The following is a 57,121-nucleotide window of genomic DNA, read 5'->3' as shown; positions in this document are numbered from 1 at the left end:
GCTGGGAGCTGAAAATGGGGTTTCCCCCATTTTTGAGAACCAGTAACTTATAGAAGTGCTTGTGCAGCTTTTACGCCTGCTTCAACGATTAAATTCGCAGGTATTGCCTCAAAAACATCAGAACCAAGAGCTAACGTTCGGCAATCTTCATCGCCACAAGCATCGCAACAAGGACTAGCGCCTGTTTGCGCATCAAGCCATTCTTCTAATGGTTTATTCCCAACCAAGATCTTATTTGATTCCAGTGGTTGAGCTTTGAACTCCTGCTCGGAAATGGTTTTCGTTCGTAAAACAGGCTCTATACCTAACGGGATCAGCTCTTCCCGTAACAGCTCGATAGCTCTTAGCATTTCCAGATAGGTATTTCCACAGCGATCACAGGTTTTACCATCCTCCGTTACGAGGCGTTGCCAGATGATAGGTAATATTTTCATATTGATCTCCTGGTGGCTGTATCATTGCTAGCCACAACAACTGTCTTCGATCCTCGCTTCAACAGCAGATGGATCACCTTTAATTGGAAATCCGCGTGCAACCCAGCGTTCAATGCCAAATTTCATGTTCGTCACATTTGTATAGCCGTGGAACATTAAAAAGTATGTCGCTTTCAAACTTCGCACACCCTTTCTGCAAGCGAAGATCAGTGGCACATCTTGGGGAAGCTCACTATATCTAGCCTCCAATTCACTCATTGGCATGACAATCAGTGACGGAACGTCAAATGACAGTGCCTCTATTTCATCTCTTTCTCTTACATCCACTAATATCGCCCCCTCCTGTAACAATTTTTGTGTTGTTGTTGGGCAGACTTCTTTTGCATCATCCATGTAGTGATTTCCCTATGATTGTAAGAACCATTGTTTAATTTTATCTTTTGACGGAATACCGCCAGAATGAACAAGTTGACCATCAACAACAACGCCAGGCGTTGATAACACGCCGAAGCTAATGATCGCTTTAATGTCTTCAACTTTTTCCAGATCAACTTCGGCCCCAAATTCTTTGGCAACTTCATCGATCAATCTGGCTGTGGTTTTGCAATTAGCACAACCAGGGCCAAGCACTTTAATGTTTTTCATAAGGACTCCTTTTTAGATAAATATAGTTCAGAGAAGCAGATTAAAAACGTAGCCAACCAGCACAATTCCAAAGGCAACAACACCAACGAATGTCATAATCAAGCGTATTTTTAATACCTTGCGCAGAATCACCATTTCAGGAAATGACAGTGCAATCACGCTCATCATAAAAGCCAGAACGGTTCCCAGTGCAGCTCCTTTCGCCAGCAATGCTTGTACAATCGGGATAATTCCAGCAGCATTGGTATACATTGGTACGCCAATGACAACGGCGAGTGGTACAGACCACCACACTTCTTTCCCCATAAACGACGCCATAAAATCTTCCGGCACATAGCCATGAATTCCGGCACCAATCGCAATACCCGCTAAAATATAGGGCCAGACTCGTCCGACGATTTCTTTGACTGCCTGAAAACCACCGGAAATACGTTCAGATAGGGATAAGCCGTCATTACTGGCCGTTGCCGTGATATGAGGTATATCCCGAACCCAATCTTCCAAATATCGTTCCATGTGCAATCGCCCAATGATCCAGCCCGAAACAATTGCTATCGAAAGCCCCAGTCCCAGATAAAGCAATGCAGTTTTCCAACCGAACAACCCAAACAGCAGGGTCAATGCCACTTCATTTACCATGGGGGCTGAAATCAGAAATGAAAAAGTGACACCTAAAGGTACGCCTGCCTGAACAAATCCGATAAATAACGGCACCGCCGAACAAGAACAAAATGGAGTAACAATACCAAGGCTTGCCGCCATCACATTGGCCGTACCTTGTCCGCTTTTCGCCAATAATGCTCTGGTGCGTTCTGGCGTAAAGTATGAGTTCACCATCCCCATCACAAAAACAATGCCAGTTAAAAGTAACAGCACCTTGGGCGTGTCATAGAAAAAGAACTGTAAAGCACTACCTAAGTGAGAATCCCTTTCGATAGGTAACTGGTTCACTAATGTTTCTGAAAGTGGGATCAGGGTTTGATAGAGGAAAAACCAAAAAGCGGCAGCACACACCAGAAACATGACTGGCTGTTGATTGACAACTTGGCGTAATGATTTAGATCCGTTCACGAGGACAACCTTTTCTCATATATTTATACAGGAAGACGCCGCACATCAGAAAAAGATGCAGATAATTCATCAAAAATGAGAAAGATATTTACTGAAAAAAACGGATCAGGTGGGGTCGAAAAACTAAACTTAAAATAAGAACACAAGGGGATTGTACAGCCATATTGTTATGGCAAGGGGGACGTGATGACCTACTTAATAAAATGCCCATCCTGTCAGCAAGACGGATTAGATCCACGTTACAGCCCGACAGCGTGCATCCACTGCAAAAAAGAATTCAACATTGTAGGATTTTGCCCTACCTGCCATTCAGAGTTGCAAAAGTTTAAATGTTGCTCTGTCGATTTTTTCTGCAATACATGCAATGAATTGATTTCAAAGAAAAAGGTTGATTTCAAAGTCACCCAAAAATGAAATCTCATCTCCGTTTCACAATGGATTGATCCCATCAATATTCTGTTACAGCATATTATCCATTAGATTTCCTGCATCCATTTGCAGGAAATTGCGTCTTCTTAAATGAGCGAACATCATCGGTGATGAATTGCGATTAAGATGAGAGGATACCTATATGAATCAAACACAATTTGAAATGGCAATGGCCTTCCACGGCCATAAATGTCCTGCTATGCCATTAGGATTTCGGGCCGCAGAAGCAGCAATGAAACAACTGGGTGTGGAACGCTCTCAAGATAAAGAGCTTTACGTCATTTCTGAAACCGGGAAAGGACATGCGGCTGGTTGTTTTCTTGATGGAGTGATGTCTGCAACAGGTTGTACCTACGGCAAGTCAAATATCGAAAAACGCTATTACAATAAAATGGCCTTTACCTTAATTGATGTCAAAAACAATAAATCGGTCAGAGTTCGATTAACAGATGATTTTTTCGGCAATATGCTCAATTCACCATTTGTTGCACTTCGTAAACAAGGCGTTCCACCACAAGATATTTCCCCAGAAATTACAGAACCATTGGTGAATAAAATATTATCGATCTCAGAGGAGGCATTTTTGGAAATCGGACAAGTACAAGACTATACGTTCGATAAACAAAAAGGATGTTTTGAAACGGCGCTATGTTCCCGTTGTGGTGAACGCGTATTTATGAATAAATTGACTAAAGTGGACTCTGAATTGGTTTGTGTCCCTTGTTTAGAAACCAAATAACATCGTTAGCCACCTAAGGTGGCTAACCTCAATGATCTAAAAAACGTCTATGTTTCCAGATAGCTTCAGTACCTAAGCTGTGTACATAGGATATCCTGACAATCCAACGATTTATCAGAAATCAGTTCGGGTTGAAAAGTGCAATGGTTGATCCCTTCATCATTCATTTCATGTTGTAGCTGATGTAATATTTCAGGCCACAGGTCAAATGATTGCAGATACACGGTTGCGGTTAACGCCGAACGCTCTGCTGATATTGACCATAGATGCAGATCTGCAATACAGACCACACCATTGATAGATTTCAATTTTTCGGCTAATTCCATTAAAGAATAAGGTGCTGGTACGCCATCTAATAACCGATGGAACGAGTTTTTCAGTAAAGAAAGACTAGATGACAACACAATACCACCAATGACTAAAGACAATAATGGGTCGATGGGTGTCCATCCCGTTGTCCAAATCACGATACCTGCAATCAACGCAGCTACAGAACCAAGCAAATCCCCCAATACATGAATAAAAGCGGCTTTAACATTTAGATTATCCTGTCCGGCAGACAATATTTTGGCAACGATAATATTAATTATCAGGCCGATGACTGCAACAATACTGACACTGAGACCATTAATTGGCTGTGTATTCATGAAACGCTGCCATGATTCAAAAGCAATGCCCGCCACCACAAGCAGCATTGTGATTGCATTGAACAACGCGGCGAATAATTCCGCGCGGCCCCATCCAAACGAATGCTTTTCTGATGGTTTTTTATTGGCTAACCAAGCTGAAAATGCGGCTAGTCCTAAGGCTGCACCATCTGTAACCATATGTCCGGCATCGGCTAACAACGCTAAAGAGCCAGACATCCAGCCGAAAACAAGTTCTACAATAGAAAAGCTCAGCGTCAAACCCAAAGCCCAATATAATCGAACGCCTGATGAAACAGCGTGATGGCGGTGATGCTCGTGATGTTCACTCATGAGAATTGTCCCCAAAGCATTTTTAATGCAGTTAACAGTAATACAGAACCAATAATCAGCTTTAATTGACTACTCTTCAGTTTTTCACTCATCATCCAAGCGCCTAAAGCTGCTCCTGATGCAGATGCCATGGCGGTTCCTATCAACAAATCGGGTTGTATGCCTGTCACTGTGGCATGTGCTAAAAATCCAGTAAAAGAAGCAAAAACAACAACAATGGATGCGGTTGCAGATGCTTGCTTCGGCTCAACACCAGAACCAACCAATGCAGGAACAATAATGCTTCCACCGCCAACTCCCAGTAAACCACCAATAAATCCGGCTATGCCCCCAATCAAAGAGCCACTTAAAATCTGTTTTCGTGGTGAATTAACAGACATTGATTTTTTGGGGGTATAGAAAAGCATCATGGCACTTGCAAAGAAAAGAAATGCAATAAAACACCAAAGCAAGATGTGCTTATCTAATCGCTGGCTGGCATAGACACCGAATGGTGATAAGGTAACCGCTACTAATAGGATCGGGATCGCTAATTGCCATTCAACCAATTTTTTCCGTATAAATGTAGCACTGGAAACACTGGTCGATATTGCATTTAGCAACAAGGCAACCGCCATGGCGGCATGGATCTCGATCCCTAAAGCGATGAATATTGGCACGAGAATAAAAGCAGCACCTACACCGGCCATTGCCATCACTGAAGTAAGAGCAAAAGTAATTACACTGGCTATTAACGTGATCATAAGTGAGTCTTCTCAATATCCTTTCTTTAGAAGACGCATTTGGTCAGAAAAAGATGCTTAATTTCTTTATTGATTATTTTTTCTTGGAACAAAGCAGCGAACTCTACCTGTGTCATCAATTTTGACCTGACATTTCAGGATCATTTGCTCACGCAATCGTTTTCTGGCGCGTTGTATTCTTGATTTCGTCGCAGGTAGTGTGAGTTTGTTTTCATCGGCATATTGCTGAAGCGGCATACCATCAATATCACAGCAGCGGAGGATATGACTGTCATCGGTGCTAAGTTCAGGAAGTATTCTGGGCAAACACTGCGTTAAATCATCAACCAGTGGTGCATCAGTTTTCCCTTCATGCACGAGTTCAGTTTCTGGCATGTCAGCCAAATCAATGTGTGTTCTGGATTTACGATAGGAATCGACCAAATAATTTCGGGCAACCTGAAATAACCAGGCTCTGGGATTTTCTATGTTACAAAAGGCCAGATCCTGAGATAACGCTTTCAAAAAAATATCATGCAACGCATCTGCGGCTCGATCTGGCTGGCCGAGTTGTCTTAACAGCCAATGCTGTAATTCACCTTCGTGGGTATGCCAGGCACTCAGAATGCAGGGTGGGGTTTGACGTTGATTGGACATAAATCTGAACTCAGCTTCTGACTCTTTTCATGAAAAACAGACAGACTCACGGAGAGTAGCCTGTCTGTTGATTGATCTTTCTGATCTTTAACTATGACTCGTAAGCATATTGTTTGGTCAGATAATCGACCTGAACGGGCGATGTCAGTGCTTTAGGTCTGATTTGTTGGATCTGTGTTTTTACCTGAGCCGAAGCATAACCTAATTCCAGCATCAAAATGGCTGCCGTCAGACCCGTGCGACCTGAACCGCCATGACAGTGGATCACTATCGTAGCGCCTGACTCGATTAAATCCAACAGGATGGCTTTCTGTAGCACGAATGCTTGTGCAAATGGCGCGTCAGGTGCACAGCCATCTTCAACGGGCAGGTGATACCAGTCCATACCCAATTCGGCACAAAGAGATGGAAGTGTATCAGCTTGATTCTCTGTGAGTTCATCCATTGTCATCATGGTGATAACTGCTTGTGCCCCGGCTTCTTTTAAAGATTTTAAGGAATCCGCCACGGAAACCCCTTTGGTTCCCGGACAGGGGGTAAAAATCAGTTTAGCGCCATTGTCTAAGGTCAGAATATCGAACGGGTGTGCCATCGACAAAACTCCATGTTGTTTGTTGTTTACTTCAATTCATCCAGATACCGTTCGGCATCCAGTGCGGCCATACAACCAGTTCCGGCAGATGTGATGGCTTGACGGTAAATGTGATCAGCAACATCACCGGCAGCGAATACGCCTTCGATGCTTGTCTGTGTGGCAAAGCCATCACTACCGCCTTTTACTTTCAGATAGCCGTTTTGCATTTCCAATTGCTGATTAAAAATAGCAGTATTTGGACTATGACCGATGGCGATAAAGGCACCCATTACTTCAATATCTTCTAATGAGTCATCTTTGGTGCTCCGCAGGCGAATGCCTGTGACACCCATTTCATCGCCTAATATCTCATCGAGGGTGCAATTCAGATGTAATTTAATGATCCCTTGTTCTACCTTGTCATAAAGACGTTTAATTAAGATCTTTTCTGACCGGAAAGCATCCCGACGGTGGATCAAATGAACTTCCGAGGCAATGTTTGCCAGATAAAGCGATTCCTCAACAGCGGTATTGCCGCCCCCAACAACGGCCACTTTCTGTCCACGGTAGAAGAAACCGTCACAGGTTGCACATGCCGATACACCTCGGCCTTTAAATGCTTCTTCTGATTCAAGCCCCAGATAACGGGCAGAAGCACCTGTCGCAATGATCAAAGCATCACAGGTGTATTCACCGCTATCGCCAGTAAGGCGAAAGGGTTTTTGATGTAAATCGACGGCATTAATGTGATCGAAGATAATTTGAGTATCAAAATGCTCTGCATGTGTTTTCATTCGATCCATCAATGCCGGGCCAGTTAAACCTTCTGCATCACCCGGCCAGTTTTCTATCTCAGTGGTTGTTGTGAGCTGTCCGCCCTGTTGCATCCCAGTGATAAGAACAGGCTGAAGATTAGCTCTGGCGGCATAAACCGCAGCGGTATAGCCTGCCGGGCCGGAACCCAAAATTAATAAACGGCAATGTTTAGTGGACATTTATCGGCTCCCCGCTTCGTACCAGCCTTTAGTTTGATTCACGATTTTTACAACCAATAACATCACAGGCACTTCGATCAGAACCCCAACAACAGTTGCTAACGCAGCGCCAGAATGAAAACCAAACAGACTAATGGCGGCTGCAACGGCCAGTTCAAAAAAATTCGATGCACCAATCAACGCAGATGGACAGGCTACCGAATGTCTCTCACCCACTTTGCGGTTCAACCAATAAGCCAGTGTGGAGTTAAAAAAGACTTGGATCAGAATGGGCACAGCCAATAACGCAATCACCAGTGGTTGCTTAATAATGGCATCGCCTTGGAATGCAAACAGAAGTACCAGCGTTAGCAGGAGTGCGCCAATCGACCACGGTTGAATGCGGTGCATCACTGCATCAAAATGAGCCTGCCCGTTGGCTAATAAAGCACGGCGAATGAATTGCGCAATGATCACTGGGATCACGATGTAAAGTACAACGGATGTAATTAGAGTATCCCACGGCACGGTAATGCTCGATACACCCAATAGCAAACCAACCAACGGTGCGAATGCGAAGACCATGATCAGATCATTGAGTGCGACTTGGGATAAGGTGAAATAAGGGTCGCCATTCGTTAAACGACTCCAGACGAACACCATTGCAGTACACGGTGCAGCAGCTAATAAGATAAGACCGGCAATATAGCTGTCAATTTGATCTGCCGGTAGTAACGGTGCAAAAAACACTCTGATAAATAGCCAGCCGAGAAACGCCATTGAAAAAGGTTTAACCAGCCAGTTAATAAATAAAGTAACCCCAATGCCTTTGATATGTTCTTTCACCTGATGCAACGCTGAAAAATCTATTTTCAGCAGCATGGGTATGATCATCACCCAAATCAGCAAACCAACTGGTAAATTGACCTTTGCAATTTCCATTGAGCCGACAATTTTAAATAAGTTTGGCATTCCTTGACCTAGGAGGATGCCAACCACAATACAAATCGCAACCCACGCAGTCAGATAGCGTTCAAAGAAGCTCATATCCGCTTTCTTTTTAGTGGCTACTTCACATTGCACAGACATGTCGGTTTACTCCTTATTGATATATTTAATTTTTACCCAGCTCGTTTAGCTGTTGCTGTAATGACATTCGATCTAATTTATGAAGAGGTAAACTGAGAAAAACGCGGATCCGGTTTCCTATCTCATTATAAATTCGTCCAAAAGCTTTCAGTTGTTCCTCTTCAGAGCCAACTACCTTTGCTGGATCTGCAAAACCCCAATGTGCGGTTATCGGCTGTCCAGGCCAGACTGGACATAATTCACCGGCAGCTTGGTCACACACTGTAAAAATGAAATCCATCTTGGGAGCATCAGGAGCTGCAAACTCCAGCCAGCTTTTGCTTCGTAAGCCCTGGGTGTCAAATTGGAAGCGATGCAACAAACGTTCAGTTAATGGATGGATCTTGCCTAGTGGATGTGAGCCAGCACTGTAGGCACAAAAATTAGTTTGACCCAATTGATTCATGAGCACTTCAGCCATGATGCTTCTTGCTGAATTCCCCGTGCATAAGAACAGCACATTAAAAGGCTTGTTCATCATTTATTCATCCTCTATGAATGACGACAAAGTTGCTGTAGACGTGTAATACCCGTCGGGTCTTCCAACTGTAATGGCACCACGGCCCAGCGTTTTGCATGTTGTTCCATCACTTGAGTTAAAAACTGCTGTTCATTTCGGGCTCTCTGCTGTAACAACGGCGATGTTGAAGCCGAGAGCATCAAGCTGTTATTGATAAGCCACGCCCACGGCTCAATACCCGCGCGTCGTAAGTCAGCCTGTAAATTGGCCGCTTCTAAGACAGGTGTTTGTTCTGCCAGTGTCACAATCAACACTTTTGTCTGCTTCGGATCCTGAAGCTGCATCATCGGGGTGGTAAAATGTAGCCCTTTGTTGTCTATCTTGCGGGCAACTTCGCGGTGATAAGCACCAGTGGCATCAAGTAGCAATAGGGTGTGTCCTGTCGGTGCGGTATCCATCACCACAAATTTTTTGCCAGCTTCACGGATCACGCGCGAAAATGCCTGAAACACCGCGATTTCTTCTGTGCAAGGTGAGCGCAGATCTTCTTCCAACATGGCTTTACCATGTGCATCAAGCTGCTGGCCTTTTACAGCTAGGACTTCTTGACGATAACGCTCAGTCTCAGCCACAGGGTCAATTCGGCTAATCGTCAAATTATCCTGAGTACTTAATACCGTTTCCATTAGATGCGCGGCTGGATCAGATGTGGTCAGGTGAACCGGAAAACCCCGTTGAGCCAGTTCGATTGCTACCGCTGCCGCCAGCGTGGTTTTGCCTACACCGCCTTTTCCCATCAACATGATCAATCCATGTTCATCTGCTGCCAGTTCATCAACCAACGAGGCCAGATCAGGCACATCTGTAGGTAGTGATACAGACGTTTGAATAGCAGGCAAAGGAGATTGATCGCTTAACAACTGTTGAAGGGCTGCGATGCCAACCAGATTAAATGGTTTCAACGGAACATGATCGACAGGCAGTGCTTTCAGTACGTCAGGTAATTCTGCCAATGCTGTTTGTTCACGTTGCCAAACGGCTTTAGCGAGGGGATCAGCACCGATTTCGTTTTCTGGAAACACGCCATTGATCACCAAAAACTGCTGTAACAAGCCAATATCGCCTAATTCCTGATGTGTTCTGGCTACTTCACGCAATGTTGGCGCTTGTGCTCGTGCCACTAAAATCAATCGGGTTTGTTGCGGATCGGCCAATGCAGAAACAGCTTGTTTGTACTGTTCCCGCTGTTTTTGCAGGCCGGACAGTGGGCCTAGGCAGGAGGCATTGCCTTTACCTTCGTCCAGAAAATTCGTCCACGCACCTGGTAATTGCAGTAAACGGATCGTGTGTCCGGTAGGCGCTGTATCAAATACGATATGATCGTAGTCAGCCAGCAGTTCGCTGTCTGTCAGTAAAGCGGTGAATTCATCAAAGGCGGCAATTTCAGTGGTACAGGCACCAGAAAGTTGTTCTTCAATACCTTTAACAACGGCTTCGGGTAATTTTCCGCGAACAGGTGCCACAATGTTTTCGCGATACTGTTGTGCCGCAGCTTGAGGGTCGATTTCCAGAGCAAATAAATTCACGACATCAGGAATGGGCTTTATGGAATTGCCAATGCTCAAACCAAACACTTGCCCGATATTAGACGCCGGATCGGTACTGACGAGTAATGTTCGTTTTCCCATGCCAGCCAGCGTAATGGCACTGGCACAGGCTAATGATGTTTTGCCAACCCCACCTTTTCCGGTAAAGAACAGGAACGGTGGCACGTTATCCAAAAATTTGGGCATGTTCCCTCCAACGCAAACGGTTCAACAGCAGCCTGAGCTTCCACAACAGCCAGATTTTTTGACCGATTTGATAGCGGCTGGCGTCATCGCGATATCAGCCCAGCGAGCTAACTCTTCACGTTTGGCATAACGACCGGCTAAGACGATCTCGTTATCAACCAGCGTGAGCGGCAAACCAGCTTCACCGGAGCGTGTTAAAAACGCACTGACTTGTGGATTGTTCGCAAATTCCAGCGGTTGTTGTGCTAGGTTAAATCGCTCTATCTGACCACCTTGTTGCTGTAACCACGCTACATCAGCAGCAAAAGCAATCAACTGCTGGTCAACGTCTGTACCGCAGACGCCACTGGAACAACACATTGCTGGATCAAAAATCTGGATAAGCGCCATGATGACTCTCCTCTACACAATGATTTGAGCAATTTCATCCATCGCTGCTTTCAGAGCAGCTTTATCGTTTTGCAGTTCATTCAGCGGCAAAGCAAAAAATGCTTCGATGCGGGCACGCAGAATTTTGTAAGCCTGCATGAATGACGCATCAATTTCTTCATCGGTGCCTGTGGCATGAGCCGGATCTTCAACACCCCAATGGGTACGCAATACTGGGCCGAGATAAGCGGGACATGTTTCATTTGCGGCATTTCCGCAAACACTGATCACGATATCGGGTGTTGCAGGTAGGTTTTCCCAAGACTTGCTGTAGTAGCCTTCAGTTGAAATACCTTCACGTTTTAACAGTGCGATGGAGCGAGGGTGTACCTGACCGGTTGGATTACTGCCTGCACTCATTGCCTGCCAGCCTTCTGGAGCCAAATGATTGAAAGTCGCTTCGCCTAAAATGGAACGGCAAGAGTTACCAGTACAGAGAAATAATACGTTCATCATCAATCCTTTTTTGTAGATACATTGGGTAATACAGCCGAAGAGCAGGAAGAGGCTTTTCTGAGTGATGCACATTCTTCCGGATGGCCGGAACAACATTCTTCAGTCAGATAAGCAATCACATCCAGCATGACGGGGATATTTGCCCGGTAACGCTGGTAACGGCCTTCCTGTTCAACCGATGTTAATCCGGCATGGGTCATGGCTTTTAGGTGAAAAGAGAGTTTGTTTGGGGCAAGACTCAGCTCTTGCGCCAGATCTCCCGCAACACGCCCTTCCAACCCTGCTTTAACCAGCAAACGATAGATATCCAGTCGGATGCCAGATGCCAGAGATTCAAAAATAATAACCGCGTTTTCTTTATTCATAAGTTCAATACTACAAGAATAGTTGAAATGATCAAGTGTATAAATGGTAGATTGCTACGTTTTCGCACTGCTGACATTATACTTCAAATATTATTCGCTTGGCGGCTCACTGTCCGTCAAGGCTTGTTGCCAATACTCAGGATCTGCATAGCGGGCAACCAACGCATCAATATCTATCTTTGATGTCGATGGGCTAAACTCAAAACTGCCATACATATTAATGTGCTGCCAGGCTACAGGTGAAATTCCCTGAAGCTGGTGTAATGCATTTTGATCACCTACAGTTTGTTTCTGTTCATAGACACGGGAAAGCAGTACGGTATTGTAGTAGATGACCGCATTCGTGATCAGTCGCGAACACTCATTCCAGATCTGTTGTTCCTCTTCCGTTTTAACCCTGAATTTTCCTCCGTTGACGAATGCAACTGCACGCCGTAATCGGTGATAGGCTTCACCTCGATTCAGAGCTTTTTGTACGCATTGGCGTAACCCAACATCATCCATAAATTCGAGGATATAGAGTGTTCGGCATATATTTTCCAGTTCCCACAATGCTTTCTTGGTCTGATTCTGCCGTGAATAACTGGATAACTTGCGTACAATCGTAGCTTGGGTGACATCCTTTTGGGCAAGAGAGGCCATGATCCGTTGAATATTAGGCCATTCACGTTCAATCAACTCATCATCTGTTTTTCGGGATGGTCGAATCAACCAATCACCATATTCAGAAGGATTTCTGGAACCCACCAATGTTTCTATTTTTTTGTGTAAGTCGCGATAACGCGGTGCGAAATGATAGCCAAACGCATGCAAGATCCAGAAGTTTACCTGATTCGTGCCGTGTGTATCGGTGGAATGCCGCTCCGGTTTTATGTCCGATGTATTGTTATGCAACAAATCAAAAACATAATGGCTTTCATGCTCGTGAGTACCAATGATCTTGGCATTAATAGGGACGTGATTTGCGACTAACGTGTAGGCACTTACACCTTTCTGCAATCCGAAATATTTGGGTGAATATCGGGCATTGAGCGTATTGATTTGTGTCTCCATACGCTGCCCATCACTGCTGGAATGTAATGTATCTTGAATATTATAAAGATGAAATGCCGGTAGCTGACTGGTTGCATTACTAATGGCATCGTTTGCTGCTCGTAAAGTCTCCAGCCGGAGATAATTTCTGGCAGTTCCAGCCATAGCCTGTGCACTCAAACCAGATACTTCAGCCATTTTTGCTAACCCCATATTCGTTCCCATCGCAACAATGCAGGCGAATATTTCTCGGGGATCGGCTTCATGCTTCACATAACGATCTAGCACATGGGTGAATGCACTCAAAAACCCAGTATTACCGGCCACAAACCACAATAAATCGGCAATCCCGATCCCTGGTAACTGACTGTAAAAATCACTATTTACCGGCTCATCACTGCTTGGATAGAGAAGTTTCCAACGGCGTTTTTCAGCAGCACCAATTACTTTGATATGTTTATTAACACCATCAGCAATATGTTGATTGATGGCCGCATAACGAGCCTCCATCATGGCATGAAGTTCTGCCAAAGTATCCTCGATCGGTGCAAGCAAAATAGGTGCGCCGATCTCACGCAATACCAGCTCTTTATCTTGCCATCTCAGATCACTGATCAGGTCATCCTCAAATCGGCGAAATTCATTACTATTTTTGACATATAAATCACCCGCTTCCAGCGAGTTACGTAGTAAGCGGTAAACCAAAAATTCATAGCAATCTACATCAAGATCCTTGAATGTATTACCTTCTTTACGAAATAAATAACGGCGTAATCCTTTGACAATTATCTCAACAGGAAACAAATTTGGATCTGCCTGCCGAGGTGATTTGTTTGCCCGTAATAGATTTTGTAAAAACTCAACCGCTTCCAGTAAGGGAGAGTCTTCAACCCGTCCTGCAAAATCTAGATCCGAGAACAGTTGTCGGAGATTACGTTTAAAGGTCGCCGATAATTTTGTGTAATGTGACCATTCAAATGCCGTTTTGTCGAACGCGATATTACGCAAGTAATCAGAGACAACTGGAAATTGTTCTGGGTCAAGTAATGTAAACGCTTTTTCCTTGATGGAGGAAAAGGGCGTGTCGTCGGTGAACTGATCATCAGTAAACAAACTGAGTACATGGCCCGCCGCTTGTAAATTTTTGGCAGCATTCGCCACGGCTGTATTCATAGCTTCATCAGCAGCACGTTTGGCTTGTTTCTCATATTGATCGACCCAGTGGATCAGCGCTTCAATTAAATTGTCATTGATTTGTCGAAACCGATGGAAGGCAAAAAACAGCAAATACAACTGAGCTGTCTCTTTTTTCATACGTTGGAGTTTGTAGGTGGTGTAGAACCTGACCAGTGAGGCATAATATTTCCCACTTTCATTGGAAATACCGGCTGTCACCAGAAATTGCTGAGCGAACTCATGCAATGGCTGAAAAAACTGTCGGCGTGCTACTTCATGTCGCAATTCTTTATAACTGAAATCTTTAGCCTCATGCTTCAGTGAGCTGATCCGAAACATACCCTCATCTGAATTAAGAAGCTCTTCGAGCCGTAATGCAGTGGATGTTGGTATTGTGCTTTTGAGTATGCTGGCAATTCGTTTTCTTTCACCAGTAACAGCACGAGAAACCAAGTCTTGCAGAAAAGTGTAGCCCGGTGAAACCCAGTGTCGAGTTTCAAGATATTGTATTATTTCACGTAAAATGTAGAGCGGTTGGGTCGATATTGTTGCAACACGAGCAGCTTTAACTTCCAACTCGTCTTTATTGGCATTGTTACATAATGAATAGTTAAACAGCTTAAGAATGGCTCGTTGCTGCTCTAGACGTGTTGGCTTCGAAAGTACTTTGATGCTTTGCCAGTGCGTTTGGGGGAAATATATTGTCACAATAAAACGAATATCATCTGAGATTTCATCAGCCTCATAGACAAAAAACAACTGTTTGGCCTTGAAATATCCCAATTGCAAAATCAAATTCACTGCAACCGATGTTGTATGAATTGCATCAACTAACGCACGTTCGCTGGCGCTCAAATCAAAATATAAACGCCGTTCATCATCGGTGAACTTTGGCCGCTCAAAAATGTCGTTTATCTCTTGGGTTGATAAAATCGATAGTCGTTTGGATTCCTTCGTCATTTTTGAGATGCCTTAATTTTTTACGAGATCAAATTAGTTCTCGCTCACCCACATGAGAGAGAGGAACCATGCTTTTGTGCAAGATACCGAAAACAACTAATTGTTGTTCATGCTCGACGTGGCTTTGTTGAATAAATCGAACTTTTGCTGAGTTGAAGGATCAGATCACGCATCTTCCCGACAACGCAGACCGTTCCGTGGCAAAGCAAAAGTTCAAAATCACCAACTGGCCCACCTACAATAAAGCCCTCATCAACCGTGGCTCCATAACTTTCTGGCTGGATGATGAAGCTATTCAGGCCTGGTATGAGTCAGCAACACCTTCTTCACGAGGCAGACCTCAGCGCTATTCTGACCTTGCCATCACGACTGTGCTGGTCATTAAACGCGTATTCAGGCTGACCCTGCGCGCTGCGCAGGGTTTTATTGATTCCATTTTTACACTGATGAATGTTCCGTTGCGCTGCCCGGATTACACCAGTGTCAGCAAGCGCGCAAAGTCGGTTAATGTCAGTTTCAAAACGTCCACCCGGGGTGAAATCGCGCATCTGGTGATTGATTCCACCGGGCTGAAGGTCTTTGGTGAAGGCGAATGGAAAGTCAAAAAACACGGCAAAGAACGCCGTCGTATATGGCGAAAGTTGCATCTGGCAGTTGACAGCAACACACATGAAATCATCTGTGCAGACCTGTCGCTGAACAATGTGACGGACTCAGAAGCCTTCCCGGGTCTTATCCGGCAGACTCACAGAAAAATCAGGGCAGCATCGGCAGACGGCGCTTACGACACCCGGCTCTGTCACGATGAACTGCGGCGTAAGAAAATCAGCGCGCTTATCCCGCCCCGAAAAGGCGCGGGTTACTGGCCCGGTGAATATGCAGACCGTAACCGTGCTGTTGCGAATCAGCGGCTGACCGGGAGTAATGCGCGGTGGAAATGGACAACAGATTATAACCGTCGCTCGATAGCGGAAACGGCGATGTACCGGGTAAAACAGCTGTTCGGAGGTTCACTGACACTGCGTGACTACGATGGTCAGGTTGCGGAGGCTATGGCCCTGGTACGAGCGCTGAACAAAATGACGAAAGCAGGTATGCCTGAAAGCGTGCGTATTGCCTGAAAACACAACCCGCTACGGGGGAGACTTACCCGAAATCTGATTTATTCAACAAAGCCTATCGCCATGTCAATCTCCGCGCTATAGGGAAGGTGCGAATAAGCGGGGAAATTCTTCTCGGCTGACTCAGTCATTTCATTTCTTCATGTTTGAGCCGATTTTTTCTCCCGTAAATGCCTTGAATCAGCCTATTTAGACCGTTTCTTCGCCATTTAAGGCGTTATCCCCAGTTTTTAGTGAGATCTCTCCCACTGACGTATCATTTGGTCCGCCCGAAACAGGTTGGCCAGCGTGAATAACATCGCCAGTTGGTTATCGTTTTTCAGCAACCCCTTGTATCTGGCTTTCACGAAGCCGAACTGTCGCTTGATGATGCGAAATGGGTGCTCCACCTTCGCCCGGATGCTGGCTTTCATGTATTCGATGTTGATGGCCGTTTTGTTCTTGCGTGGATGCTGTTTCAAGGTTCTTACCTTGCCGGGGCGCTCGGCGATCAGCCAGTCCACATCCACCTCGGCCAGCTCCTCGCGCTGTGGCGCCCCTTGGTAGCCGGCATCGGCTGAGACAAATTGCTCCTCTCCATGCAGCAGATTACCCAGCTGATTGAGGTCATGCTCGTTGGCCTCGGTGGTGACCAGGCTGTGGGTCAGGCCACTCTTGGCATCGACACCAATGTGGGCCTTCATGCCAAAGTGCCACTGATTGCCTTTCTTGGTCTGATGCATCTCCGGATCGCGTTGCTGCTCATTGTTCTTGGTCGAGCTGGGTGCCTCAATGATGGTGGCATCCACCAAGGTGCCTTGGGTCATCATGACGCCTGCTTCGGCCAGCCAGCGATTGATGGTCTTGAACAATTGACGGGCCAGTTGATGCTGCTCGAGCAGGTGGCGGAAATTCATGATGGTGGTGCGATCCGGCAGGGCGCTATCCAGGGATAACCGGGCAAACAGGCGCATGGAGGCGATTTCGTACAGGGCATCTTCCATGGCACCGTCGCTCAGGTTGTACCAATGCTGCATGCAGTGAATGCGTAGCATGGTTTCCAGCGGATAAGGTCGCCGGCCATTACCAGCCTTGGGGTAAAACGGCTCGATGACTTCCACCATGTTTTGCCATGGCAGAATCTGCTCCATGCGGGACAAGAAAATCTCTTTTCTGGTCTGACGGCGCTTACTGCTGAATTCACTGTCGGCGAAGGTAAGTTGATGACTCATGATGAACCCTGTTCCATGGCTCCAGATGACAAACATGATCTCATATCAGGGACTTGTTCGCACCTTCCTTAGATAAACGCTAATAAAATACGGAAACCATTATCATGAAAAAATCACTGACGTTACTCGCCGCAGCAACCTTAAGCGCCCTGAGCTTTGCCTCCTGGGCTGATACTCTGACCGTTGGCGCGTCTAACGTGCCGCATGCGGAGATCTTTGAACAGGCCAAACCGATTCTGGCGAAGCAGGGGATCGATCTGGAGATTAAACCGTTCCAGGATTACATTCTGCCGAACACTGCGCTGGCTGGCCGTGAGATTGATGCCAACTACTTCCAGCATATTCCGTACCTGAACAGCGTGATTAAAGACCATGCAGGCGATAAAACGTATGACTTCGTTAGCGCCGGAGCGATTCACATTGAGCCGATTGGTATCTATTCGAAAAAAGTGAAATCACTTAAAGATCTGCCGGAAGGCGGCAAAGTCATCATGCGTGATGCGGTATCTGAGGAAGGTCGTATTCTGTCGATTTTCGAAAAAGAGGGTGTGATCAAGCTGAAGCCGGGCGTGGATAAAGTAACCGCGCGCATTAGCGATATCGTCGAAAACCCGAAAAAGCTGAAGTTCCTGCCAAACGTGGAAGCCGCGCTGTTACCGCAGATGTATAACAACGACGAAGGCGATGCGGTGGTGATTAACGCCAACTACGCCATCGATGCCGGGCTGGATCCAGTGAAAGATCCTATTGCCGTTGAAAGTGGTGAAAACAACCCGTATGCCAACATCATTACCGTGCATCGTGGCGACGAGAAGAAAAAGGATATCGTAGCGTTGGTTGATGTCCTGCATTCAAAAGAGATCCAGGACTGGATCCGTACTAAATATAAAGGTGCGGTGATCCCGGTAAACAACTAATCTGCTTTTTGCCGGGTGGCGGCAGTGCTTTATCCGGCCTACGATGTCCTGTAGGCCGGGTAAAACGCGTTCGCGATGCCATGCGGCACCAGAGCTACACTCGCTCAATTCTCGCTGGCAACCCCTGACGCACCGACGCACCCGACACCCAGTCAAGCCAGGTATTGGCTACCTGTCGGGTTGGGTCCGCAAAACCCAATTCGTTGAGATTAATCCCCGACTTAATCTGCTCATCAAACGCCATCGGCTCACCGTCGAGGGTATGCTGTGCCGCGCCCATTTCTTTATGTCCGTAACCATGTTCAATGGCGATGACACCCGGCATGACGCCATGCAGCAGGCTTATCTGCGCTTGCGCCTGACCACCAGGGGTGGTGATACGCACGATATCGCCGTGTGCTAAACCATACCGCTGACCATCCTGTGGATTGAGCGCCACCAGATTAACCGGCTTCAGATGATGAAGGCGTGGGATCACCGCCGTGGCGCTGGACATGGTATTGGATTTGAAGGAAATCAGCTTCAACGGCCACTCTTGTTCCGGGAACAACTCCTCGACCGCACGTCCATCTGACAGACGTGATGGATACCAGGCCGGGCAGCCGCTGTAGCGCTCGCCAGTAATCGCATGGCGGTGCGCGGCGACGTTCGCATTCCAGATTTGGAGCGGTTTTTCCCAGGCATTGCCGACGCGGTTATCAACTCGCCCGCTGTTGTCCGGCGCAAAGCGCCCGCCGCGGGAGTAGATAAACGCCACTCGGCTGATTTCATCGGTTTTCAACGTTTGGGTCATCACAGGCATGATCCGCTGGACCCCGGTCAGCGCTATGTCTTCCGGCTGTGCTTCAGCAACCGGAGCTTTGCCCATAAACGCAATATTGGCCGCGAGACGCAGGTAGTAATCTTCCGCACGGTTCAACGGATAGTGATTACCTTGCGGATCGGTAATTGCATTGTCGCCGAATCCAGGTAGCCCGATGCGCTTTGCCACTGCGATACAGAAAGACTCCATCGAGGCCGGTTGACCGTCAGCCGTGAGGCTGGTCGCCGATCTGACAACTGGCCAACGCGCGGTGGTGGCTTTGCTGGCCACGCCCGCCCACGGAGCGCTGAATCCCCAGCTTTCGAAGTTGTGGGTATCCGGCACGATGTAATCTGCCAGCGCCGTGGTTTCGTTCATAAAGGCGTCAATGGCAATAAACAGCGGCAGACGAGCAGGATCCTTGAGCTTTTCTTCCGCCACGCCGCGTAACCCCGCAATGCCGTAAAACGGGTTGGTCATGTTGGAGATCCAGGCTTTCAGCGGATAAGGGTAACCTTCAAGCGCCGAGACGAGGAGTTCGGTAAGCTGACCGGCGACAAACGGATACCACGGCGCTTTAGCCGGGAAGGGCGATTGCCCGGCAGCCACCTTATTGCGGTACTCTTCCGAAGACTCATAAGCGGTTTTACTGCGCGCGATGCTTAACCCTTTCGGTTTTACCTTCCCGGCGAAGCTGTCCATGTTGTAGCGCGGACCGTCGGTGGCACCATTAAATTTGCCGCCGCCGACGAACACGCCGCCTTCAAGGCTGAGGTTACCAATAAGCGCATTGAGCATCATCACCGACCAGGCGTTATAAAATCCATTGCCTGCCATCATTCCGCCGTGCGTGATCACCGCCGCTTTACGCCCGTGGCGGGTGAATGCGTCGGCCAGAACGGCAATGTCTGCTTCTGACACCCCACACTGCTGGCTGTACTGCGTTAGCGACAGTTTCTCGGCGGACTCACGCAGACACTGGAAGCTGCTTTTTACCGTTACTGTCTGCCCGTCGGCCAGCGTCACTTCACGGGTAACAAACAGCTGAGCGCGCGGGCAACTGCTGGCGGCGACAATCTCACCGGCCTCGTTGACGACCACCGGCTCCTGGGCTGCGTTTGCACTCAGATGGGCGAGGGTCAGGTGTTGTCCGGCAAGCGTTGGAATTTCATCGGTAATCACCAGATGCGTTGCATTAGTCCAGCTTTTTTCTCCTGCCTGCTGCATGGCCTGCACGCCGGGAATGGCGAGATAATCAGCGTTATAGCGTTGTTTATCGATAATCCAGCTTATCATCCCCATAGCCAGCGCGGAGTCGCTTCCCGGTCGTACGGGCTGCCAGTGGCCGCGATCGTCAGCCAGCACCGTGGTTAATGGCAGGGCTGGCGCCACCACAACATAGCGGAAGTCGTCACGTAAACGGGCGCTGGCCAGCTGGCGGGCCTGGCGCTTAAACGGGTTGCCGGATTGCGCCGGAGAGGTGCCCATAAACAGCGCGAATTCGACGTTATCCCAGTCGGGTTTTACGTGGGTATTTTTATCCAGATCGCCCATTAACGCACCTGAACCGGCCCGATAGGCCAGACCGCAGTAAGCGCCATGAGCGCCGAAGTTTTTACTGCCGAAACTGTTCAGTGCGAAGCGACGTAAAAAGGTATCACGTCCTTCATCGCTGGTATTGGTGACCAGCAGTTGATTGGATTTTGGGCCAAAGCCGGGATGTTTCGCATCAAGCGGTGTAGTGGGATCGTGGATAGCTCTCAGACCATCAACGTGGCCTTCACCAAACAAATCCCCACCTTCCACCACCTCTTTGATCAGCTGTTCGAAGCTGATGCGCTGCCATTTTCCTTCACCGCGTTTACCGACGCGCTTCATAGGCTCCAGAATACGTAGCGGGCTGTACAGACCTTCGAGTAAGGTTGCACCACGGGCGCAGGCGGTAGAACGTGCGTCAAGACCTGACTCCCCGGTCAACTGTTCCATTGCCGTGGCAAAGGGGACAGAGGCGTCTATATGGTGCTCGTGCGACAACGGATGATAAGGGTTGCCCGCAATGCGCAGCACTTTGCCTTGCTCAGTGTCAACGCGAACCCGTACACCACACTGCGTCCAGCAACCAAAGCACTGCGTCATCGAGATCACCTGCTGCGGGTTTTGCTGCCAGTGAGGCCGGGCGTTGGCTTCGGGGATGAGCGCGTTGGCAAAAATGCGGTCACGGGTAATTTTGCCCGAGGTTCCGTCCAACAAACCGTCTATCGCGCGCTTTGCCACATCCCGATAACTCAGGCCAAAAGTCACCATGCCACCTACGGCAAGGCCGACTTTAAGCCACTGACGACGGGTTAAATTAGCCATGTTGCATTCTCCTTGCGATCGCGTTCAGGGCTTCACGAACAATAATAATCAGTGCTATCCACAGGCCGAAGGTACCCACAATAGCCAGCCAGCCATCGGTGCCGCCGGGCAGGGTATAGGGATTAAACTGCGCGTTAAATTTCGGTACGGTCTGCACCTGGATGAGTAACGTCCAGCGCATTAGCCAGCACAGCGCCATAGCGCTAAAAGCGAGTAATATGCGCAGCGGTAGCGATAAGGGGTAACGTACAACCAACCCGCAAAGAGCAAGCGAAACAAGCCATAGCGCAACCCAACCGATAGCGTAGTGTTGTGCTGAAGAGGCAACATCCAGCCACTGACGGATAGCCGAACCGGAAAGCGTATTCCCACTCGCCCAGATCGCCACCACGATAGCCAGCGCGATCAACGTGACCATTTGCCCCCACGCTAGCTTACGCGGTAGTGCGTCCTTGCTATTTGTCGTGGCAATAAGCAGGGCAAGAAATGTTTGCAGCGCGCTGAGGAACATCGCAACCGGAAAGGCGTAACTGAACCAAATGGGACGCGCCTGTACCACCGACACTTCACGGCCGGTGTAAACCAGCAATCCGATGGCGGACAGCGCGCTACCAAGTGCTAACCATTTTGTGACGCTGTAACTTTTTAGCGTTAGCCGTTTCACATGCTGCGCCAGAAACCACAGACCTAAAAAACCGGTAAACAGCGGTAAAAACAGCGCGCCCCACGGCATCCAGGACCATGGCGTCGGATACGCATAGAAGTGCCAGACGCGGGCGGTTTGGTGTAGATCAGCAGTCAGCGCCAGCGGCGCGGTAATCGCGCAGGTCAGGGCGATTAGCAGCGTCAGATTCTCCAGGTCTGCCGTTTCTTTTTTGCACCAGTGGAGAACGCATGCGAACAGCGCGGCGCAGGCGGCAATGCCGATGAAAAAGAAATATTGTACGGCCCAGGGTAACCAGCTTACGTCCTGGGGATGGGCCAGAACCTCGTCGATAATCAGTGAATGGTTCATTTAAACCTCCTGCCAGAGAGCGGGTTGAGCACGTCCCATCAATGGGGTAACAAACGCCTCATCCAGCCCCAGATAGAACACGTGAGGAGACGTACCGCTTTCCGGCTTCAGGACTTTGATGGCGTCATGGTGCTCATGCAGCATTTGCGAAATGCGGCTGTGCGGATCTTTAATATCGCCAATGATGCGCGCGCCGCCGACGCAGGATTCCACACAGGCCGGGAGCAGCCCCGCTTCGAGGCGGTGAACGCAAAAGGTACATTTATCGGCGGTTTGCGTTTCATGGTTGATGAATCGCGCATCATAAGGGCAGGCCTGCACGCAATAGGCGCAGCCCACGCAGCGTGTGTTGTCGACCACCACAATGCCGTCTTCGCGTTGGAAAGTGGCTTGTACCGGGCAAACGGGCACGCAAGGGGGATTATCACAATGGTTGCACAGTCGCGGCAGCAGGACGTTGGTAACGCTTTGCTGGCCTTCAATCTGTACTTGATACTGGTTGACGAGGGTACGAAATTCGCCCTGTGGCGTCTGGTTTTCAATGGCGCAACTGACGGTACAGGCCTGGCAGCCGATACAGCGTCGCAGGTCAACCAGCATGGCGTAGCGATGCTGTTGTGAGCCTTCGTGGCGTTCAGGCGAAAAGGGAAATTGCGCCTGAGCCAGCGGAACCAGTGATGCGCCAGCGGTCAGGACGCCCAGTCGCTGGAGAAACTGCCGTTTACTGCTGTCCATATTTTCTCCCGTCACGATGCAACAACGAAACATTGGTCACGCCGTTGATTTGCGTGTGATGAATAAAGAATCTCAATGATTTACAGTGTAAAAATCGTGACGGGGTATACTCTATTGTGGTTAACCACATACCCGGCTTGTTGTTGATCTAAAACAACATAATTGACAGGGACAATTGAGTGGGACGCAACGTAGTAAGATGTCTGACGGTACTGGCGTCGCTGTGGATGCTAAGTGGCGCGGTCAGGGCGCAGACATGGAACATTGGCGTTTTGGCAATGCGCGGGGAGGTTTCTACACGTAATCACTGGCAGCCGCTGGAAACCTTGTTGAATCAGCAAATCCCCGGTGAGCAGTTTCATATTCAACCGCTGGACCTGCGGCAGATGCAGGAGGCGGTGAATCGTGGAACGGTACACTTTGTGGTCACCAATCCGGCGCAGTTTGTCCAGCTTAACAGCCGCTCAGCGCTACGCTGGCTGGCGTCGTTACGATCCACCCGTGGTGGGAAAGCCACCAGTAACGTGATTGGCAGCGCCATTCTCGTCAGGCGCGACAGTGGGTTAACCTCCGCACACGATCTGATCGGCAAAACGGTTGGCGCCATTGATGCTCAGGCGTTTGGCGGCTATTTGCTGGGATATAAAGCGCTCAGTGATGCCGGTCTGCGCCCTGAACGTGATTTACGTCTGACGTTTACCGGATTTCCCGCCGATGCCTTACTCTATTTATTACGTGAAAAAGCCGTGCAGGCGGTGATCGTGCCGGTGTGCCTGCTGGAAAAAATGGATGAAGAAGGCCTCATCCGTAAAACCGATTTTATGACCGTGTTGAATCATCCGACTTCAATTCCCTGTTTAACCAGTACGCCGCTCTATCCGGACTGGTCATTTGCCGCACTACCTGCAGTGAGTGACGAGCTGGCCGATCGCGTCACGCGGGTACTGTTCAATGCACCGCAAAACGCGACGTTTCGCTGGGGTGCGCCCGCCTCGACCCGTGAAGTAGAAGCGTTGCTGCGCGACGTCCGACAGCATCCGCAGCAGCGTCAGCTGTGGCTGGATGTCAAAAGCTGGTTTATTCAACACCGACTGGCGATGGGGGGCGTGGTCATCGTATTGCTGTTGCTTACGCTCAATTACATCTGGGTGATGCTGTTGGTTCGCCGACGTGGCAGGCAGCTGGAGCGGAACAACGTGTTGTTGCACAAACAGGAACAGGCGCTGGAGACTGCCCGCCAAATGAGCGTGCTGGGGGAGATGACCTCCGGTTTTGCCCATGAACTCAATCAGCCGTTGTCTGCTATCCGTCATTATGCCCAAGGCTGTCTAATTCGCCTGCGTGGTCAGGATGAGCAGCATCCGTTGCTGCCCGCGCTTGAGCACATAGACGCTCAGGCACAACGAGGAGCCGATACGCTGCGCAATCTCCGGCAGTGGGTCAGCCAGGCACAGGGCAATCCGGTACTCACCGATGACTGGCAAGCCATCAACGTTCACGATGCTATCCATCACGTCTGGCAATTACTGCGTATGCCCCAGCAATTCCCGGCGATAACGCTGCACACGCAGGTTAGTAAGGCGTTAACGTTGATGCTGCCAAGCGTTCTTCTTGAGCAGGTGCTGGCTAACCTGGTACTCAATGCCGCCCAGGCAGGCGCTACGACGGTATGGTTTAGCGCCCTGCATAAGGATGGCGGCGTGCGTATTCAGGTGCAGGATAATGCCGGAGGTATTGACGAGGCTCAGTTGTATCAGGCGTTTCAGCCGTTTATGACCACCCGCAAAGAAGGTATGGGGCTAGGACTGGCCATTTGTCAGCGACTGGTGCGCTACGCAAACGGAGATATTGAGATCAAAAATCAGCAGGCCCCGGACGGTAAAGCGGGGGCGAGAGTGACATTGTATTTTAAGCCAAATCAGGAAGGAGGCCGTAGTGGCGATAATTCATCTGCTGGATGACGACATTGCCGTTACCCAGGCCTGTGCGTTTTTATTGGAAAGTCTGGGATATGAAGTGTCTTGCTGGGAGCAAGGCGAGAAATTCCTCGCCGAGGCAAATTTGCACCAGGTGGGCGTACTACTGCTGGATATGCGTATGCCGGTACTGGATGGGCACGCTGTGCATGAAATCATGCGTCAGAAAGCAAGTACGCTGGCGGTGGTCTTTCTCACCGGGCACGGCGATGTGCCGATGGCGGTTGAGCAAATGAAACGTGGCGCGGTCGACTTTTTGCAAAAACCGGTGTCAGCCGTGCCGCTTCAGGCAGCATTAGAACATGCCTTGCAGGTCTCGGCAGCGGCGTTCTCGCGACAAGAGATCATCTCATGCTACCAACAACTTACGCCAAAAGAACGGGAACTGGCGCATCTGGTAGCAAAAGGGTTAATGAATCGGGAAATTGCTGATGCCATGAATATTGCCGTGCGTACGGTTGAAGTGCACCGGGCGCGGGTGATGGAAAAAATGCAGGCAGGAAGTCTTGCTGAGCTCGTTAATCGACTTCAGAGAATTCAGTAGAATGATAACATTTATTTGATTTTCATTGAATTTTGTCTAAATCCTCAGAGTGATATATGCTGTTGGTTTGAGTTAATGACGAGCGGGCAAAAATGGGAAATCAGACGAAAGACGACGAGTTGTACCGTGAAATGTGCAGAGTAGTCGGTAAAGTAGTGCTGGAAATGCGCGATCTGGGACAAGAACCTAAGCATATCGTCATTGCGGGAGTACTGAGAACCACCCTTGCTAACCAGCGCGTGAAGCGCAGTGAGTTAGGGAAGGTGCGAATAAGCGGGGAAATTCTTCTCGGCTGACTCAGTCATTTCATTTCTTCATGTTTGAGCCGATTTTTTCTCCCGTAAATGCCTTGAATCAGCCTATTTAGACCGTTTCTTCGCCATTTAAGGCGTTATCCCCAGTTTTTAGTGAGATCTCTCCCACTGACGTATCATTTGGTCCGCCCGAAACAGGTTGGCCAGCGTGAATAACATCGCCAGTTGGTTATCGTTTTTCAGCAACCCCTTGTATCTGGCTTTCACGAAGCCGAACTGTCGCTTGATGATGCGAAATGGGTGCTCCACCTTCGCCCGGATGCTGGCTTTCATGTATTCGATGTTGATGGCCGTTTTGTTCTTGCGTGGATGCTGTTTCAAGGTTCTTACCTTGCCGGGGCGCTCGGCGATCAGCCAGTCCACATCCACCTCGGCCAGCTCCTCGCGCTGTGGCGCCCCTTGGTAGCCGGCATCGGCTGAGACAAATTGCTCCTCTCCATGCAGCAGATTACCCAGCTGATTGAGGTCATGCTCGTTGGCCTCGGTGGTGACCAGGCTGTGGGTCAGGCCACTCTTGGCATCGACACCAATGTGGGCCTTCATGCCAAAGTGCCACTGATTGCCTTTCTTGGTCTGATGCATCTCCGGATCGCGTTGCTGCTCTTTGTTCTTGGTCGAGCTGGGTGCCTCAATGATGGTGGCATCGACCAAGGTGCCTTGAGTCATCATGACGCCTGCTTCGGCCAGCCAGCGATTGATGGTCTTGAACAATTGGCGGGCCAGTTGATGCTGCTCCAGCAGGTGGCGGAAATTCATGATGGTGGTGCGGTCCGGCAAGGCGCTATCCAGGGATAACCGGGCAAACAGACGCATGGAGGCGATTTCGTACAGAGCATCTTCCATCGCGCCATCGCTCAGGTTGTACCAATGCTGCATGCAGTGAATGCGTAGCATGGTTTCCAGCGGATAAGGTCGCCGGCCATTACCAGCCTTGGGGTAAAACGGCTCGATGACTTCCACCATGTTTTGCCATGGCAGAATCTGCTCCATGCGGGACAAGAAAATCTCTTTTCTGGTCTGACGGCGCTTACTGCTGAATTCACTGTCGGCGAAGGTAAGTTGATGACTCATGATGAACCCTGTTCCATGGCTCCAGATGACAAACATGATCTCATATCAGAGGTCCGGCCGGTAAAAGCGTTGGATTTAGCCACTTTGAGCATAAGTGGCTGATATTATTCAACATTATGGCGCCTTGCCTAACCGGCCGTTGGCTGTATAACGATGATGGTAACCCCTACCAATGCGACCAAAGCCCCCGCGATGTCCCAACGGGTGAGCGCCACTCCGTCAACAATACGCAACCAGAGGAGAGCAACGCCCAGATATATGCCCGCATAGGCAGCATAAGTGCGACCTGCCGCCGTTGGGTGAAGCGTCAACAGCCACGCAAATAACGCCAGCGAAAGCGCAGCAGGAATTAACAACCATACCGACTTGTTCTGTTTCAGTACCAGCCACGGCAGATAACAACCTACAATTTCGGCAACCGCAGTAATTACAAATATTGTGAAAATTGACAGCAGATTCATTGGCAAAAGATCCTTGATGTGAAGAAGCACAGAAGCTTCAAGTGGAAGAACCGACAAATTTGATGAGCTACGACGATTCCACCATTAAGCTGCCGGGCGCTCAAAATACATCCATCCGGCTACAGCGAACTTTGGAGCTGTTTAAATTGACCTTGGATCACGGCTTTTTCCTGAAGAATGACTTTATTCTCGTCGATCAGAAGCGCCGCTTTATCCTGGGTGGTTTTCAATTCGGTTTTTGTGGTCTCCAGTGTTTGGGATAAGACGGCCACTTGCTTATCAACATCAGCTTTCTGAGTGGTGAGCACGGCCATGTTTTGCGCCAAATGATCATTTTGATGCTGGTATTCCCGGCACTTTGCCACGGCTTCTTCAAGCTCGTGTTTCAGGTTCTGGACATCTTCTATCTTTCCCTTCACGTCGCTATTTAGCGCCCCATTGGCCCGTTTTAATTCATCGGCATGTCGTTGTAACTGCACATTGGCGTCAAACAGCTCTGACGCTCTCGACTCAGCCTGGGCGAGCCGGTGTTGCAGATCCTGGATCTGATCGTTCAGCCCCTGGTTAACTGAACGGAATTGTTCGCGCTCCTGCTGGCGGTCTTCGGCAGTACGCTGCTGGTAATGTTCGAAATGATCGCGGATATCCTTATTTTCTTGTTTGAGTTCCGCAACGCTCTCCTTCAATTCAACAATCCGTGCAGCAGCTTCGTCCCGCTGGGACTCGGCCTTGGCCAGGCTGACACGCGCGTCTTCCAGGGACCGACTTTGCTCGCTTTTTTCTTTGCTCAGCCGTTCGGTCTGGTTCTCCAGGTCCCGTTGTCGGGCAGTTAGTTGCGCCATGGTGTTGTCGGCATGGGTCAACTCTTTGCGGAGTTCTTCCTTTAAAGTCTCGAATTCCTGGCGAGCTTGTTCGATACGGTGGTCGGCCATCTGCTGTACCCGCTCATGCAGGGACTTTACCACCTCGACGAGGTCGTTCGGCAGCCCACTGACATCGGCCGCCTCCCCATTGTCTGACCGCCAACGCTTGAGCAATGGCGCGATGGTGCTTTTGCTGCCGGTGCCCAGGTGTTCGCGCACCCGATCCACCGTGGGTTCCTGGCCTTGTGTTTTAATGGCTTCAGCGGCTTTAGCGATATCGTGATAAGTGACTCCGGCACGGGCCATGGTGATTCCTCTCGGATTATTTAGTAACATATTACATAACACGTAATATAACATTATATTGGTTCGTTTCAAGATCGCTTGAATTCATGATACTAACCACTGATAATCATCCTTATCGTGGGCTAGTTGATCTTGACGTAAATTTTCGACTTGTAACGCCGGTACATAGCCGCCTTTTGAGCGACATCGAAGGAAATCCTATTCATGAACAACAAACCGCCAATACAGGCTAGCAACTTGTCGTTACGTAATAAGGATGCGACCCTGGTTGAACGCCAGGGGCCCGAACCACTACGGCAATACCTCCAGGCAGCGACATCCGACAACACACGTAAAGCCTACCGTTCGGCCATTCGACAATTTGAAAAATGGGGTGGTCGCCTGCCCTCGGATCGGGATACTGTCGTGCGTTACCTGCTGGCCAGAGCCGAATCGCTTAATCCCCGAACCCTGGATCTGCACCTGACCGCTATTAGCCAATGGCACCATTATCAAGGGCTCATCGATCCAGTAAGTGATCCGTTGGTCCGCAAAACCATGGAAGGCGTTCGTCGTACCCATGGCCAACCCAAGCGCAAAGCCAAGGCATTGCGCTTGGAGCACGTCGCCCAAATGGTGAATCATTTGCGGCAACTACCAACCACCAAAAAGAAACTGAGGGATATCGCGCTGGTGTTGACCGGCTTTTTCGGTGCCTTTCGGTGCACCAGACTGCTGTCCTGCTACGGCCATGAAAAACTGGATAGAACTGGGTGGCATTAATGAAGGTCCGGTTTTTCGCCCCATTAACCGGTGGGATAAGATTCAGCCTAAAGCGTTGAATCCCAGTGCCATTAATGAATTACTCAAGACTTTGGGTAACGCCTGCCAGTTCGATTTTGTACCGGAATTGAGCAGCCATAGCTTCCGGCGCGGCCTCTCTACATCGGCAGCCCGAGAACGAGTTGATTTTGAGTTGATTAAAAAGCAAGGCGGATGGAAGAGCGATGCCACCGTCTGGGAGTACATTGAAGAAGGACAGCAGCTCTCCAATAACGCTACCCATATATTGATGGAGAAAATGGCGGTTCTTATAGATACCGTTCGGGTAAAAGAGATATGAACATGACAAGAACTATCAGTAAAGTTGCCAAAGAACTGGCTATCAATATAGAAACCGTTCGCTTCTATGAGCGTCGTGGATTAATAGAGCAACCGCCAAAACCCGAGTTGGGCTACCGCCATTATCCCGATGAAACGGTTAAACGCATCCGGTTCATTAAGCGGGCGCAAGAATTGGGGTTTACCCTGGAAGAGATCGCCAACCTGCTAAGCTTGAATGACCGCCCATGTGCTCAGGTGCAGGAGCTGGCCGAGTATAAACTCAGCGCCGTCATGGAAAAAATTGCCGATCTGAAGCGGCTCGAAAGCGCACTCAAGGCATTATTGACGCAATGTCAGAGTAATAACGATGACTCACATTGTCCCATTATCGACTCCCTGCAACCTTAATTAGTTTTACACGGGCATCACAAAAACGTTTGACTCCGTACATCGGTACGGAGATTACACTTGCTCCATACACTGAAATCAGAGGAGTAAGTCGTGTCACAGAAAGAATCCAATCTACCTATTATTGGCGGCGTTATCGCGGCTGTTGGCGCTGGCCTGTGCTGCGCTGGTCCTTTCGTGTTGTTGCTGCTAGGCGTGAGTGGCTCCTGGATTGGTAATTTAACCTTGTTAGAACCTTATCGTCCCATTTTTATCCTGCTGGTTTTAGCCTTATTTGGCTTCGCAGGCTGGAAGGTCTATCGCCCCGTTGAGGACTGTGAGCCAGGCACCGCCTGTGCAGTTCCTCAAGTGCGAAAACGCCGGCAGGTGATCTTTTGGTTAACGGCACTGACTGCGTTGGTGCTAGTCACCAGCAATTATTGGATTGTCTGGTTTGCCTGAATACTTTCTTACCGCTCACTTTTATTAATGACTTAATACGTTACTGGAGAAAATGATGAAGAAAATTGCCTTGTTGTCTTTGCTAGCCTTGACCAGCCTGACCGCTTTTGCTGCGCCGAAAACAGTTACTTTGGAAGTTCCAACCATGAACTGTGTGACCTGCCCCTTTACGGTCAAAAATGCCTTAAAAAATGTTGAGGGTGTGAGTAAAGCTGAAGTCACCTTTGAAACCAAATTGGCAGTTGTCACATTCGACGACGAAAAAACCACAGTAAAAGCACTGACCGAAGCCACCACTAATGCGGGTTATCCATCAACGCTCAAGGAGTAAAGCATGGAAATGCTAATACAGTTACTGACCCGTTTCGGCGATAAGATTAGCTCATTGGGCGCGCTGGTTTCTGCTATGGGATGCGCCATGTGTTTCCCGGCCATCGCCAGCCTGGGCGCTGCGGTCGGGTTGGGTTTTCTCAGCCAATGGGAAGGTTTGTTTGTTAATACCCTGTTACCGTTGTTTGCCTGGATTGCCCTGGTACTCAACGGACTTGGCTGGTTCAGCCACCGGCAATGGCACCGTAGTGCGCTGGGTGTGGTCGGCCCCATTTTATTGCTGTTATCGCTCTATCCGTTTTTCCAATACGGCTGGAGCAGCTATGTCACCTATTCAGCGTTAGGCCTGATGGTTGCCGTATCGCTTTGGGATATTTTTTCACCCGCGAATAAACGCTGTGATGATGACAGCTGTGCTGTTTAACACGACGCAATGCCTGACTACTATTTGAGGAAAACGAATGATCTTACTATCGATAGAAGGGATGACCTGTCCAAGTTGCGTCGCTCACGTTAAAGAAGCGCTCGATGCGATCGAAGGCGTGAATAAGGTTGAAATATCTTATGAAAACGCCAGCGCAACGATCACCACAAACGGTGGGGTCAGCGTAACCGATCTCATTGGAGCGATTGAAGCCCTGGGTTATACCGCAAAAGAAAACCCCTTAGCGGAAAACACAGCACCGAACGCCTACTGTGACAACGAAAATACCAGCAACACAGAAAGCAACCGAACTCAACATGTGGCGATTATCGGTACGGGTTCCGGCGCTTTTGCCTGTGCTATCAAAGCCGCTGAAGGTGGTGCCAAGGTCACTCTTATTGAGGGAGCCGATGTGATTGGCGGCTGTTGCGTGAATGTCGGCTGCGTACCCTCAAAAATTTTGATCCGCGCCGCTCAATTGGCACAGCAGCAACGCAATAATCCCTTTGCCGGACTGGAAAATCATGCGCCCCAATTGAGTCGAGCCTTGTTGGCTCAGCAGCAGACCGCTCGAGTCGAAGAGCTGCGCGCTGCAAAGTATCAGAATATTCTAGAGACAAATCCTGCGCTTAGTTTACTTAAAGGTTGGGCGCAATTTAAAAATGCAAACACCCTGATAGTCAGAAAAAATGATGGCACTGAGCAGGAAATCTTTGCTGATAAAATCCTGATCGCCACTGGCTCCACGCCAACCATTCCTCCCATCGAGGGGCTGGCCGAAACGCCTTACTGGACCTCTACCGAAGCGCTGTTTGCCGAGGAATTGCCGCAGCACCTGGTGGTGATTGGTTCATCGGTCGTGGCGCTAGAAATTGCCCAGGCTTACCGACGATTGGGCAGTGAAGTCACCGTGTTGGCAAGACACTCACTACTTTACAGTGAAGACCCCATAATCGGTGAAAAACTGGCAGGCTGTTTTGAAAAAGAAGGCATTCGAGTTTTAAACAACACGCAAGCCACCCAAGTGACCCACGATGGAAATCAATTCACCCTGAACACTAATGCAGGCGAGCTCAGTTGTGATCGTTTGCTGGTAAGCACCGGGCGACACGCCAATACCAGCCAACTCAATCTGGACGCGGTGGGTGTCACCACCAACAAAAAGGGCGAAATCGTTGTTAACGAACGCATGGAAACCAATGTTGCTGGTATTTACGCTGCCGGTGACTGCTCTAACATGCCGCAATTTGTCTATGTCGCCGCGGCCGCCGGTAGCCGTGCTGGTATCAATATGACGGGCGGCGACGCCAAACTGGATCTGTCCACCATGCCCGCCGTGATCTTTACCGATCCACAGGTGGCTACCGTCGGACTGACCGAGGAGCAAGCCAGGGCTCAGGATATTGAGACCGACAGCCGCGTACTGGGTATGGAAAATGTCCCACGTGCGTTAGCCAACTTTGAAACCGACGGTTTTATCAAACTGGTCACAGAGAAGGAAACGGGGTTGTTGCTAGGCGCGCAGATCCTGGCTCACGAAGGCGGCGAACTGATCCAGAGTGCGGCTTTAGCCATCCGCAACCGTATGACGGTGACGGAATTAGCCGACCAGCTTTTCCCTTACCTCACCATGGTGGAAGGTTTGAAGCTCTGCGCGCAAACCTTTAACAAGGATGTCAAAGAACTGTCCTGTTGTGCAGGATAAGAGAGGGCAGTATGGGAACGGCACCCGCCACGCATTCACTGACAGCCCCAACGGTCAATGCGTTGGCGGATGGATTGAACAAGGGTGAATTCGTTCCTTTTTACCAGCCTCTATGGGATGTTCAACACCAATGCTGGGAAGGCGCTGAAACGCTCATTCGCTGGCAACATCCAACTGAAGGATTGATCCAGTCAGACACCTTTATTCCCGTTGCCGAACAAAGCGGATTAATTCTGGAACTGGGCGCGTTTGTCTTACGGGCGGCCTGTCAACAGATGATGCATTGGCGTCAACGCGGTTTACCCGAGGGTATCATCGCGGTCAACGTCTCTGCCTTACAAATCCACCAACCTGACTTTGTCGAAGACCTTGCCAGGATATTGCGTGATACGGGACTGCCTGCTCCGGCATTGGAACTGGAATTAACCGAAACACTGGCCCTGGAGGATACGCCAATCCTGATCGAAAACCTGCATCGCTGCCAGGCGCTGGGCATTCGCCTGTCCATCGACGATTTTGGTACCGGGAGTTCGTCGCTGGCACGCTTGCAATGCTGCCCAGTGACCCGCCTAAAAATCGACAAAACCTTTGTCACGCATATGACAACCGAGCCAAAGGATCGCGCCATTACCGAAAGCGTCATCACCCTTGGCCATAACCTGAATTTATCCATCGTCGCGGAAGGGGTTGAGACGGCCACTCAACAACAACTTTTAGAGAAGCTTGGCTGTGATGTATTACAGGGCTATCGGCTGGCGCGGCCAGCCGATGCCGAAACGACTGAAGCGTTGTGGCCAGGCCGCAGTGTTTGAAACGAACGGAGACAAACCCATGTCAAAAGCCGCCGTGTCAAAAGATGTGTCACGATACTTTGAGGTGATCCCCGACTTTGCGGCATTCATGGATGCCGATGGGCAGGCACTCGAATTTCCCCTGACGATCTCGCAACTGGCGAAAGCCGCGCAAACCACAGTGCATACCGTCAGGAATTACGTCTTGGAAAATTTGGTACTTTGCCCAGAGCATTCCGCGGGTGGTTTCGGTTTATACAATCAATGCGCTTTAAACCGGCTGCGCTTCATTCGCGCAGCGCGTGCGGCGGGCCTGCTGATCCTGGATATAAAACCCTTGCTCTACGCCATCAACGAAGGCGACCAGCAAGCCTGTGAAGCCGCCATGCGCGAACTGCAAACCAAAATTGATGAACGCCAGGCTTACTTGCAGGCATTGGATTCACAGCTGTCGGAGCTGCGCCAACTGGCCTGATCGCCATAACAAAGGAGTATACGATGTCAGAAAAATGTGAAACCGGCCCCCACGACTGGGTAGCCAATAAAGGCCGATTTATTCTCACCTGGGTATTGCCAGCGATACTCATAGTGATTACCGGCATGATGCAACTTGCACCGTGGATGACCGGCAGTATCTGGGCGATCGCTTTAAGTTGGATGGGATATGCCTGTTTAAGAAATGCGCGTCAATGTGGGCGAATGCATTGTTTTTTCAGCGGGCCATTTTTTCTGGGTTCCGCCATGTTGGCATTAGGCATTGGGATGCAGTGGATACAATGGCTCACCTTTAACGGATTAGGACTCTTTTTACTGATCGGTACACCACTGGTTTGCGTGTTACCGGAGATGTTCTGGGGAACTTACAAAGTTGCGACAAACGGCAAAGAAGAATGAATGCGATAGTGAAGCGCGCTACAAACTCTATAAAACGCCTCTGGTCACTTGTAGTGTATGCATTTCAATCGCCGGTTCAGGATTCTCACTCAAAACGGCGTACCGCGATCCTCTTTAGTCTGGTGCTGGTCGTCCACTTGGTTGTCCTGCCAGCGCATGAACTGGGTTCCGATATTGGCTTGCGTTCTTTTGCACATCTTAATCTGAGAATCGCGCTATTTGCGTTTTTGTTCGCAACGCTGGAGAGCGTTCTCATCAATTTATGGGTTCAACTGATACGCAAGAAGACCCATTGCAGAACGGCACCAGCGGCGGGCGGCATAGTTATCGGGATTGTAAGCCCCCTGTTGTGTTGTACCCCGCTGCTGCCGACCATCTTAAGTTTTATCGCCATTTTGTTTCCTTCCGCTGTTTCTGGTATGGGTCTCAAAATTCAGTATGCGGTCAATGTGTATCAAACCGAACTGTTGCTGTTGGCGTTGGTATTACTGTTGTTTGCGATTGTTCAAAATGCTTGGCATCTCAATTCAGGCGACGTAATGGCAGGCCATCACAAGGAATAAAGCAATGAAAGCCACTTGCGACTAATCTAGGCATATCCAAATGACGACTAGAAACCTGATAACTATAACGCGATGCTTTTACACAATAATGCATCTATCAGAGAAAATTTAAGTCGATGGCCGCTATCTATCAGACAGCTTATCCACGAATTAAATCTGATATCACCGAAGATGAGTTAGGGGATGTCTATACACCTACGCCGGAAGATCAGAAGTTTGCACTGCGTCACTGTAAACGAACCAGCGCATCCTTTTTGGGGCTCCTGATTCAGCTAAAAATCACGCAGCGATTGGGCCGGTTCGTAAACCTGGGTGAAATACCAAAGGTGATCATCACGCACATTAAAAATCAGTGCCGTTCGCGGGTGACACTGAAGGATCTCCAAACCTATTACACATCGGGCGCGAAGGATCGTCACGTAAAGCTGATTCGGCGCCATCTTAATATAAAAGCCTACGATGCGGCCAAGACCTCTGAATTGGCACAGATTTGGGCACTTGAGGCAGCGACTACCAAAGAAGCATTACCGGATATCATCAATGTCACGTTGGAATATTTGGTCAAAGAGCGATACGAGTTACCGGCGTTCAGTGTACTTGAGCGGATATGTCAGGCGGCCAGGGCCGAAGTCAACACTCGGTATTACGATCAATTGTGTGGCTTTTTAGAGTCTGAAAGTCGCCAATGCATCAACGATATTCTTCGATCTAGCACAGGACTGAATGGTTTTGGTTGGAGCACGCTGAAAAATGAACCCAAACGCCCGACCCCTCGCAATATCCATGCGTACATCCAATACCTGGAATGGCTTACATCCCTGCAAACACTTTTGCCCACGGATTTGGGGTTGCCGCCAGTTAAACACCAGCAGTTTATCAACGAGGCCAAGGCCCTGGATTACGCCGAATTGATGAAACTAAAGCTGAACAAGCGACTCGCACTCGTCATCGTTTTAATCCGGCACCAATACGCACAAACACTGGATAACGCCGCCGATATTTTTATCAAGATGTTGTTAAAAATGGATCGCTCGGCGCAGAAGCTGTTGGAGAAGTACCTTGCAGACCATCAAAAGCAAACCGATCATTTGATTTCTGTGTTGTCTGGGACGGTCAAGGTGTATCTTGATAAACCCGATTCGGTGGCAGCTTTTGATCCGATACTGGGAAAGAACAGTGATCAGCTAATGCAAATGTGCGAACAATATATGGCATTCGCAGGCAACAACTATTTGCCGTTTATGGTTCGACTCTATAAAAAGCAACGATCCACCTTGTTTCGTACGATTGAAATACTCAACCTGGCATCGGCCACGGAAGACAAGGACTTGCTCAATGCGTTCCAGTTTATTTTGACGCACAAAAAGCGTCGCACGGAGTTCCTGTCAATTCAAAGCGATCCGAACGATCCCTCTTCCAGAAATGTCATTAATATTCGCTGGATTCGCGAAAGCTGGTGGAAATTAGTTACGGGAAAATCAACCAAATAAGCACAGGTGTCGGAGGTTAATAAAACCTGTTTTGAGCTGTGTGTGTTTGAACGGATCGCTGAAGAACTAAGTACCGGTGACTTGTTCATTCCCTACAGTGAAACCTTCGATGATTACCGGGAGCAGATGATCACCTGGGAAGAATACGAAGCGCAGTTGCCTACCTATTGCGAGGAGGTAGGGCTCGTCGCCGGTGATACTGAATTTACAACAACGCTGAAGAAGTCCATGGAAACGAGCTGCCGGAAAGCTGACAGCCAATTCCCGGAGGACGAACTGGTTCGTATTGAAAACGGGAATCTGATTATCGGTAAACCAAAGCCTGATCAACCCTTACCTGAAGTCGAAGAAATTGGAGCGCTTTTGCGCGATCGGTTGGACAAAATCAACCTGCTTGATGTGATTATCAATGTCGAAAAGTGGCTGAACCTGAATAAACATTTTGGCCCGTTGTCGGGCTTCGAATCACGTATCAGCGACCCGGAGTTACGTTTTGTCCTGACCGTGTTTTGTTACGGTACCAACATTGGTCCCACCGAAACCGTGCGATCTGTGCAGGGCGTTTCTCGCAAGCAAGTCGCCTGGCTTAACTTAAAACGCACGACGGAAGCGCGTCTCGATAAAGCTATTGCGAAGATCAATAGCGAGTATAAGAAATACCGGCTCATTGAGTGTTGGGGATCAGGCAGCAGTGTGTCCGCTGATGGAAAGCTTTGGGATCTCTACGAAGATAATTTGCTATCTGAATACCATATTCGGTATGGCAGCTATGGCGGCATTGCCTATTACCACGTCTCGGACACCTATATTGCATTGTTCAGCCGGTTTATTCCCTGCGGTGTCTACGAGGCGATTTATATCTTGGACGGCCTACTCAACGATGAATCTGATTTTAATCCGGACACCGTTCACGGCGATACACAGGCGCAATCCACACCCGTCTTTGGCCTGGCGTACTTGCTGGGCATAAAGCTCATGCCCCGTATCCGAAATATCAAAGATCTCAGCTTTTATAAGCCTGATCGCTCCATGGTACTCAAGCATATTCAGTCTTTGTTCAAGGAGCCGATCAAGTGGGATCTCATTGAAAAGCACTATGCGGATATGATGCGAACGGCCATGTCAGTTAAAGCAGGGAAAATCACCGCTTCGACAATCCTGCGCCGGTTCGGCACCAAGAACCGGAAAAACAAGCTGTACTTTGCGTTCCGTGAACTCGGGCGCGTGGTCAGAACCATGTTTTTGCTGGAATACATTACCGACGTTGATCTGCGCAAAACAATCCAGGCAGCGACCTGTAAGAGCGAAGAGTTCAATGAGTTTGCCCGGTGGTTGTTTTTTGCTAATGGCGGGAAAATTCCTGCAAACTTGAGACACGAACAAAGCAAAATCGTTAAATACAATCATTTGCTGGCCAACTTCGCGATCTTATACAACGTAAACGCGATGACCGAAGTGTTCAATCAATTGAAGTCGGAAGGGTACAATATTACCCGCGACATTATGGCCGAATTCTCACCGTATCATACCGAGCATTTGGGGCGGCTAGGAAGTTTTGAGCTGGATCTAACCAAGCAGGTTAAGCCCATGACTTTTGAACTGCTGGTTGATTAATTCATAATATTCAATCGGTTACGTTAGAAGTGGCTAAATTGGGGTCCGCTTGGAAAACGGAAATTATCCTACGCTAAGCCTGTTTTTTGTACATATTACTATTCACTGAGCGTAATGCGCGGTATTTACCCTGTCCCAGTTTGAGGTTCGTTCTCCAGACGTAATCCCCGCTCAGGTTGATATGTTCCCATCCCAGTGGTGACAGATGGGTAATCAGTTGCTCATTAATCGGGATCCCTTTTCGTCTCAAAGAATCTATCGCTCTTTCTATATATACCGTATTCCACAGTGAGATCGCCGCAGTCAGCAACGTCAGACCGCTGGCTCGATAGCTCTGATTCTCCAGCCCCCGATCTCTGATTTCACCCAGCCGATGCATAAAGACCGCTCGCGCAAGGGCATTGCGAGCCTCACCTTTATTCAGCCCCGCCTGTACGCGTCGACGCAGTAAAGGATCCCTGAACCAGTCCAGCATAAACAATGACCTTTCGATGCGGCCAATCTCTCTCAGCGCCTTTGCCAGACCATTCTGCTTCGGATAGCTTGCCAGCTTTTTCATCATCAGTGATGCTGTTACCGTTCCCTGCTTTATAGAACTTGCCAGACGCAGCACCTCATGCCAGTGGGTTTCAATTTCCTTTAGATTCAGGCTGGTTGTCGAGATGATTGACTGAAGCCCCTGATACAACTCAGCTTTTCCATGAATAAACAGCCGTTTGTCATGAAGATCCCGGATCCTTGGCGCAAAAGCGAATCCGAGCAGATGCATTAGCGCAAAAACATGCTCAGTGAAACCTGCTGTGTCGGTGTAATGCTCTGTAATTTCCAGATCAGTTTCGTGGTACAGCAGACCATCAAGTACGTGTGTTGAATCCCGCACGCGGCTGATAACTTTGGTGTAAAACGGGCTGTATTGGTCCGAAATATGCGTATAAATCTGCACGCCTGGATCCTGACCGTATTTAAGATTGACCTGACCAGCATAACGCCCGTGACTCCCCACCCGAAAGTTCTGTCCATCAGACGATGACGTTGTTCCATCGCCCCAGAATGCCGCCAGAGGGCTTTTTTTCTGGGCATTGACCAACTCGGCCAGCGCAGCTGAATAGGTTTCATCCCTGATGTACCAGGCCTGAATGCCCTCGAGTGACGATTTGGTCGTTCCCGGACAGGATTCGGCCATTTTTGTCAGTCCAAGGTTGATACCATCGGCCAGGATGGTGGTCAGTAACAACTTTCTGTCTTTAGGTCTGACGTGATTGTTTTTGAGATGTGTGAAATGGCGGGTAAAACCAGTCCAGCCGTCCACTTCATCCAGCATTTCAGTAATTTTAGGGTGAGGGAGCATGCCATAAACCAGATCGCCAAAAGGGGATGCTGCTGAAGGGACACTGTTATCCAGCGGGGTAATTTTCACGCCTTTATCCGAAATATCAACATCGGGTAAATCACCGGCCAGCGCCATCGCGTTAACTTCTTCCAGACGCGATGCAAGAAGCGTCAAACGGCTCTTGATGTATTCATGGCAATCGGCCGGAACAGCAAGGGGTAACTGGTTATCCCGGAGTGATTTTTCAAAATCGTCTGACGGGATCAGATAATCATCGAAATTCCTGTAGCGGCGTGACCCCTTTACCCAGATGTCACCTGAACGTAAGGCTCCTTTCAGTTCATTCAGCACGCAAAATTCGTAATATTTTCGGTCAATGCCGGTGGGGGTGATCACAACCTTTCTCCAGCTTTCCGGGATGAACCCGATTGGCGCGGAAGGCGGTACTTTTCGGAGTTGTTTTCTATACATATCTCTGACGGTATCCAATGCGTCACTGAGCTGCATTGCGGCGGGTGCAGCCCTGAACTGCAACACGGACAGCATCCGGGGGGCGTATTTACGCAGCGTACTGTATTTTTCTGTGATCAGATGCAACGGGTCGAAGTTGTCCTTACGTGACAGGAACCGCGTCTCTTCCACGCTGTTGATGAATTCCTGCCAGGGAAGGACGTCTTCTATTGCGGCCCAGGGATCTTCCCCGGACTCTCTGGCGTTAAGTAATGCCTGTCCGACGGTAACGTATTGCTTCAGTTTACTCTGAATCAGCTTTCCCGTTTGCTGGAGCCGCTCAGCCTGAGTACGTTTTGCCCTGCTGAACAGACTACTCAGAATACGCTCGTGCAGATCAATAACTTCGTCAGTCAGGGTGGATCTGGCCTCCGATATGATACAAACCAGCGAGGCATAACGGCGAACATCCGTGAATCTTGCCAGATCCCGGCTACTCATTTTCCTGCCTTCGCGTGCGAGTTTCAGGAGTCGGTTCTGGTGAACGGAAAGTGCAATGCCGTCAGGGAGTGCCAGCGACTCAATCGCATTTAACCGGTCGATATGTTGCAGGACATTTTTACCATTAATTTTTCCCGGAGGCTGGAGCAGCCAGGCCAGCCGTGAAGGTTGCTCACCCTCAGATACCAACAGACGGTCCAGTGCCGCTTTATGCCCTGGTTCAAGCTGCGCGGTAAGCGCAGAAAAAACCGCCCTGTCGGCAAGTGTTGTTGCTTCGGCCAGGGTTCGTTCGATCACTTCAACAGAGGGGAAAATAACCTTATTATTGTGGAGCCAGGAGAGCATTTCCTCCGCAAGTAAAAAACCTCTGTCTGTCCGCATGGCGTGGGGATAAAGGTGGCGAATACAGGTTTTTTGCAGCGCCCGGTTAAAAGGGGATAATTCCAGGTAGCGGTAGAGTTCAGCCAGATGTTCCCAGCGGGTGACCTCTCTTGATGCATACTCGGCCCACAAATCAGACTGGACTTTCAATTGAGCCGCCAGCCTGAAGACAACACAGTCGTGAGGTGAAATACTTTTGTCGGGAGGAAACCCTGGTCCTCGCAAATAACAGAGTAAAACTGCAAAGCCCAGACGGTTAGCTGGCCTGCGGTGTTTATTAATGAGCGCGAGGTCATGTTCACTCAGAAAGCACATGCGCGTCAGAAATACGTCATCATCCGGCACAATCAACAAGCGTTCTTTTTCTTCACTACTGAGTATTTGTCTCCGTGGCATAAATGCTTCCCCTGCACATAGTTCATTAAAGTTATCATTCGCACTGACCGAAACCGGTCGGTTTCGTACGCCTCGCAAACAATATGTCCGAAAGTCAGCGAAATTTGTTTCGTACATACGTTATAATTCGGACACCCTTTGCATACGGAAAGTTTCCTATGTCACGAGTTTTTGCCTACTGTCGGGTCTCCACTCTGGAACAGAATACAGAAAACCAGCGCCATGAAATTGAAGCGGCGGGTTTTGCCATCAGACCCCAGCTGCTGATTGAGGAACATATAAGTGGTTCGGTTGCTGCCAGCGAAAGACCAGGGTTCATCCGGTTGCTTGATCGAATGGAAAGCGGTGACGTATTGATTGTCACCAAACTTGACCGACTCGGCCGTAATGCGATGGATATCCGAAAAACAGTTGAACAACTGGCTACTTTAGATATCCGTGTTCATTGTCTCGCTCTCGGAGGTGTGGATTTAACCAGCCCGGCCGGAAAAATGACTATGCAGGTGATTTCAGCTGTGGCTGAGTTTGAGAGGGATCTGCTGATTGAACGCACACATTCAGGGATTTCTCGGGCAAGATCAGCCGGGAAACGCTTCGGTCGTCCGCCCATCTTGAGCGAGGAGCAAAAAAAAATAGTGTCAGAGCGCCTTAATTCCGGGGCCAGTATCAGTGCGGTTGCCAGAGAATTTAATACCACCCGGCAAACCATACTCCGGGTAAAAGCAGGACAGCAATAATACTGAATGTGAATAAAGCCCATAACTGGCCAGGCAGTTGAAACTGTTCTTGAAGTAAACATCTGGAAAGTATGAAACATCATTCTATCCACAGGGAGCAGTGGCTATTATAATCGAATTTCGATAACGAAATTCGATTATAATAGCCAATAAAACCAGCAATCAGGATCTGACCATGAACGATACTGCCAGGAATGATCACAGCCCCTGGGCTGTCTTTCTGATTTTCTTCCGACTTGGCCTGACATCCTTCGGCGGCCCAATTGCCCATCTGGGTTACTTCCGCGATGAGTTTGTGACGCGACGGCAGTGGTTGACCGAGCGCAGCTATGCAGATTTGGTCGCTCTGTGCCAGTTCCTTCCGGGACCAGCAAGCAGTCAGGTTGGTATAGCGCTCGGGCTGTCCCGGGCCGGTTATACCGGGGCGCTGGCAGCATGGGCCGGCTTCACGCTACCGTCAGCAGTTGCACTGATCCTGTTTGCGCTGGGGATGACCAGTTACGGGGATGTGATGCCCTCTGGTGTATTGCATGGGCTGAAAGTGGTAGCCGTTGCGGTGGTCGCGCAAGCTGTATGGGGCATGGCCCGAAATCTTTGCCCGGATATACCGCGTATTACTGTCATGGCAGTGGCAACCTGCTTTGTGCTTCTTGTGCCATCGGCCTGGGGACAGGTGGGAGTAATCGTCACTGCGGCTGTCACTGGCATGTTACTGTTCAAACCTCAGCAGACGACGGTACATGATCCGCTGCCCGTTTCAATACGGCGTCGCGTCGGATTGTTCTGGCTCACGCTGTTCTTTGTGCTACTGACAGGGTTACCATTGCTGACGGCGATATTCCCAAATCCGACGCTGTTAATGGTAGAAACTTTCTACCGGACCGGATCACTGGTTTTTGGTGGCGGGCATGTCGTGCTGCCATTACTGCAGACTGAAGTCGTTCCTTCTGGCTGGGTCAGCACTGATACATTCCTGGCTGGCTACGGCGCTGCCCAGGCCGTTCCTGGACCGTTGTTCACTTTTGCAGCCTTTCTCGGGGCTTCGATGAACCAGGTGCCTTCTGGCTGGCTGGGTGGTCTGGTTTGTCTGCTGGCAATTTTCGCACCGTCCTTCCTTCTGATTGTGGGAGCATTGCCGTTCTGGGAAAGTCTGCGCCGCAATATCCGTACACAAGCAGCGTTGCAGGGTATTAATGCAGCCGTAGTTGGCCTTCTGCTGGCAGCTCTCTATCAACCAGTATGGACGAGCGCAGTTCTCGCTCCGCAAGATTTCGGCCTTGCCCTTGTGGCACTGGTCGCTCTGATGTTCTGGAAACTGCCGCCGTGGCTGGTCGTAGTGAGTTGCGGTGTTGCGGGTTGGTTGTTGAGTTTAGCACTGTGAGGTTCCGGGCGTGACCGACAAAGATCTTTACGGCGGGATGATCCGTTTGCACATCCTGCATCATGCAGCCAAAGAACCCGTCTTTGGTCTGGGCATCATTGAGGAATTGCGACACCACGGTTATCAACTCAGCCCGGGTACCCTGTATCCGATGCTGCACGGTATGGAAAAGAAGGGGTATCTCACCTCACGACATGTTCAGGCCGGTCGACGAAGTCGGCGAGTATATGAAATCACCGGACAAGGGCACATAGCGCTAACGGACGCCAGAAACAGGGTGAAAGAGCTGTTCGGTGAACTTGTTGAAGGCAAATGATATGCCTATGGTTTTAGTCCGGTCTGCCGTCTTCTGAAAACGACAGACACATGTAAGATTATCCGCTGCCTGGCAGAAGGAGACTTTGTGAAAACGCTCATGGTGTGTATTTATACGATCAGAAGGCGTTATATTTTTTCCTGATTGACGCGGTACGAAAGTTCCTGATGACTCTCTTTTCGTTCGCTGTAGCGATCTGCAAGGTAGCTGGTTTGTCCCCTGAGCAGCAACGTAATTTTAAACAACTCCTCTGCGACATCTACGATACGGTCGTACCATGAGGACGGCTTCATCCTTCCGTTCTCATCAAATTCCTGCCAGGCTTTCGCCACCGAGGACTGGTTGGGAATTGTGAACATCCGCATCCAGCGGCCCAGAATGCGCATCTGGTTCACGGCATTGAAGGACTGCGAACCGCCGCAAACCTGCATCACTGCAAGTGTCTTGCCCTGCGAAGGACGAACCGCGCCTTCACTCAACGGTATCCAGTCGATCTGCGCCTTCATCACCGCGCTCATAGCCCCGTGCCGTTCCGGCGAGCTCCACACCATCCCGTCACACCATCTGACCAGCCCGCGTAGCTCGGAGACTTTAGGGTGCGTATCCGGGGCATCATCCGGCAGGGGTAAACCGGAGGGGTTAAAGAATTTCACCTCCGCGCCCATCGCCGTCAGCAGGCGACCTGCTTCCTCCGCGGCAAAGCGACTGTAGGAGCGCTCCCTTACTGAGCCATACAGGATCAGAATCCGTGGGGGCTCCTGCAGGTGCAGACGTTCGGCAATATGTTGATCAAAACAGTCAGTATTCAGGGCTGGAAATTGTTCCATTTTTCTCCTCCGGAGAGAACAGATGATTTTAAAGTTAATACATATGATCTAACATATGTGTATTCTAAAGGGAACGGAGTGAAAAATGCTACAACCTGTTCAGCTTTTCAAAATCCTGTCGGATGAAACACGGCTAGCCATCGTCATGCTTCTCCGTGAGTCCGGAGAATTGTGCGTCTGCGATATCTGCGTTGCCACCTCCGAATCGCAGCCCAAAATTTCGCGACATATGGCTATCCTTCGCGAGGCTGATCTGGTTCTTGACCGTCGGGAAGGCAAATGGATCCACTATCGTCTGTCACCCCATATTCCGGCGTGGGCAGCAGAGACAATCACGACGACCTGGCAGTGTCTGCGCGAGGATGTACGTGAATGGCTGGACAAATCAGCCTGCACCTCCTGCTGAGGCAGGAAAACATATTTACAAAATCATATATGATGGGGTCTGAGATGCTTTTGGCAGGGAGTATATTTTTACTGACGCTGGTACTGGTGATCTGGCAACCCAGAGGCCTGAGTATTGGCTGGAGCGCGAGTATCGGGGCTGTGCTGGCGCTGGGAACCGGTGTCATCCATATCGCTGATATTCCCGTTGTCTGGAATATCGTCTGGAACGCGACAGCGGCATTTATTGCGGTCATCATCATCAGCCTGCTGCTTGATGAGTCCGGCTTCTTTGAATGGGCCGCACTGCACGTCTCCCGCTGGGGTAACGGACGTGGCCGCCTGCTGTTCACCTGGATAGTCTTGCTCGGTGCCGCTGTTGCTGCTTTGTTCGCCAATGATGGCGCCGCGCTGATCCTGACGCCGATTGTGATTGCGATGCTGCTCGCACTGGGGTTCAGCCAGGGCACGACACTGGCCTTTGTCATGGCTGCAGGATTTATTGCAGATACGGCCAGCCTGCCACTCATTGTTTCTAACCTGGTGAATATCGTCTCGGCGGACTTCTTCGATCTGGGCTTTACGCAGTACGCCTCCGTTATGATCCCCGTGGATGCGGCAGCGATTGCGGCCACGCTGATCATGCTGCATCTCTTCTTCCGCAGGGATATTCCGGCAACGTATGACGTTTCGCTGCTGAAGACGCCTGCCAGTGTGATAAAGGATGCGGCAACGTTCAGGGCGGGCTGGATTGTCCTGTTATTGCTGCTTGTCGGTTTCTTCGTTCTGGAGCCGCTGGGGATCCCTGTCAGCGCGATAGCAGCTGCTGGCGCAGCAGTACTGTTTATCGTGGCGAAAAGAGGTCATGGCATCAACACAGGGAAAGTCCTGCGCAGTGCGCCATGGCAGATCGTGATTTTTTCGCTGGGCATGTACCTGGTGGTCTATGGCCTGCGCAATGCCGGGCTCACGGAGTATCTGTCTGGTGTACTGAACCTGCTGGCAGAAAAGGGGTTATGGGCAGCAACGTTCGGCACCGGCTTCCTGACCGCGTTCCTGTCGTCGGTGATGAACAATATGCCGACGGTGCTGATTGGCGCGCTGTCGATTGACGGGAGTACGGCGACTGGCGTCGTCAAAGAGGCAATGATTTATGCCAACGTGATTGGCTGCGATTTAGGCCCGAAAATCACCCCGATTGGCAGTCTGGCAACCCTGCTTTGGCTGCATGTGCTTGCCCAGAAAAATATAACGATCACCTGGGGTTATTACTTCCGCACCGGCATTATCATGACTCTGCCCGTGCTGTTTGTCACTCTGGCCGCGCTGGCGTTGCGGCTTTCCATCACTTTGTAATGAGATAAAGATATGAGCAACATTACCATCTATCACAACCCGGCCTGCGGCACTTCACGCAACACGCTGGAGATGATCCGTAACAGCGGTAACGAACCGACCATTATTTATTATCTCGATACGCCACCGACCCGTGATGAGCTGATTAAACTTATTTCAGATATGGGAATTACGGTGCGTGCATTGCTGCGTAAGAATGTTGAGCCTTATGAACACCTGGGCCTTGATGAAGAGAAATTCAGTGATGAGCAGTTGATTGATTTTATGCTTCAACATCCGATCCTGATTAATCGGCCGGTAGTCGTTACGCCGCTTGGCACTCGTCTTTGCCGCCCTTCAGAAATAGTGCTGGATATTCAACCTGAAGGTCAGAAAGGAGCGTTTACCAAAGAGGACGGCGAAAAGGTCATTGACGAAACGGGGAAGCGGGTTAAGTAACCTGTTTTTTTCGTCTCATTTTTATCGTATTCGGGTGTCTGTCTGTACCATGCAGACGCTCGCTTTTTGTAATGCCAGCTAAAGAAACAGGCTTAACGTAGGATATTTTCCGTTTTCCAAGCGGACCCCATCTTGATCGGCTCAGTAGCATTGAATCGCTGGCATTACCTGAAGGTATAGATCGTGCCATACACCAGAACCGGTTGCTGAAACTGGCGCGGGAAGGCCGAAAGATGAGTAGCCGGGATTTGACCCGATTTTCAGCAGCCCGCCGTCATGCGATCCTGGTCTGCGTGCTGGAAGAAGCCAGAGCCACACTGACAGACGAAGTGATTGAGCTGCATGAGCGAATGCTGAACAGCCTTTTCAGCAAAGCCAAAAGAACACAGGCTGAGCGCCTTCAGCAGACCGGAAAGCTGATCCAGTCCAAACTGAGGCAGTACATCGATGTCGGTCAGGCGCTGTCTGATGCCCGTGATTCCGGTGGCAATCCCTGGCTCGCAATAGAAAACATACTCCCATGGCCTGAATTTGTCGCCAGTCTGGAGGAAACACGCCATCTCGCCAGAAAAAATAATTTTGACCCGCTGCATATTATTACTGAGAAATACAGCACATTACGGAAATATGCCCCGCGCATGTTGTCTGCTTTACAGTTAGTCGCAACCCCGGCAGCGCAACCTCTGGCTGATGCACTGGTTGTGATCAAGGAGATGTACCGGAAGCAGTCACGTAAAGTTCCGGCGGCAGCGCCGCTTGATTTTGTCCCTGAAAGCTGGCGCAAGGTGGTGATTACACCTGCGGGTATTGACCGGCAGTACTATGAATTTTGTGCGCTCAGCGAGCTTAAGGGAGCGTTGCGCTCCGGGGATATCTGGGTTAAAGGCTCGCGGCGCTACAAAAATTTTGATGATTACCTCATACCCGAAAAGGACTTTGACAAACTCACACCGGCGCTGCCACTGCCCGTATCTGCTGATTATCATGAGTACATTACCAGCCGTATGACTCTGCTTCAGTCCAGACTTGAAGAGGTCAATGCCATGGCTGCCCTTGGTGAACTGCCCGATGTGGAAATATCCGACAGGGGCGTAAAAGTCTCTCCGCTGGATAACTGCGTTCCGGCGCAGGTTTCACCGCTGGCAGAGCTGGTTTACAGCATGCTACCGCGACCTAAAATCACGGAAATTCTCGATGAGGTAAACAGCTGGACGACGTTTACCCGACATTTTTCGCATATAAAAAATGACATTACCCGTCCCGATACCCGACTGCTCCTCACCACCATTCTTGCGGATGGCATCAACCTTGGCCTGACCAAAATGGCAGAAGCCTGCCCCGGGAGCACCAAATCATCACTCGAAGATATTCAGGCATGGTACATCCGTGATGAAACTTATTCAGCCGCTCTTGCAGAGCTGGTAAATGCGCAGGGAAAAAGGTCTCTGGCGGCATTCTGGGGAGACGGGACAACGTCATCATCAGACGGACAAAATTTCAGAACAGGCAGCTCAGGCCGCTACGCAGGGCAGGTTAACCCGAAATATGGGCAGGAGCCTGGACGTCAGTTTTATACCCATATATCGGATCAATACAGCCCGTTTTACACCTGCATAATCAGCCGGGTCAGGGATTCAACCCATGTTCTCGATGGCTTGCTGTACCACGAAAGCGACCTGGAAATCAGGGAGCATTACACCGATACTGCGGGTTTCACCGATCATGTCTTTGCCCTGATGCATCTGCTGGGATTTGCGTTCTGTCCACGAATCAGGGATCTCCACGACAAGAAACTGTTTATCAAAGGGAAAGCAGACCAATACCCGGCGCTTCAGTCACTGATATCAACGACCAGCCTGAATCTGAAAGAGATCGAAATTCACTGGCGTGAAGTGCTGCGTCTGGCAACCTCGATAAAGCAGGGAACCGTGACGGCATCCCTGATGCTGAAAAAGCTTGCCAGCTACCCCAAGCAAAACGGACTTGCCAAAGCATTGAGAGAAATTGGCCGTATTGAACGAACTCTGTTTATGCTCGACTGGTTCCGCGATCCGGCACTGCGTCGGCGTGTACAGGCGGGACTGAATAAAGGAGAAGCCCGTAACGCGCTGGCGCGTGCGGTATTCCTGCACCGGCTGGGTGAAATCAGGGACCGAAAACCGGAAAATCAGAGCTATCGCGCCAGTGGACTGACGCTCCTGACAGCTGCCATATCCCTGTGGAATACCGTCTATATGGAAAGAGCGGTCGATGCGCTGAAGCGTAAAGGGGTGAAGATCAACGAGCAACTGCTGTCGCATTTGTCGCCCTTAGGCTGGGAGCACATCAATCTGACAGGAGATTATATCTGGAAAAGCAACCGGATACCCGCTTCCGGTAAGTTTCGTCGGCTGAGGCCAGCTAAAGTAGAAAGGTCAAAAAACAACCTTAACGTACAATAATTTTCGATATCCAAACTGACCCCATCTACAGCTGAGGCAACACCGTGAAAAATCACGTGAGGCTCGCCATTCAGTACATGCCCGGATTTACCGCATTTTGGACAGACCGTCGATTTATCACCAACCCGGATCACACCACGGCCAAACTCAGTGCAGTTAGGCAACGAAGTTAGGACGGTTGCGCCGGTGGTGGTTCTATCTCCGTGGAGCGCCTGGCCCCGGCCATAATTGTTAGTTCGATACCCCATGAGTCACGCCTCCGGGTATTGCCAGAAAGTCGGGGGCTTCAGCCATTCCTTTGCGCGATAACAGCACTAATCTGTCCTGCGGGGTAGAGACAATTTCATCTCCGTTATCCAGTACACTGCCCACCAGCGCGAGCCCTTTCTCGAAGTGTGTTGCTTTCCGGCCTGCGCTGGTAACAATCCGTGCGGATGAACCATCGGCATACGCGACTGCATCACCCTCCACTGCGATTTTGACCATTTTTCCGTTGCCTAGATCCATAACCCTCGCGCTATCAACGGCGGTGACGACCCCGCCTCGTGCGGTCAGACTTCCCTCGACCGCAACACGCCAGATAGCCGTTACCGGATGCTGGCGATCCCTTTCTGCGTTCTGCTCAATAATCTGACGCGCATCCACATCCATTGCGGCGAGATCAGCTTCAGAGAATGGAGACTTGTCAAAGTCGGCCAGCATTTGTTGAGTTGCTTCATTCGTGAACTGCTTCATCGTTATTAATCCTTATAAAATGTACGGAAAAATGCCGCATTGTATACGAAGTAAGCACGAGTAAATTCTGAAAATGAACCAAAGAATCATATGGTTGCAATTTATTACGTGCAGTTATCCGCTTCTGGACAAGTGATAAGAAACACCTGAAGAGTGATAGCGGAAAATAACTTTCGGAAAAGGAGGTGTGAAAATTCCTGGCCCCTGCTTATAATACTGTATGGATATACAGCACCACGAAGGGCAGAGCATTATGAAACTTATCTCAGTGACACAACAATCTCCTGGTCAATACCCGCTATTCAGTCAGGCTGTACCAGCTGGCTTCCCTAGCCAGGCTGATGACTATATAAATGAATTCATAGACTTAAACGAGCACCTCATCAAACATCCTTCTGCAACTTACTTCTTACGGGTAACGGGTTCATCGATGGTAGAGGCACGTATTCACGATGGCGATCTGGTCATCGTGGATAGCTCACTTGAGGCGAAAGAGGGGGATATTGTGATTGCGACCGTCGATGGTGATTTCACCATTAAAAGGTTGCAGCTAAGCCCGGTTCCAGCGCTACTGCCAATGAATAGCCGGATGTCACCGATCTATCTGCAAGAAAACGAGGAGCTGGCCATTTTTGGCGTGGTGACATTCATCGTGTACAAGGCCTTATGATGTTCTGCCTGGTAGACTGCAACTCCTTTTACGCATCCTGCGAGAGAGTCTTTCGGCCCGATCTGGTGAACAAACCGATTGTATGCCTTTCGAACAACGATGGTATGGTTGTGGCTCGTTCTGCGGAAGCAAAAAAATTAGGTATACAGAACGGGGATGTGTACTTTCAGAAGAAAGCTTTCTTCGAAACAAACGGAGTACATGTTTTTAGTTCTAACTATGCCTTGTATGCGGAAATATCGCGTAGAGTGTGTGATACCTTGAATAATTTCTCAAGTAATACAGAAACATATAGCATTGACGAGGTTTTCCTGTCTTTTGAGGGAATGCAGAAAAATTATAGTTTTGAAGAGTACGGGAGAGAAATCAAAAATACCGTACTAAAGAACACACATATTCCAGTTGGAGTGGGTGTTTCGACGACTAAAACACTGGCAAAATTAGCAAATAAAGCTGCAAAGACATGGACTAAGACAGGTGGAGTGGTTGATCTTAGCAGCCCGGAGCGACAACGTAAATTATTGCCATATATTGACGTTAATGATGTGTGGGGTGTAGGCCGGAGATATGCCACCAGACTTAACAGTATGGGTATCAGGACGGCCCTCGACCTGGCCAATGCGCCAGCCTCCCTAATCCGTAACACATTCGGTGTCGTGTTGGAGCGAACGCAGCGCGAATTGAATGGCGAGTCCTGCATAGCCCTGGAAGAGGTGAGGAAGGTTAAGCAACAGATCATCAGCTCACGCTCATTTGGCCAGAAAATTGAGTACTACGACGCAATGCACCAGGCAGTGTGTGAGTACGCCGAACGCGCAAGTGAAAAGCTGCGTGATGAAAAGCAATACTGCCGGTGCATAACGGTTTTTATAGGCACAAGTTACTATTCGAAAACGGCCCCTTACAGTGGCCAGCAGACGGTCAAACTGGAAAATCCCACCGCCGATACCCGGGAAATCATTGCGGCTGCGGTTGCAGGGCTCCGACATATCTGGCAGGAGGGATACCGATACCATAAAGCCGGAGTGATGCTATCTGACTTTTATGATAGCGCCACCAGCCAGCTCGATTTGTTTGGTGAGAACCGGCTCTTCGCCAATGGTGAAGCTCTGATGGGCGTGATGGATAGAATTAACCGGTCAGGCCGGGGAAAGTTATGGTTTGCAGGCCAGGGCATCGACAAAGACTGGGCGATGCGGCGGGAGTTATTATCCCCATCCTATCTCACCAATATTAACGAAATCCCTCGCGTCAGGATTGGCTAATCAGCAGTGAAAACATCATTCGTCATCGATAAAATACGTCTGTAAACAAAACGAACTTGATATACTCGGTTTCGCTTGTTATGAGTATGTATGTACATACAGTCCTCCGTGCAGCGGAGGGAGTTTAGAGCCCTTTTTCGGGGATAGAAATGAACATCTCAACAACTTTCCAGACGCTGGAGAGCGAGATCACACAACTGCGTGGAGTGCTGGGTTCCCGGCTTCCGCTCAAGGCGAGTGTCTGCGTCCTGCCAGCCGTTGCTGATGGCGAAGAAGATATGGCCATCGAACACATCATGCCTGAGCTGAAACAGGGACACGATGCTGTCCATGCCGCCTGCGCGGCATACGCTGACCTGCATATCAGGGATGGCTATTCCCAGAAGTCCGCCCGCCGTACTACCGGCGTATTATGGTACGACAATACAGATGCGGAATTCTCTCAACTGGTTACACGGTTGGTGACATCCATCAACCAGCATAAAGAGAGCATTCAGCGCCACATCATCGAAAACTACGGTGGTGATCGCCGACCGGAATACATGCGCTTCAACGCGCTGCATAGCGCCTGCCCGGGTGTCATGACCCTGCATCTCTATCGGCAGTTGCGTATGTTTGATAACGCTAACGTCAATCTGGTCAGTTTCGGCTGGAGGCAAAAGACGCTTTTTAGCCGGGTTAACAAAATCGAGTTGCTCCAGAAGATGGGCAAGGACATCGAGGAAGATGAAGATAAATCCGTCAGACTCAACTCGTTAATTAAGGCTATTGCGCGTGTACCGGAAGAAAAGCTTCGCTTACGCCGTCCGGTTAAAGTGCATCCAGCGGCAAACATCGCGATGGCTGATCCTGAACAACCCGACCAGGTACTGCGTCTTTCTGCCGCTTCATCTATGCCGTTCATTATCATTCAGGATGAGCACGTGAAAATCCGGCCATTGCCGGAGTTCGTGGCCAATGAAGTAAAGCCGAGAAGTAACCGCCTCCAGACAGATGTGATCGGTATATTCCACGGCGAAAGTATCGAAATGATTCTCTGACCATACCGGCCAACGGACTGGCCGTATTCCTCCTCATAATTTCGTCACTCGCCGTCCATGCCATACCCTGAGACTAATATTGAAAATTCATTATGTTCAGCAAGGAATGTGGCGTGAAATACTATGAATGTGCGCTCAGGTTCAGAATCGCCCCAGGTGACGTGTATGGGATCCACCAGCAACTGGATAAGGTAGTCCAGGAACGTTCTGGGTCGCGACTCCCGTACACCTTCTACTCCCGCAAACAGAGTGCCTCAGACACCCAGGTTGTGTTGAGAACGGCTGTTGCACTCGGACTCCCTGGCGAAGTTATGAAGGAAATCACGTTTGTGCCTGGCCAGAAAATTCGGATCTGCGGCTCGCTGGCCACGATTCGACGCGAGGAAGCTGGTGGCCGGAAAAGAGAAATTTGTCCACCTGCTCATGAAATCCCTGATTATATCCACTATCACCTGGAACGGGCCGGAGTGAACTGCGGACGGTTACATATCGTTCGTAGCACCAGGTTTCATATTATTAAGCCCGGGAGCGTGGAAGGTACGTCCCACAAGATCATCGTACCGATGAGCCAGTACGATGCTGAATGCGTGATTGAGGATGTCGGCGCACTGGAACAGGCATACGCTTTCGGGATCGGCAGAAAGCGGATATTCGGCTTTGGCTATATGAACAGCATCGAAGTGCTTTCCTCAATAGGCCATAAAGCATAGTTATTATGCTGAATTTCAAAACCGGCTCGCAAACTTACGCCATTAACACTTCTGATACACCGTTTAAATGCTGTAAACTATTGTAGCCCTTACTAAATCGTAAGAGTGGGGATTTGCAGCCCCGACTAATGACACGCCGTTCATGTTTTTGAACGGTTCGCACTCGCTCGCCTGTTTTCTGTCAATGGTGAGTCGGGGCGTGGGAGCCTTACGGCTCGCCAGTCGTCATTAGCTGGTACTGCAAACCATGTTCCGATTCACCACCAAGGAAATGGATATGGAAAAACAGGACTGGCATAAGGCAGATATCATAGCCGCGCTGCACAAAAAAGGACTTTCGCTCGCATCACTGAGTAGAGCTAACGGTCTTTCAAGTAGCACACTGTCAAACGCGCTGACCCGAGACTGGCCAAGAGGTGAAATCATCATTGCTAACGCGATTGGTGAGGAGCCCCAGGAGATATGGCCATCCCGCTATTTCGATAAAGCAGGAATGCCAATTCAACGAGTTATAAGAAAACCGGTTTGAGCGAAAAGGGCTGGCATTTTTGCTGGCCTTTTTTGATTTCAGGCCTGGCTCTAAAAAAACAATACCGGTCAATCAGCTATCAGTGAAATGCCTCATTTGTTTCTGTTGACCTCTCCACCGCCATGTAATCAAATTGCTTGAAAAATAACGGCTATGAGAGACAACCTGATGACGGTGATATCTGCCCCAGAAATGCGCTTTGGAACCAGACAGGATGTCCCCTTTATCATTGCGGTGATCCGCGATGGTATCAGGGATGGGTATTTTAACTTTGATGAAGCTGAAGGACTATCTCAGTTCGAAAGTCAGATTACAGAAGCAATTGCCAGGCGGGAACGGGGAGAGAATTGTGCCGATTTCTTGTTTGTCTTTGATGCCCCAAATAATGGAACTGCGATTGGATTTGCTCTGCTGACTGGCAAAAATGGCGCAAATGGACTTGCTTCACATCTGGAAATCAGGATGTTTGGTGTTACCAGGAATGAAAGGCAAAAAGGGTTCGGGCGCTCAATGTTGCAAAGTATTCTGGGTGCAACTCCTGGTCATAAACTGGAGGCATCCTGCCTGCCAGCATCAGTGGTCATGGCCAGAATGCTGACTAATACGGGTTTTCACATAAAGGATATAACACCGTTTGGAAAACGAATCTTCAGGCGCTAACGAATTATTCTGGTAAAGAAAAACCGGCTGGTCTATTCAGCCGGTTTAATATTCTCGAAAGGGAGCTGGTCAGGGGAGAAAGGCTTCAGAGTTGAGGTAATGGCCCTTCGTTATCTTCCGCCGCTGCCTGATCTTTATCCGGGGTGGCCGTTGCTGTGCGCGAAGCATCCAGTGAGACCGTTGGATCACTGAGGGTCAGGATGCCTGTATCTTCAACTTCACGCGTTGTCAGCGTAAGCTCAGATTTGCTCTCATCACATTTATCCGCTTTCTCCGCTAGTGCCTTACACCAGATGTAGCGACCCTTCTGAGCATCTGAGACTGAGGGCGATCCATATTTCTCAATCGCAGACTTCAGTAAGAGTTCTGGGTTGCTGAAAGAGAAGCGAATTTTGTAAGCCACCGGTTCAATGGGGTCAACTGCGGTATCGGGAATAAAGTAGACGACTGTCTCCTGGTGAGCATCTCCCCAGAAAATACTGTTCAATGAGTTGTTGCTGTAACGTTTTTGTATTTCATCACCGGAAGACTGGCCTAGCTTATCAGTAATTGCGGAGATAGCTTCAGAAGCTGTCATCCGAAGGCTAACCGGCCCGATGGAAAACGACATAACATCAATGCTATTCAGAGGGGTAATGGTGTTTTCTGGGGCGGTAGATGAATCGGGTACGTCATCACTGTACAGGCTGTCGCCCCCCGGAGGAGGTGTTACAGGTACTGAATTTTGGATGTCAGGCGTGTCGTTGGGATCTGGAGCGTACAGGCCAAAAGTATCATTCTGTACGGCAGAATATACGGATGCGGTAGGCAGGACGGTAAGGAGCGCAAGGGCGCAGTATCCAAGGTATCTGGTCATATTCACCTCGTCAGTAGCAGTTGTCCTACTGTAACAGTGCGAGGTTTGAGAACATCATGGAAATGGGGTCAAAGCGGGGGGAAAAAAACAAGCCTGAAGCACATGGCTTCCGTTGTAAACATTCAAAATACCTGAGGATCAAGGTACGTGAGAGAATTAAAGCCGCAGGATTCCAGCAGCTAGTGATCGTCACATTTTGGCACATGCAACATTTTGTGGTGTGCTGATCTGAGCAGACCGCCCCGGAGCCCAGTATCACTTCAATTCGGGGGCGCATCCGTGGATGCGAATTACGCCAGCATTTATGACGTTGGCTGCACAGCTGTAGCTGGGTGGATGCCAGAAATCAAAAGGCCGCAGGACAGACTGGCAGTAACACTAGCTTTGCTAGTGTAGGGATTTTACGGCTGATGCCGTAATGCTTTCTGAGTCCTCGCTAACGCTCTGCGGAGCTTCCGGCGTGGAACGCCTCCTATGCATTCTGAGCATCTGACTGATGGACAGAATGAGTTTTCTGTCCAGTCCTGCTGGTAGCGCGAGATCTGGCTTGCTACTATGTGAAATAGATTGTTATTCAGGAGTACACTTCAATGAGTGAGTTACTGAAATTCGGCGCTATCTATGTAGGTACAGGCTTGATTGCCTACTATATTCTTGAGTTTATCGACTACATAGACTCCAGGAGTTCAAGAGAAAACTGAGGCCGCTCCAGCGGCCTTTTTTACGCCCTCGTTTAATTCCCTCGCCTGCCTGGACACTCAGGTGTTTCTGTCCAGCGCCCTGAGAATCCCCGGTAATTAGTACTTAAAAGTGCCGTTATACCGTCACCGCCGGTCATTATTATTCAACCGTTTGGCCGCTAAGGCGTTCATGTGTACAGTGCCTATGAATACTGGAAGCTGGAGGTTATTTAGCATTTTGGCCATACCCCATGTAAAAGTCTCCCCTCTAAAAATTTCGTCAGCCAGTCCTCTCAGATAATACTGGTGTCAGGTAAACAAAACGGACGCAAATTATGCAGACACGCTCAGAAGCCCAGGCAATTGCATTGTTCAATCAGCTAGGCCGCGATGCAGCTGTTGCCCAATATAACTTCATTTGTGAGTTGGCCCAGAGGCGTTATGACGACAGTCTGGTCAAATACGGTTCTATGCCAACAGGATTCACCGCGCTCAATTACCTCAACTCAGCAGAACTTCAGGAACGTTACATCCTGGGGTTGGGTATCCAGCTTTGTATCGATGAGCAGCAGGAGGC

General features: G+C 49.5%; 56 protein-coding genes and 4 pseudogenes (1 of these 60 running past the window's edge). 32 read left to right on the top strand and 28 right to left on the bottom strand.

Features of this window, described 5'->3' with window-relative positions:
* Window positions 1-47: 47 nt before the first annotated feature.
* The 4 genes from F384_RS27370 to F384_RS27355 are packed head-to-tail and all read right to left on the bottom strand — an operon-like array spanning window position 48 to window position 2,102.
* Complete coding sequence (locus F384_RS27370) at window positions 48-434, bottom strand: DUF2703 domain-containing protein (RefSeq protein WP_046499305.1); 387 nt, start codon at window positions 432-434, stop codon at window positions 48-50.
* A gap of 27 nt (window positions 435-461) precedes the next feature.
* The gene (locus F384_RS27365; RefSeq protein ID WP_046499302.1) at window positions 462-827 is read right to left on the bottom strand and encodes a rhodanese-like domain-containing protein; all 366 of its coding nucleotides are present in this window, start codon (window positions 825-827) and stop codon (window positions 462-464) included.
* A 12-nt stretch (window positions 828-839) separates the two neighbouring features.
* Complete coding sequence (locus tag F384_RS27360) at window positions 840-1,079, bottom strand: thioredoxin family protein (protein ID WP_046499300.1); 240 nt, start codon at window positions 1,077-1,079, stop codon at window positions 840-842.
* A gap of 27 nt (window positions 1,080-1,106) precedes the next feature.
* Window positions 1,107-2,102: a permease gene (locus tag F384_RS27355; RefSeq protein WP_046499575.1), complete on the bottom strand. Its 996-nt coding sequence runs from the start codon at window positions 2,100-2,102 to the stop codon at window positions 1,107-1,109.
* Window positions 2,103-2,336: 234 nt separating this feature from the next.
* Here F384_RS27355 and F384_RS29705 point away from each other — a divergent pair, with 234 nt between their 5' ends.
* Together F384_RS29705 and F384_RS27350 are read left to right on the top strand one after the other, a co-directional pair.
* A complete protein-coding gene (locus tag F384_RS29705) occupies window positions 2,337-2,564 on the top strand; it encodes a zinc ribbon domain-containing protein (RefSeq protein ID WP_080950117.1) in 228 nt (75 codons plus the stop codon).
* Window positions 2,565-2,721: 157 nt separating this feature from the next.
* A complete protein-coding gene (locus F384_RS27350) occupies window positions 2,722-3,318 on the top strand; it encodes an FmdE family protein (protein ID WP_046499295.1) in 597 nt (198 codons plus the stop codon).
* Between the two features lie 65 nt (window positions 3,319-3,383).
* Here the strand turns inward: F384_RS27350 and F384_RS27345 are convergent, their stop codons facing one another.
* The 12 genes from F384_RS27345 to F384_RS27290 form a co-directional block, all read right to left on the bottom strand.
* On the bottom strand, window positions 3,384-4,298 hold the full coding sequence (locus F384_RS27345) for a cation diffusion facilitator family transporter (protein WP_046499290.1): 915 nt from the start codon (window positions 4,296-4,298) through the stop codon (window positions 3,384-3,386).
* Window positions 4,295-5,041 (bottom strand): sulfite exporter TauE/SafE family protein, encoded by a 747-nt coding sequence (locus tag F384_RS27340; RefSeq protein ID WP_046499287.1) that lies wholly within the window; start codon window positions 5,039-5,041, stop codon window positions 4,295-4,297. The genes F384_RS27345 and F384_RS27340 overlap by 4 nt, the downstream gene beginning before the upstream one ends.
* A 66-nt stretch (window positions 5,042-5,107) precedes the next feature.
* Window positions 5,108-5,677 (bottom strand): sigma-70 family RNA polymerase sigma factor, encoded by a 570-nt coding sequence (locus F384_RS27335; RefSeq protein WP_046499284.1) that lies wholly within the window; start codon window positions 5,675-5,677, stop codon window positions 5,108-5,110.
* Between the two features lie 91 nt (window positions 5,678-5,768).
* Complete coding sequence (locus F384_RS27330; protein ID WP_046499281.1) at window positions 5,769-6,269, bottom strand: tyrosine-protein phosphatase; 501 nt, start codon at window positions 6,267-6,269, stop codon at window positions 5,769-5,771.
* Window positions 6,270-6,295: 26 nt separating this feature from the next.
* The gene (gene trxB, locus F384_RS27325; RefSeq protein WP_046499278.1) at window positions 6,296-7,246 is read right to left on the bottom strand and encodes a thioredoxin-disulfide reductase; all 951 of its coding nucleotides are present in this window, start codon (window positions 7,244-7,246) and stop codon (window positions 6,296-6,298) included.
* Entirely contained in the window at window positions 7,247-8,314 is a 1,068-nt protein-coding gene (arsB, locus tag F384_RS27320; protein WP_046499277.1) for an ACR3 family arsenite efflux transporter, read from the bottom strand. It lies immediately after the preceding gene.
* A gap of 25 nt (window positions 8,315-8,339) precedes the next feature.
* Window positions 8,340-8,834: an arsenate reductase ArsC gene (locus tag F384_RS27315; RefSeq protein ID WP_046499276.1), complete on the bottom strand. Its 495-nt coding sequence runs from the start codon at window positions 8,832-8,834 to the stop codon at window positions 8,340-8,342.
* An 11-nt stretch (window positions 8,835-8,845) separates the two neighbouring features.
* Window positions 8,846-10,606 (bottom strand): arsenical pump-driving ATPase, encoded by a 1,761-nt coding sequence (gene arsA, locus F384_RS27310; protein ID WP_046499274.1) that lies wholly within the window; start codon window positions 10,604-10,606, stop codon window positions 8,846-8,848.
* A gap of 21 nt (window positions 10,607-10,627) precedes the next feature.
* Window positions 10,628-10,996 carry an arsenite efflux transporter metallochaperone ArsD gene (arsD, locus tag F384_RS27305; protein WP_046499272.1) on the bottom strand — a complete coding sequence of 123 codons (369 nt, stop codon included), beginning with the start codon at window positions 10,994-10,996 and terminating at the stop codon, window positions 10,628-10,630.
* A 12-nt stretch (window positions 10,997-11,008) separates the two neighbouring features.
* On the bottom strand, window positions 11,009-11,488 hold the full coding sequence (locus F384_RS27300; RefSeq protein ID WP_046499270.1) for an arsenate reductase ArsC: 480 nt from the start codon (window positions 11,486-11,488) through the stop codon (window positions 11,009-11,011).
* 2 nt (window positions 11,489-11,490) lie between these two features.
* Window positions 11,491-11,856, bottom strand: a complete 366-nt coding sequence (locus F384_RS27295) for an ArsR/SmtB family transcription factor (RefSeq protein ID WP_046499268.1) — start codon at window positions 11,854-11,856, stop codon at window positions 11,491-11,493.
* A 90-nt stretch (window positions 11,857-11,946) separates the two neighbouring features.
* Window positions 11,947-15,024, bottom strand: a complete 3,078-nt coding sequence (locus tag F384_RS27290) for a Tn3 family transposase (protein WP_046499267.1) — start codon at window positions 15,022-15,024, stop codon at window positions 11,947-11,949.
* A gap of 152 nt (window positions 15,025-15,176) precedes the next feature.
* Between F384_RS27290 and F384_RS27285 the strand changes: the two genes are divergently transcribed.
* On the top strand, window positions 15,177-16,145 hold the full coding sequence (locus F384_RS27285; RefSeq protein ID WP_074091250.1) for an IS5 family transposase: 969 nt from the start codon (window positions 15,177-15,179) through the stop codon (window positions 16,143-16,145).
* Window positions 16,146-16,375: 230 nt separating this feature from the next.
* On the opposite strand, the gene F384_RS27280 is transcribed toward F384_RS27285, so the two are convergent.
* Window positions 16,376-17,356: an IS5-like element IS5 family transposase gene (locus tag F384_RS27280; RefSeq protein WP_046499571.1), complete on the bottom strand. Its 981-nt coding sequence runs from the start codon at window positions 17,354-17,356 to the stop codon at window positions 16,376-16,378.
* A gap of 104 nt (window positions 17,357-17,460) precedes the next feature.
* Between F384_RS27280 and F384_RS27275 the strand changes: the two genes are divergently transcribed.
* Complete coding sequence (locus F384_RS27275; RefSeq protein ID WP_046499266.1) at window positions 17,461-18,273, top strand: MetQ/NlpA family ABC transporter substrate-binding protein; 813 nt, start codon at window positions 17,461-17,463, stop codon at window positions 18,271-18,273.
* A gap of 94 nt (window positions 18,274-18,367) precedes the next feature.
* Here F384_RS27275 and ttrA read toward each other — a convergent pair whose 3' ends face one another.
* Genes ttrA through ttrB form a run of 3 tightly spaced genes read right to left on the bottom strand, consistent with a single transcriptional unit; the run spans window position 18,368 to window position 23,183 of the window.
* On the bottom strand, window positions 18,368-21,433 hold the full coding sequence (ttrA, locus tag F384_RS27270) for a tetrathionate reductase subunit TtrA (RefSeq protein ID WP_000002334.1): 3,066 nt from the start codon (window positions 21,431-21,433) through the stop codon (window positions 18,368-18,370).
* Complete coding sequence (gene ttrC / locus F384_RS27265) at window positions 21,426-22,448, bottom strand: tetrathionate reductase subunit TtrC (RefSeq protein ID WP_044864557.1); 1,023 nt, start codon at window positions 22,446-22,448, stop codon at window positions 21,426-21,428. The genes ttrA and ttrC overlap by 8 nt, the downstream gene beginning before the upstream one ends.
* Window positions 22,449-23,183: a tetrathionate reductase subunit TtrB gene (ttrB, locus tag F384_RS27260; protein ID WP_000378466.1), complete on the bottom strand. Its 735-nt coding sequence runs from the start codon at window positions 23,181-23,183 to the stop codon at window positions 22,449-22,451.
* Window positions 23,184-23,410: 227 nt separating this feature from the next.
* On the opposite strand from ttrB, the gene ttrS reads away from it, so the two are divergent.
* The 3 genes from ttrS to fumD all read left to right on the top strand — a co-directional run bounded on the left by ttrS (window position 23,411) and on the right by fumD (window position 25,999).
* Window positions 23,411-25,144, top strand: coding sequence for a tetrathionate respiration histidine kinase TtrS (gene ttrS, locus F384_RS27255; protein WP_080950116.1), 1,734 nt, complete (start codon window positions 23,411-23,413; stop codon window positions 25,142-25,144).
* Window positions 25,119-25,703 (top strand): tetrathionate respiration response regulator TtrR, encoded by a 585-nt coding sequence (gene ttrR / locus F384_RS27250; protein WP_000974596.1) that lies wholly within the window; start codon window positions 25,119-25,121, stop codon window positions 25,701-25,703. Before ttrS ends, ttrR begins: the two co-directional genes overlap by 26 nt.
* A gap of 92 nt (window positions 25,704-25,795) precedes the next feature.
* A complete protein-coding gene (gene fumD / locus F384_RS27245) occupies window positions 25,796-25,999 on the top strand; it encodes a fumarate hydratase FumD (RefSeq protein ID WP_000528119.1) in 204 nt (67 codons plus the stop codon).
* Window positions 26,000-26,107: 108 nt separating this feature from the next.
* On the opposite strand, the gene F384_RS27240 is transcribed toward fumD, so the two are convergent.
* The 3 genes from F384_RS27240 to F384_RS27230 all read right to left on the bottom strand — a co-directional run bounded on the left by F384_RS27240 (window position 26,108) and on the right by F384_RS27230 (window position 28,718).
* Entirely contained in the window at window positions 26,108-27,088 is a 981-nt protein-coding gene (locus F384_RS27240; protein ID WP_046499253.1) for an IS5-like element IS5 family transposase, read from the bottom strand.
* A 128-nt stretch (window positions 27,089-27,216) separates the two neighbouring features.
* On the bottom strand, window positions 27,217-27,549 hold the full coding sequence (locus F384_RS27235) for a YnfA family protein (protein ID WP_040133149.1): 333 nt from the start codon (window positions 27,547-27,549) through the stop codon (window positions 27,217-27,219).
* A gap of 119 nt (window positions 27,550-27,668) precedes the next feature.
* Window positions 27,669-28,718, bottom strand: a complete 1,050-nt coding sequence (locus F384_RS27230) for a DNA-binding protein (RefSeq protein ID WP_011711649.1) — start codon at window positions 28,716-28,718, stop codon at window positions 27,669-27,671.
* Between the two features lie 204 nt (window positions 28,719-28,922).
* Between F384_RS27230 and F384_RS27225 the strand changes: the two are divergent.
* From F384_RS27225 to F384_RS30850, 11 genes and pseudogenes are all read left to right on the top strand, one after another.
* Window positions 28,923-29,820 (top strand): annotated as a pseudogene (locus tag F384_RS27225) (tyrosine-type recombinase/integrase).
* 2 nt (window positions 29,821-29,822) lie between these two features.
* Window positions 29,823-30,209 (top strand): Hg(II)-responsive transcriptional regulator, encoded by a 387-nt coding sequence (merR, locus tag F384_RS27220; RefSeq protein WP_046499251.1) that lies wholly within the window; start codon window positions 29,823-29,825, stop codon window positions 30,207-30,209.
* 93 nt (window positions 30,210-30,302) lie between these two features.
* Window positions 30,303-30,650 (top strand): mercuric transporter MerT family protein, encoded by a 348-nt coding sequence (locus tag F384_RS27215; RefSeq protein WP_007642845.1) that lies wholly within the window; start codon window positions 30,303-30,305, stop codon window positions 30,648-30,650.
* Between the two features lie 55 nt (window positions 30,651-30,705).
* Window positions 30,706-30,981 (top strand): mercury resistance system periplasmic binding protein MerP, encoded by a 276-nt coding sequence (gene merP, locus F384_RS27210; protein WP_011711647.1) that lies wholly within the window; start codon window positions 30,706-30,708, stop codon window positions 30,979-30,981.
* 3 nt (window positions 30,982-30,984) lie between these two features.
* A complete protein-coding gene (gene merC / locus F384_RS27205) occupies window positions 30,985-31,404 on the top strand; it encodes an organomercurial transporter MerC (protein WP_007642843.1) in 420 nt (139 codons plus the stop codon).
* Window positions 31,405-31,441: 37 nt separating this feature from the next.
* A complete protein-coding gene (gene merA, locus F384_RS27200) occupies window positions 31,442-33,109 on the top strand; it encodes a mercury(II) reductase (RefSeq protein WP_020833624.1) in 1,668 nt (555 codons plus the stop codon).
* A gap of 11 nt (window positions 33,110-33,120) precedes the next feature.
* Window positions 33,121-33,921: a putative bifunctional diguanylate cyclase/phosphodiesterase gene (locus tag F384_RS27195; protein WP_020833625.1), complete on the top strand. Its 801-nt coding sequence runs from the start codon at window positions 33,121-33,123 to the stop codon at window positions 33,919-33,921.
* A 19-nt stretch (window positions 33,922-33,940) separates the two neighbouring features.
* Window positions 33,941-34,375 carry a MerR family transcriptional regulator gene (locus F384_RS27190; RefSeq protein ID WP_011711644.1) on the top strand — a complete coding sequence of 145 codons (435 nt, stop codon included), beginning with the start codon at window positions 33,941-33,943 and terminating at the stop codon, window positions 34,373-34,375.
* Between the two features lie 23 nt (window positions 34,376-34,398).
* Window positions 34,399-34,794: a hypothetical protein gene (locus F384_RS27185; RefSeq protein WP_040133152.1), complete on the top strand. Its 396-nt coding sequence runs from the start codon at window positions 34,399-34,401 to the stop codon at window positions 34,792-34,794.
* Window positions 34,791-35,357, top strand: coding sequence for a hypothetical protein (locus tag F384_RS27180; protein WP_040133153.1), 567 nt, complete (start codon window positions 34,791-34,793; stop codon window positions 35,355-35,357). The genes F384_RS27185 and F384_RS27180 overlap by 4 nt, the downstream gene beginning before the upstream one ends.
* A gap of 116 nt (window positions 35,358-35,473) precedes the next feature.
* Window positions 35,474-38,461: pseudogene (locus tag F384_RS30850) on the top strand (Tn3 family transposase).
* 73 nt (window positions 38,462-38,534) lie between these two features.
* Here the strand turns inward: F384_RS30850 and F384_RS27170 are convergent.
* Window positions 38,535-41,519 carry a Tn3 family transposase gene (locus tag F384_RS27170; protein ID WP_046499219.1) on the bottom strand — a complete coding sequence of 995 codons (2,985 nt, stop codon included), beginning with the start codon at window positions 41,517-41,519 and terminating at the stop codon, window positions 38,535-38,537.
* Window positions 41,520-41,677: 158 nt separating this feature from the next.
* Between F384_RS27170 and F384_RS27165 the strand changes: the two genes are divergently transcribed.
* From F384_RS27165 to F384_RS27155, 3 genes are all read left to right on the top strand, one after another.
* Window positions 41,678-42,256, top strand: coding sequence for a recombinase family protein (locus F384_RS27165; protein ID WP_046499216.1), 579 nt, complete (start codon window positions 41,678-41,680; stop codon window positions 42,254-42,256).
* A 175-nt stretch (window positions 42,257-42,431) separates the two neighbouring features.
* Window positions 42,432-43,637: a chromate efflux transporter gene (gene chrA, locus F384_RS27160; protein ID WP_004206572.1), complete on the top strand. Its 1,206-nt coding sequence runs from the start codon at window positions 42,432-42,434 to the stop codon at window positions 43,635-43,637.
* A 10-nt stretch (window positions 43,638-43,647) separates the two neighbouring features.
* The gene (locus F384_RS27155) at window positions 43,648-43,953 is read left to right on the top strand and encodes a PadR family transcriptional regulator (RefSeq protein ID WP_004206574.1); all 306 of its coding nucleotides are present in this window, start codon (window positions 43,648-43,650) and stop codon (window positions 43,951-43,953) included.
* A 128-nt stretch (window positions 43,954-44,081) separates the two neighbouring features.
* Here F384_RS27155 and arsH read toward each other — a convergent pair whose 3' ends face one another.
* Window positions 44,082-44,780: an arsenical resistance protein ArsH gene (gene arsH / locus F384_RS27150; protein ID WP_016151343.1), complete on the bottom strand. Its 699-nt coding sequence runs from the start codon at window positions 44,778-44,780 to the stop codon at window positions 44,082-44,084.
* An 85-nt stretch (window positions 44,781-44,865) separates the two neighbouring features.
* On the opposite strand from arsH, the gene F384_RS27145 reads away from it, so the two are divergent.
* From F384_RS27145 to F384_RS27130, 4 genes and pseudogenes are all read left to right on the top strand, one after another.
* Window positions 44,866-45,186 (top strand): transcriptional regulator, encoded by a 321-nt coding sequence (locus F384_RS27145; RefSeq protein ID WP_004206577.1) that lies wholly within the window; start codon window positions 44,866-44,868, stop codon window positions 45,184-45,186.
* 44 nt (window positions 45,187-45,230) lie between these two features.
* Complete coding sequence (locus tag F384_RS27140; RefSeq protein WP_032409266.1) at window positions 45,231-46,520, top strand: arsenic transporter; 1,290 nt, start codon at window positions 45,231-45,233, stop codon at window positions 46,518-46,520.
* A gap of 12 nt (window positions 46,521-46,532) precedes the next feature.
* Window positions 46,533-46,958, top strand: a complete 426-nt coding sequence (arsC, locus tag F384_RS27135; RefSeq protein WP_046499206.1) for a glutaredoxin-dependent arsenate reductase — start codon at window positions 46,533-46,535, stop codon at window positions 46,956-46,958.
* Between the two features lie 128 nt (window positions 46,959-47,086).
* Window positions 47,087-49,389 (top strand): annotated as a pseudogene (locus F384_RS27130) (Tn3 family transposase); the annotation flags it as partial.
* Between the two features lie 42 nt (window positions 49,390-49,431).
* Here F384_RS27130 and F384_RS30845 read toward each other — a convergent pair.
* Window positions 49,432-49,647, bottom strand: a pseudogene (locus F384_RS30845) (PAAR domain-containing protein); the annotation flags it as partial.
* Entirely contained in the window at window positions 49,631-50,134 is a 504-nt protein-coding gene (locus F384_RS27125) for a hypothetical protein (RefSeq protein WP_046499203.1), read from the bottom strand. The pseudogene F384_RS30845 and the gene F384_RS27125, both read right to left, overlap by 17 nt.
* Before the next feature lie 253 nt (window positions 50,135-50,387).
* Here F384_RS27125 and umuD point away from each other — a divergent pair, with 253 nt between their 5' ends.
* The 6 genes from umuD (at window position 50,388) to F384_RS27095 (ending at window position 55,008) form a co-directional block, all read left to right on the top strand.
* On the top strand, window positions 50,388-50,804 hold the full coding sequence (gene umuD, locus F384_RS27120) for a translesion error-prone DNA polymerase V autoproteolytic subunit (RefSeq protein WP_046499565.1): 417 nt from the start codon (window positions 50,388-50,390) through the stop codon (window positions 50,802-50,804).
* Window positions 50,804-52,069, top strand: a complete 1,266-nt coding sequence (gene umuC, locus F384_RS27115; RefSeq protein ID WP_046499200.1) for a translesion error-prone DNA polymerase V subunit UmuC — start codon at window positions 50,804-50,806, stop codon at window positions 52,067-52,069. Before umuD ends, umuC begins: the two co-directional genes overlap by 1 nt.
* A 149-nt stretch (window positions 52,070-52,218) precedes the next feature.
* The gene (locus tag F384_RS27110) at window positions 52,219-53,109 is read left to right on the top strand and encodes a DNA replication terminus site-binding protein (protein WP_046499196.1); all 891 of its coding nucleotides are present in this window, start codon (window positions 52,219-52,221) and stop codon (window positions 53,107-53,109) included.
* A 311-nt stretch (window positions 53,110-53,420) separates the two neighbouring features.
* Entirely contained in the window at window positions 53,421-53,819 is a 399-nt protein-coding gene (locus F384_RS27105; RefSeq protein ID WP_155404065.1) for a type I-E CRISPR-associated protein Cas6/Cse3/CasE, read from the top strand.
* 271 nt (window positions 53,820-54,090) lie between these two features.
* Entirely contained in the window at window positions 54,091-54,348 is a 258-nt protein-coding gene (locus tag F384_RS27100) for a helix-turn-helix domain-containing protein (protein ID WP_046499563.1), read from the top strand.
* Between the two features lie 153 nt (window positions 54,349-54,501).
* Window positions 54,502-55,008, top strand: coding sequence for a GNAT family N-acetyltransferase (locus F384_RS27095; protein ID WP_226991680.1), 507 nt, complete (start codon window positions 54,502-54,504; stop codon window positions 55,006-55,008).
* Window positions 55,009-55,093: 85 nt separating this feature from the next.
* Here F384_RS27095 and F384_RS30580 read toward each other — a convergent pair whose 3' ends face one another.
* Window positions 55,094-55,864 carry a hypothetical protein gene (locus F384_RS30580; RefSeq protein WP_226991679.1) on the bottom strand — a complete coding sequence of 257 codons (771 nt, stop codon included), beginning with the start codon at window positions 55,862-55,864 and terminating at the stop codon, window positions 55,094-55,096.
* Window positions 55,865-56,879: 1,015 nt separating this feature from the next.
* On the opposite strand from F384_RS30580, the gene F384_RS27085 reads away from it, so the two are divergent.
* Window positions 56,880-57,121, top strand: the 5' portion of a protein-coding gene (locus F384_RS27085) for a hypothetical protein (protein WP_046499188.1). The gene runs 58 nt beyond the window's last position; the window shows 242 of its 300 coding nt (coding positions 1-242); it begins with the start codon at window positions 56,880-56,882; its stop codon lies beyond the right edge, outside the window.

Origin of the sequence: Citrobacter amalonaticus Y19 (assembly GCF_000981805.1) — a bacterium.
Taxonomy (GTDB): Bacteria; Pseudomonadota; Gammaproteobacteria; order Enterobacterales; family Enterobacteriaceae; genus Citrobacter_A; species Citrobacter_A amalonaticus_C.
The sequence above is the reverse complement of the archived record's forward strand: the minus strand, read 5'-3'. Positions and strand labels throughout refer to the sequence as shown.

What these genes read in the sequence shown, in the direction of transcription:
- F384_RS27370 (WP_046499305.1), bottom strand. Translation starts at nt 434, where the DNA reads ATGAAAATATTACCTATCATCTGGCAACGCCTCGTAACGGAGGATGGT.
- F384_RS27365 (WP_046499302.1), bottom strand. Translation starts at nt 827, where the DNA reads ATGGATGATGCAAAAGAAGTCTGCCCAACAACAACACAAAAATTGTTA.
- F384_RS27360 (WP_046499300.1), bottom strand. Translation starts at nt 1,079, where the DNA reads ATGAAAAACATTAAAGTGCTTGGCCCTGGTTGTGCTAATTGCAAAACC.
- F384_RS27355 (WP_046499575.1), bottom strand. Translation starts at nt 2,102, where the DNA reads ATGTTTCTGGTGTGTGCTGCCGCTTTTTGGTTTTTCCTCTATCAAACC.
- F384_RS29705 (WP_080950117.1), top strand. Translation starts at nt 2,337, where the DNA reads ATGACCTACTTAATAAAATGCCCATCCTGTCAGCAAGACGGATTAGAT.
- F384_RS27350 (WP_046499295.1), top strand. Translation starts at nt 2,722, where the DNA reads ATGAATCAAACACAATTTGAAATGGCAATGGCCTTCCACGGCCATAAA.
- F384_RS27345 (WP_046499290.1), bottom strand. Translation starts at nt 4,298, where the DNA reads ATGAGTGAACATCACGAGCATCACCGCCATCACGCTGTTTCATCAGGC.
- F384_RS27340 (WP_046499287.1), bottom strand. Translation starts at nt 5,041, where the DNA reads ATGATCACGTTAATAGCCAGTGTAATTACTTTTGCTCTTACTTCAGTG.
- F384_RS27335 (WP_046499284.1), bottom strand. Translation starts at nt 5,677, where the DNA reads ATGTCCAATCAACGTCAAACCCCACCCTGCATTCTGAGTGCCTGGCAT.
- F384_RS27330 (WP_046499281.1), bottom strand. Translation starts at nt 6,269, where the DNA reads ATGGCACACCCGTTCGATATTCTGACCTTAGACAATGGCGCTAAACTG.
- trxB (WP_046499278.1), bottom strand. Translation starts at nt 7,246, where the DNA reads ATGTCCACTAAACATTGCCGTTTATTAATTTTGGGTTCCGGCCCGGCA.
- arsB (WP_046499277.1), bottom strand. Translation starts at nt 8,314, where the DNA reads ATGTCTGTGCAATGTGAAGTAGCCACTAAAAAGAAAGCGGATATGAGC.
- F384_RS27315 (WP_046499276.1), bottom strand. Translation starts at nt 8,834, where the DNA reads ATGATGAACAAGCCTTTTAATGTGCTGTTCTTATGCACGGGGAATTCA.
- arsA (WP_046499274.1), bottom strand. Translation starts at nt 10,606, where the DNA reads ATGCCCAAATTTTTGGATAACGTGCCACCGTTCCTGTTCTTTACCGGA.
- arsD (WP_046499272.1), bottom strand. Translation starts at nt 10,996, where the DNA reads ATGGCGCTTATCCAGATTTTTGATCCAGCAATGTGTTGTTCCAGTGGC.
- F384_RS27300 (WP_046499270.1), bottom strand. Translation starts at nt 11,488, where the DNA reads ATGAACGTATTATTTCTCTGTACTGGTAACTCTTGCCGTTCCATTTTA.
- F384_RS27295 (WP_046499268.1), bottom strand. Translation starts at nt 11,856, where the DNA reads ATGAATAAAGAAAACGCGGTTATTATTTTTGAATCTCTGGCATCTGGC.
- F384_RS27290 (WP_046499267.1), bottom strand. Translation starts at nt 15,024, where the DNA reads ATGACGAAGGAATCCAAACGACTATCGATTTTATCAACCCAAGAGATA.
- F384_RS27280 (WP_046499571.1), bottom strand. Translation starts at nt 17,356, where the DNA reads ATGAGTCATCAACTTACCTTCGCCGACAGTGAATTCAGCAGTAAGCGC.
- F384_RS27275 (WP_046499266.1), top strand. Translation starts at nt 17,461, where the DNA reads ATGAAAAAATCACTGACGTTACTCGCCGCAGCAACCTTAAGCGCCCTG.
- ttrA (WP_000002334.1), bottom strand. Translation starts at nt 21,433, where the DNA reads ATGGCTAATTTAACCCGTCGTCAGTGGCTTAAAGTCGGCCTTGCCGTA.
- ttrC (WP_044864557.1), bottom strand. Translation starts at nt 22,448, where the DNA reads ATGAACCATTCACTGATTATCGACGAGGTTCTGGCCCATCCCCAGGAC.
- ttrB (WP_000378466.1), bottom strand. Translation starts at nt 23,183, where the DNA reads ATGGACAGCAGTAAACGGCAGTTTCTCCAGCGACTGGGCGTCCTGACC.
- ttrS (WP_080950116.1), top strand. Translation starts at nt 23,411, where the DNA reads ATGCTAAGTGGCGCGGTCAGGGCGCAGACATGGAACATTGGCGTTTTG.
- fumD (WP_000528119.1), top strand. Translation starts at nt 25,796, where the DNA reads ATGGGAAATCAGACGAAAGACGACGAGTTGTACCGTGAAATGTGCAGA.
- F384_RS27240 (WP_046499253.1), bottom strand. Translation starts at nt 27,088, where the DNA reads ATGAGTCATCAACTTACCTTCGCCGACAGTGAATTCAGCAGTAAGCGC.
- F384_RS27235 (WP_040133149.1), bottom strand. Translation starts at nt 27,549, where the DNA reads ATGAATCTGCTGTCAATTTTCACAATATTTGTAATTACTGCGGTTGCC.
- F384_RS27230 (WP_011711649.1), bottom strand. Translation starts at nt 28,718, where the DNA reads ATGGCCCGTGCCGGAGTCACTTATCACGATATCGCTAAAGCCGCTGAA.
- merR (WP_046499251.1), top strand. Translation starts at nt 29,823, where the DNA reads ATGACAAGAACTATCAGTAAAGTTGCCAAAGAACTGGCTATCAATATA.
- merP (WP_011711647.1), top strand. Translation starts at nt 30,706, where the DNA reads ATGAAGAAAATTGCCTTGTTGTCTTTGCTAGCCTTGACCAGCCTGACC.
- merC (WP_007642843.1), top strand. Translation starts at nt 30,985, where the DNA reads ATGGAAATGCTAATACAGTTACTGACCCGTTTCGGCGATAAGATTAGC.
- merA (WP_020833624.1), top strand. Translation starts at nt 31,442, where the DNA reads ATGATCTTACTATCGATAGAAGGGATGACCTGTCCAAGTTGCGTCGCT.
- F384_RS27195 (WP_020833625.1), top strand. Translation starts at nt 33,121, where the DNA reads ATGGGAACGGCACCCGCCACGCATTCACTGACAGCCCCAACGGTCAAT.
- F384_RS27190 (WP_011711644.1), top strand. Translation starts at nt 33,941, where the DNA reads ATGTCAAAAGCCGCCGTGTCAAAAGATGTGTCACGATACTTTGAGGTG.
- F384_RS27185 (WP_040133152.1), top strand. Translation starts at nt 34,399, where the DNA reads ATGTCAGAAAAATGTGAAACCGGCCCCCACGACTGGGTAGCCAATAAA.
- F384_RS27180 (WP_040133153.1), top strand. Translation starts at nt 34,791, where the DNA reads ATGAATGCGATAGTGAAGCGCGCTACAAACTCTATAAAACGCCTCTGG.
- F384_RS27170 (WP_046499219.1), bottom strand. Translation starts at nt 41,519, where the DNA reads ATGCCACGGAGACAAATACTCAGTAGTGAAGAAAAAGAACGCTTGTTG.
- F384_RS27165 (WP_046499216.1), top strand. Translation starts at nt 41,678, where the DNA reads ATGTCACGAGTTTTTGCCTACTGTCGGGTCTCCACTCTGGAACAGAAT.
- chrA (WP_004206572.1), top strand. Translation starts at nt 42,432, where the DNA reads ATGAACGATACTGCCAGGAATGATCACAGCCCCTGGGCTGTCTTTCTG.
- arsH (WP_016151343.1), bottom strand. Translation starts at nt 44,780, where the DNA reads ATGGAACAATTTCCAGCCCTGAATACTGACTGTTTTGATCAACATATT.
- F384_RS27145 (WP_004206577.1), top strand. Translation starts at nt 44,866, where the DNA reads ATGCTACAACCTGTTCAGCTTTTCAAAATCCTGTCGGATGAAACACGG.
- F384_RS27140 (WP_032409266.1), top strand. Translation starts at nt 45,231, where the DNA reads ATGCTTTTGGCAGGGAGTATATTTTTACTGACGCTGGTACTGGTGATC.
- arsC (WP_046499206.1), top strand. Translation starts at nt 46,533, where the DNA reads ATGAGCAACATTACCATCTATCACAACCCGGCCTGCGGCACTTCACGC.
- F384_RS27125 (WP_046499203.1), bottom strand. Translation starts at nt 50,134, where the DNA reads ATGAAGCAGTTCACGAATGAAGCAACTCAACAAATGCTGGCCGACTTT.
- umuD (WP_046499565.1), top strand. Translation starts at nt 50,388, where the DNA reads ATGAAACTTATCTCAGTGACACAACAATCTCCTGGTCAATACCCGCTA.
- umuC (WP_046499200.1), top strand. Translation starts at nt 50,804, where the DNA reads ATGTTCTGCCTGGTAGACTGCAACTCCTTTTACGCATCCTGCGAGAGA.
- F384_RS27110 (WP_046499196.1), top strand. Translation starts at nt 52,219, where the DNA reads ATGAACATCTCAACAACTTTCCAGACGCTGGAGAGCGAGATCACACAA.
- F384_RS27105 (WP_155404065.1), top strand. Translation starts at nt 53,421, where the DNA reads ATGAAGGAAATCACGTTTGTGCCTGGCCAGAAAATTCGGATCTGCGGC.
- F384_RS27100 (WP_046499563.1), top strand. Translation starts at nt 54,091, where the DNA reads ATGGATATGGAAAAACAGGACTGGCATAAGGCAGATATCATAGCCGCG.
- F384_RS27095 (WP_226991680.1), top strand. Translation starts at nt 54,502, where the DNA reads ATGAGAGACAACCTGATGACGGTGATATCTGCCCCAGAAATGCGCTTT.
- F384_RS30580 (WP_226991679.1), bottom strand. Translation starts at nt 55,864, where the DNA reads ATGACCAGATACCTTGGATACTGCGCCCTTGCGCTCCTTACCGTCCTG.